This is a genomic window from Cohnella sp. WQ 127256 (assembly GCF_024519285.1).
GTDB lineage: Bacteria > Bacillota > Bacilli > Paenibacillales > Paenibacillaceae > Cohnella.
On record NZ_JAMZCY010000015.1, the window covers coordinates 1 to 55604 of the forward strand.

Consider the following 55604-nt stretch of genomic DNA (forward strand, 5'->3'; position numbering starts at 1 on the left):
GATGAGATTTCCCAATTCGTAAGACCCCTTGAAGAACACGAGGTTGATAGGCTCGGGGTGGAAGCGCAGCAATGTGTGGAGCTGACGAGTACTAATAGGTCGAGGGCTTATCCTAAGCGAATTGACATTGTAAGACATATGACACACCACTTCTTCTATAAAGCTTTACTTCGCATCCAGTTTTCAAGGCGCAAGCCCTATTTGTACATAAACGGAGTGTTCTCTTTTGAGAATGACTTCGTTTTTTTGTATTTAAATACAACAATTAAACCTACAAAGCAACTAAAGAATGCTAATCCACAAGCCTTGACGAGCTTCTAACTGTCCAATTCCGATTTCCCTTGGAGAACGCCATACTTACCTCGTGACAAAGGAGGTTATCCATTTTATTTTCACTTCTATCCCTACCTTAATAAGGATCAGAATATTTGGAAGGACAAATGTCGGGGGGGTCTCAGACCTTCTATGCCATCGCCTAAGCGCTTCGAGCTCGGAGTGGGTATATCCGCAATGTTAAAGCCTCAAGTGTAAACAGCCTATAATTCAAGGCTGCAAGGGTGTGGTAGCTACCTCCGAGGGAGAACGTTACCTGATTTAGGGTAGCGTTCTTGGTGCTGGGCTTACTTAGTTCAAGTATTGGCGAATAAACTGCCCAAAGCTCCCTAATACTAAGAATAGATTGAAGTAGCATGAGCAGAGACACTTTGCATTTTTTGAAAAGCTGCGTATAATAAAGTTATAGTCAAAGAAAGTCAAAGTCAGATCTACCCCTATTTGACGACCTGGCAAGAAACGCCTATCGCGTTCAATAGTCGGCTTGCATCGATGGAAGGAGGTTGGACATTGGCTAACATTACAGAACTCATTGAACATTACTTGAAGCAAATTTTGCAAAGCAGCTCAGAAGGCTCCATTGAAATACAAAGAAGTGATTTGGCTGACAAGTTCTCCTGTGTCCCCTCACAAATTAATTACGTCATTAGCACAAGATTTACATTGGAAAAGGGCTATTTCGTGGAAAGTAAACGGGGTGGTGGAGGATACATCCGTATCCAACGTGTTAATCTACCCTCGCTTGAAACCGTGCAACGTCATATCCAGCACACGGTTGGAGAGAAGATTGACCAGACAACTGCAGAAGGGCTCATCTATCAATTAGTGGAGGCACGTTTCGTAACCACAAGAGAGGCGCAACTTCTCAAGGCAGCCGTTTCCCGGGATGTGCTGCAGTTGAAGCTCCCTGTTCGTGACGAGATCCGAGCCAAGCTGTTGAAGGCTATGATGATCGCTCTACTCGCAAAATGAGTAAAGGAGGTTTGTCCGATGCAGTGTCAAGAATGTGATAAACGTCCAGCTACGCTACATTTTACGAAAATTGTGAATGGTGAGAAAGCGGAGCTGCATATTTGTGAATCATGCGCTAGGGAAAAGGGAGAGCTTATTCCTGGAAGCTCAAGCGGGTTTTCCATTCACAATCTGCTCTCCGGGCTACTCGATTACCAAATTCCGAATCCGAACCCGATGGCTAAACCACCAGCGGCTAAATGCGATACCTGTGGGTTGACCTATACTCAATTTAGCAAAATCGGTCGATTTGGGTGCAGTCATTGCTATAAGCAATTTTCTGAACGGCTTGATCCTCTGCTTAAACGGGTACATGGTAATACGGTGCATGTTGGAAAGGTGCCGAAACGTGCCGGTGGACAACTTAAGACGAAACGGGAAATCGATCGTCTTAAAAAGGAAATGCAAGGCCGGATTGAGCGGGAGGATTTCGAAACCGCGGCCCAGCTGCGAGATCGAATCCGCAAGCTTGAAAATGAAATGAGCGGCTGAAGGGTAGGTGGATGATCATGGCCAAGAGGAAATTTGTTAAGCAAGCGCTCAGTCAGTGGATGAAAGGTGAAGGACCGGATTCCGAAGTCGTCATTAGTAGCCGAGTGAGGATCGCTCGCAATATTCGCAATTTGCCCTTTCCTATGATGGCCGATCCAAGCCAATCGCTCATGGTTATGGAACAGCTACTCAGTGTTGCGGAAAGCGGAAGGCTCGATGGATTAGGCAAGATTGAGCAAATTCGGCTGACCGAATTAACCGAATTAGAGAAGCTCGTGCTCGTAGAGAAGCACTTAATAAGCCCGAATCTGGCGAATGAATCCCGTAATGGAGCGCTGATTCTGAGCCCTAATGAAGATATTAGTGTCATGATTAACGAAGAAGACCATCTGCGTATTCAATGTTTATGCTCAGGATTTCAGGTTCATGAAGCTTGGGAATTAGCGAGTAAAGTCGATGATATATTTGAAGAAGAAGTGGATTATGCTTTCGATGAAAAGCATGGATATTTAACGAGCTGCCCTACGAACGTAGGAACCGGGATCCGAGTTTCTGTCATGATGCATTTACCCGCGCTTGTGATCACCGGACAGATCAACCGAATTTTATCGGCTGTCACACAGGTAGGGCTTGCCGTAAGGGGATTGTATGGCGAAGGCAGTGAAGCAACCGGCAACCTATTCCAAGTGTCTAATCAGATCACTTTGGGGCAGTCCGAGCAAGAGGTCATCGAAAATTTATTTCAAGTTGCGCACCAAATGATCGAACACGAGAAGTCCGCGAGGAGTAAGCTGTTAAACGAATCCCGACTTCGCGTGGAGGACCGGGTACGCAGATCGTTTGGCATATTAACTCAAGCGATGATTATGGATTCGAAGGAAGCCTCACAGCGCTTATCTGATATTAGGCTTGGTGCACATCTCGGGCTGCTACCGGAAGTAAATGAGATGGCATTGAATGAACTTCTTGTATCGACGCAACCTGGATTTCTTCAACAATCGTTCGGGGAAGCGATGAGTCCGGAGGATCGAGATCGGTCAAGAGCAGAATTAATTCGCAGCAGACTGGAAAGCATTTCATAAATGTTTTATTCTTAACTTATTGGGGAGGTATGTCTTATGATGTTTGGACGATTCACGGAACGTGCGCAGAAGGTGTTGGCTTTAGCCCAGGAGGAAGCAGTACGTTTAGGACACAATAACATCGGTACAGAGCATATTCTTCTTGGCCTGATCCGAGAAGGCGAAAGTATTGCTGCAAAAGCTCTAATCGCGCTTGGGCTTGGATTAGAAAAAATCCAAGACGAAGTCGAGTCTTTAATTGGTCGAGGTCAAGAGCAGCCTACGAATATCGCTTACACTCCACGTGCTAAGAAAGTTATCGAGTTATCTATGGACGAAGCACGCAAGCTTGGCCACACTTATGTAGGTACTGAGCACATTTTACTCGGTCTCATTCGTGAGGGTGAAGGCGTCGCTGCACGTGTTCTTAATAATCTTGGAATTAGCTTGAATAAAGCTCGTCAGCAAGTGCTTCAATTGCTTGGAAGCAACGAAAGTGTATCTCAGAATCATGGTCCATCCGCTAACGTAAGCACTCCAACGTTAGATGGCTTAGCACGTGATTTAACAGCTAGTGCACGGGAAGGTCATATCGATCCGGTCATTGGTCGCTCGAAGGAAATCGAACGTGTGATTCAGGTGCTATCCCGTCGGACGAAGAACAATCCAGTCTTGATCGGAGAGCCAGGTGTAGGTAAGACAGCTATCGCAGAAGGTCTTGCTCAGAAAATCGTGAACAACGAAATTCCCGAAACCTTGCGCGACAAACGGGTAATGACTCTGGATATGGGTTCCGTTGTAGCGGGCACGAAATATCGTGGAGAATTCGAAGATCGTCTGAAGAAGATAATGGATGAAATTCGTCAAGCAGGTAATGTCATCTTGTTCATCGATGAGCTTCATACCTTGATTGGTGCAGGTGGTGCAGAAGGTGCGATCGATGCATCGAATATTTTGAAGCCTGCACTTGCTCGTGGAGAGCTTCAATGTATCGGAGCTACAACGCTGGATGAATATCGCAAATATATTGAAAAAGATGCAGCTCTGGAACGTCGGTTCCAACCGATCACAGTAGATCAACCTACACCAGAAGAAGCTGTACAAATTTTGTTAGGCTTACGTGATCGTTATGAAGCACATCACCGGGTAAAAATTACCGATGAGGCAATCGATGCGGCGGTTAAGCTTTCTGATCGCTACATTCCAGATCGGTTCTTACCGGATAAGGCGATTGACTTGATCGATGAAGCGGGCTCCAAGGTGAGATTAAATTCTTACACGGTACCGCCTAATCTGAAGCAGCTAGAAGTAAGGCTGGAGGACATTCGTAAAGAGAAAGATGCCGCTGTTCAGAGTCAAGAGTTCGAGAAGGCAGCTGCTCTTCGAGATACGGAACAGAAAATTCGTGAAGAGCTCGATCACACGAAGAACCTGTGGAAAGAAAAGCAAGGCCGCACGGATTCTGAAGTTACACCTGAGGATATCGCTCAAGTTGTAGCTAGCTGGACAGGTATTCCGGTAAGCAAGCTGGCTGAGGAAGAGACAGAGCGCTTGCTTAGAATGGAGAGCATCCTTCACGAGCGTGTCATCGGTCAGGATGAAGCCGTTAAATCCGTCTCACGTGCAATACGTCGTGCCCGTGCGGGTCTTAAGGATCCGAAGCGTCCTATGGGATCCTTTATCTTCCTTGGACCGACAGGAGTCGGTAAGACGGAGCTGGCAAGAGCAATCGCCGAATCGATGTTCGGTGATGAGAATGCGGTTATTCGCATCGATATGTCGGAATATATGGAGAAGCATTCTACTTCCCGACTTGTCGGAGCACCTCCGGGGTATGTTGGCTATGAAGAAGGTGGCCAACTGACGGAGAAGGTTCGTCGCAAGCCTTACTCTGTTGTGCTACTCGATGAAATCGAGAAAGCTCATCCAGAAGTATTTAACATTTTGCTTCAAGTGCTAGAGGATGGTCGTTTGACCGATTCCAAAGGTCGTTCCGTTGATTTCCGGAATACGTTGATCGTGATGACCTCAAACGTTGGAGCAGAGCAAATCAAGAAAAATTCAACACTTGGCTTTACGGCGACTCAGGATGCAGGCCGCGATTACCAGAGCATGAAAGAAAAGGTGCTTGCCGAGCTGAAGAAATCATTCCGTCCTGAATTCCTGAACCGGATCGACGAGTCCATCGTATTCCATCCGTTAACGGAAGAGCATATTGCTGAGATTGTGACACTTATGGCTGATGATCTTCGTAAGCGCCTAGTCGAGCATGATGTTAGCTTTGAGCTCACAGATACGGCTAAAGCGTTCCTCGCGAAGGAAGGGTACGATCCTCAGTATGGTGCTCGACCGCTTCGTAGAGCGATCCAGAAGCATATCGAAGATCGTCTGTCTGAGGATTTACTCCTCGGTAAGATTACAAAAGGTAACTTGCTCATTATTGATGAGGAGAATGGCGGCCTAATCGTTCGGCAGAAGGATGAAATCGAATTGTCTAAAGCGTAATTAGATAAGCAACATAATGATTGAATCGTAATTAAGACTCTCCGTACCGCCTATTTCGGGCGTCCGTGCGGAGAGTCTTTTTTCATGGTAAACTCCTAATATAGGTATACTCAACGTTAAAGGAGCCGTTAGCTGCAATGGCCAAGGTTAAAACTAAATTTGCTTGCACTCAATGTGGGACGGAATCCCCGAAATGGATGGGGAAATGCCCTGGGTGTCAGGAATGGAATACGATGGTCGAGGAGACCGAAACGGAAATCAAGGCCCCTGTCGGGCGGGGTGAATTACTCCGGACGAAAGAAAAGGCGCGGGCGATCATAGATATAGAAAGTGGGCGTGAGCCCAGAGTTTCAACAGGCATGTCCGAGCTGAATCGCGTTCTTGGTGGAGGGCTCGTACCAGGCTCGTTATTGCTTGTTGGTGGCGATCCAGGCATTGGGAAGTCGACCTTGCTGCTGCAAGCTTCGTATTCTTTATCTACACAAGGTTTGAAAGTGTTATATGTATCAGGTGAGGAATCCGTTCGACAAACTAAGCTGCGTGCGGACCGTCTTGGTGCGTTGAATGATAAGCTTTACGTCCTATGTGAAACGAATTTGGAAGTCATTGAAGAAGCCATTACCGAAGTTGGACCGGACTTTCTTGTCATCGATTCTATCCAGACAGTATACCGTCCTGAAGTAGCCTCCGCACCCGGAAGTGTTGCGCAAGTGAGGGAATGCACTGCACATTTCATGAGAATATCGAAAATTAATGGAGTGGCAACCGTATTGGTCGGACACGTGACCAAGGAAGGTGCTATTGCGGGACCACGATTGCTTGAGCATATGGTCGATTGCGTACTCTACTTCGAAGGGGAACGTCATCATACATATCGGATATTGCGAGCGGTCAAAAATCGGTTTGGATCAACGAATGAGATCGGGATTTTCGATATGACTGAGGATGGTCTTCGGGAGGTCACGAATCCTTCAGAGCTATTCTTATCCGAAAGGCCATTGGGTGTTTCTGGTTCAACAGTAGTTGCTAGCATGGAGGGCACGAGGCCCGTATTGGTTGAAATTCAAGCGCTTGTCACACCAACCCATTTCCCATCACCACGCCGGATGGCATCGGGATTTGATCATCATCGAATGTCGCTCGTTATTGCGGTGCTTGAAAAGCGCATGGGAATGTTCTTACAAAATCAGGATGCCTACTTGAATGTTGCGGGTGGTGTTAAGCTGGATGAGCCGGCAGCGGATTTAGCTGCAGCGGTAAGCCTAGCTTCCAGTGTCAAGGACAAACCAACAAAGCCTTATGACGTTTTTTTCGGAGAAGTAGGGTTGACAGGGGAAGTTCGAGCGGTATCGAGAGCCGAGCAACGGGTAAAAGAAGCACACAAGCTAGGCTTTAAACGCGTAATTATGCCGGAGCAAAGTATGAAAGGCTGGCAGCCTCCAAAGGATATCATGATCATCGGTGTAAAAACGGTAGCGGATGCTCTTAAAGCCGCATTGGAATAAGGGGGGTGTCGATAACATATGAAAGAACATAAGGAAAGAGACCCGAAAGAAAAGGAGCGTAATCATCAGGAAAAAACGATGAATCTATTGCTCCAAATGGTTGCTCCAGGTACCCCATTCCGTGATGGGCTGGAAAATGTATTGCGCGCCAAAACGGGAGGGCTTATCGTCGTTGGATATAGTCCTGAAGTGATGGAGGTTGTGGACGGAGGCTTCTCCATTAATTGTGATTTTAGCCCGAACTATTTGTATGAATTGGCCAAAATGGATGGAGCAATTATTCTAAACGAGGATGTTAAACGGATCCTCTATGCGAACACGCAATTGATTCCTGATTCCTCCATTACATCTTCTGAAACAGGCATTCGACATCGTACTGCGGAGCGGGTGGCGAAGCAAACGGGTAAGCTTGTTGTATCAATTTCGCAGCGTCGTAACGTGATTACTTTGTACCAGGGGCAGCTGCGCTATGCGCTTAAGGAAATGGGAGTTATCCTCACGAAGGCTAACCAAGCGATTCAGACTTTGGAGCGTTATCGCATCGTATTCACACAAGCTTTAACGAATTTGTCCGCATTGGAATTTGAAGAGTTAGTTACGATGCATGAGGTAGCATATGTCATCCAACGTGCGGAGATGGTGCTACGCATCAATAACGAAATTAATCGCTATGTGCTTGAATTAGGCAACGAGGGTAGACTTATCAGTATGCAGAAGGAAGAATTAGTGGGATCTGCAGAAGACGAGGCTTGGTTATTATTAAGGGATTATGCCAAGGATGATGGAGAACCTAAAGTTCGTGAAATCCAATCGGTTATTCGCAAGCTGTCTTCAGAAGAATTGTTAGATTCCGCATCCTTAATTCGAATTCTGGGGTATCCTTCCTTAAACTCTGTCGTGGAAGAAGGCTTACTACCACGGGGTTATCGTATGCTAAGTAAGATCCCAAGATTGCCAAGCGTTATTATTCATAATTTGGTTGAACGATTCGGTGCACTTCCTCATATTGTCATGGCTTCCATTGATGAATTAGACGAAGTAGACGGAATTGGCGAGGTGCGTGCACGGGCGATTAAAGAGGGCTTGAAACGAATACAAGAACAGGTCTTCATTGACAGACAGATATAAGGGTAATACAATTGGAAATGTTCTACGATTCATTTACATTTGGAAAAGATATGTCGCTTAACATTCGGTTCAACAGGGTATAGTAAAGTTGAGGTGGGAAAATGATTACGAAATCAATACCGAATTTATTCACGATCGGCAACCTATCTTTAGGTGTGATCGCCATCATATTGGCATTCAATAATGAGACGAATAGTTCAAATACAGCTGCTTTATTAATTATTATCGCCATGCTTCTAGATGGTTTGGATGGACGTGTTGCTCGTGCGTTAAATGCTCAGAGCGAATTCGGGAAAGAGTTAGACTCTCTATCCGATGTGATTTCATTTGGGGTTGCACCTGCATTTATTATGTATCAAGCCGCATTTCAAGACATAAGTCCAGCTATGGCTTGGATTGTGACAGCGATCTTCCCGATCTGTGGAGCGCTAAGATTAGCTAGGTTTAACGTCATTGACGGAATTCCGGGTTACTTCATTGGTTTGCCGATTCCAGCGGCAGGTGGAGTATTAGCCACACTAGCATTATTTCATCACGAATTACATTACTCCTTGTTATTAATAAGCACAGTTGCTTTGTCGTTCCTAATGGTTAGCAACATGAAGTATCCGAACTTCAAGAAGCTAGGCTTACCGCGAAAGGCAATATGGGCTATCCCAGTTGTGGTGCTCGGAGCAGCAATTCTTGCTTATATGTTCCAAGAAGCAATACCAAAGGTCATCTTAGCGTTGTTGCTTCTGTATGCTTTGTGGGGGCTAAAAAAAAACGTTGAAGGGCTAATGCCATCGAATAGACGTGCTAAGCGCAGGAAAGCCATCGAGGAAGAAGAGAAATCCAAGCATAGCGCATAATATTGTATTGAAAAAGCAGCCTCCTGAGATCAGGGGGCTGCTTTTTGTCGTAAACAATTAAGCAATTAAGTTAAGTTAAACCAGCCTAACGTAGAGCATTTATCAGCTTCTTTGGAAACAACTTCCTCAAGGCTAATATCTAGCAAATTACACATGGCTGACATGTAGAAAAGATTTTTACCCATTTCGTTACGAACGACTTCACTGCAATGCTCACAAAGGGCGCCTTCCATGTGGGATTTCGATTGGCGATTCGCTTGATCTAGCTGCATCTCCTCGGAAAAACCCTGATTTCTGGCGTTTAAAGCGATACATCCACATTCTGTGATCGATTTGGATACGGCCCGGTTGACGGAAGCATTGGATTGACTGTATTTCGTGACAACATCGAGCAGACTGCGATGACGGAGCAATAATTCCGACACCTGACTCTGAAACTCATGGAGCGTAGGTGCGCTCATCCGTTCCACCTCGGTTACCTTAGTTTACTTTTCCTCTTTTATTATAGTTCATGGACTACGAGAATTCAAAAGAAGTTGTTATTTTTCAAGAAACTTTAAGAAGCTTGTTGTAGGAAGGTTAGCAATTCGTAAATTGGAACATACTAGTAACGAAATTACTGACTTATTACAAGAAAGGGAGTGAATTTTATGACAATGAAAAGAGTTATTCAAGCCATCGGCCTTCTGATAGGTGCAATGGTAGGTCAACAAATGTCAAACTGGCAATCGTCCTCAGATGCTCCGTGGATGGGCAGTTTGCTAGGTGCAACAACAGGTACAGGCGGGACCTTTAGTATGGTTGTTGGAGCATGTGCGGGATTTTTATTTGCAACCTCTATCGCTAACCCTCTATCTCGTGCGTTGCAGCGGGGAATTGATAGGCTGTCCAGTTATCCTTTGTCGGACTTATTGTCTGGCGTTATCGGTGTGACCCTCGGACTTGCACTTTCTTCATTCCTGTATCCTTATGTGACGGATATTCCGTATGTAGGACAAGTATTAGCAGCGGGAACGGCACTTGTGCTCGGATTTACCGGGCTAAAAATCGGTATGCACAAAAAGGATGAGGTAGGAGACTGGTTCCGGACTCGTAAAACGCTCGAAGCTCCTAAAAGTGAAGGGCCACGCTTCGAGGAACACAAGATTTTAGATACTAGCGTTATTATCGATGGGCGGATAGCCGACATTTGCAAAACTGGATTTATTGAAGGGACACTAGTTATCCCCGAGTTCGTGCTAGAGGAGCTACAGCACATCGCGGATTCATCTGATTTGCTCAAACGGAATAGGGGGCGGAGAGGGTTGGATATTCTGAATAAAATTCAGAAGGAGCTGGATGTCAGAGTACTTATTTACGAGGATGCTAATGATGAGCCTGGGGAAGTAGACAGCAAGCTAGTTAAGCTCGCTAAGGTGATGCAGGGGAAAGTAGTCACGAACGATTTTAACTTGAACAAGGTTTGCGAGCTCCAAGGTGTATCTGTTCTGAACATTAATGATCTGGCTAACGCGGTTAAGCCTGTCGTGCTTCCTGGTGAAGAAATCGTCGTACAAGTGATCAAGGACGGCAAGGAGAATGGCCAAGGTGTTGCTTATTTAGACGATGGAACGATGATTGTCGTTGAAGGCGGTAGGGAGTACATCGGGACGACAATGGAGGTACTCGTAACAAGCGTGTTACAAACCTCAGCAGGCAGAATGATCTTTGCGAAGCCTAAGCTATTGGAAAAAGCGCTCTAACAAGGTATGATAATAGAATTACGGGCGGGGCACGCTCTAGTGTCCTGTCTTTTGTTTTTAGTAGCACTTATAAGGGGATTATTTTCAATGGATTGGGGAGCTGTTATAGTCGCTGCAGGGCGGGGAACTCGCATGGGAAGTGCGGATAACAAGCCTTACCTGCTGCTGGCTGGTCGTACCGTGCTTGCGCATACCTTAGATGCCTTTGAACGATGTCCCTCTGTGTCTTCGATCGTCTTGGTCGTATCCTCAGGGGAAGAGAAGAGAGCAGATGAGGTTATAAGTGCTGAAGGTTTCGTTAAAGTGAAGCGTATTATACAGGGTGGCGCGGAGCGACAGGATAGTGTTTATGCGGGACTTGCTGAACTGGACACGGAAGGTGTGCTTGTCCATGATGCGGCTCGACCACTTGTGACATCCAAGCAGGTAGAAGCTTGTTGTAGGGCAGCGGAAGAGCATGGGTCATCTGCGCTAGCAGTTCCCGTTAAAGATACGATTAAAGTTTCCGATGGCAGCGGATTTATTGTTGCCACTCCGGAGCGCAGCACGCTGTGGAGTGTTCAAACTCCGCAGGCTTTTTTGCGTCAGGAGCTCATTCAAGCGCATCGACAGGCACGGGAAGAGAACGCCATGGCAACGGACGATGCCATGCTTATCGAACGGTTGGGGCGTAAAGTTGCGATTGTTAAAGGCGACTATGCGAACATCAAAATTACGACCCCAGAAGATTTGCCTATCGCGGAGCTGCTATTATCAAGGCGTCAACAGGAGGGGGATCCAGAATGATTAGAATAGGACAAGGGTTCGACGTTCATCAATTGGTGGAGGGTCGACCATGTATCATCGGCGGTGTCACCATTCCGTATGAGAAGGGTCTATTAGGACACTCGGATGCGGACGTACTTCTACATACGATAAGCGACGCTGTTCTTGGCGCACTTGCTCTTGGGGATATTGGGAAGCATTTTCCGGATACTGACCCTGCATTTAAGGATGCGGATAGCGTTAAATTGTTAGAGCATGTGTGGGGCTTGATCAAGGAGCGCGGCTACAAGCTTGGTAACGTAGATGCGACGGTCATCGCACAGGCACCGAAAATGGCGCCGTACATCCCGGCGATGGTTACAGTCATTGCGCGCATATTAGAGTGCGAGGAATCCCAAGTTAACGTCAAAGCAACAACAACCGAACGACTAGGCTTTCCTGGTCGTGGCGAAGGTATCGCTTCCCAAGCGGCTGTACTGTTGGTGCGTAGCTGAGAAGGTACAAGCGAGTAAGTTACTTAGGAGGAAAATAAAATGTCAAATAAAGTTCGCGTACGTTATGCGCCAAGTCCAACGGGACATCTACATATTGGTAACGCAAGAACAGCCATCTTCAATTATTTGTTCGCACGTCATCATGGCGGTGATTTCATCATTCGTATCGAGGACACGGATGTTAAACGCAACGTTGCCGGCGGTGAAGAAAGTCAGCTGAAGTACCTCAAATGGCTCGGGTTGGATTGGGACGAGAGTATTGATTGTCCAGGCGAATACGGTCCGTACCGTCAAACCGAACGCCTTGATATATACAGCTCCCATACACAGCAGCTTCTGGATCGGAAGCTAGCGTATCCCTGCTACTGCAATGAAGAGGAGCTGGAGCGGGAACGCGAGGAGCAATCCGCACGCGGTGAAACGCCGAAGTATTCCGGCAAATGTCGCAATCTAAGCGACGAGGAACAGGCAGCGTTAGCTGCTGAGGGCCGAGTTGCTAGCGTTCGGTTTACTATTCCGGCTGATCGAACCTATACGTTCCAAGATACGGTTAAAGGTGAAATTTCTTTCCGCTCCGATGACTTCGGTGATTTTGTTATAGTGAAGAAGGATGGCATCCCAACGTACAACTACGCAGTAGCTGTTGATGACCATCTGATGGCGATCACCCATGTTCTGCGTGGTGAAGATCATATTACAAACACACCTCGCCAGTTGATGATCTATGAAGCATTTGACTGGGCCCCACCTGAATTTGGACATATGACGTTAATTGTTAACGATCAGCGCAAGAAGCTATCCAAACGCGACGAGTCGATCGTCCAATTCATTCAGCAATATGATGAGCTCGGTTATTTGCCAGAAGCACTCTTTAACTTCATCACCTTGCTCGGTTGGTCACCTGAAGGAGAAGAGGAGATCTATGGTCGCGAGCAGCTAATTGAGATTTTCAATGCGAACCGCTTATCCAAGAGCCCGGCAGTCTTCGATACGGCCAAGCTAAGCTGGTTGAATCAGCACTATTTGAAGCAGCTTACACCAGAACAAGCTGTTGAGCTCTGTATTCCACACTTGAAGTCCGCTGGTCGATTACCTGAGAACCCTTGTGCGGAAGAAATGGTATGGGCAACGGCATTGGTCACATTGTTCAGGGACCACCTCCGATTTGGAGCAGAGATTGTATCGCTATCAGATCTGTTTTTCCAAAAGACGCTCGAACTGAACGATGAGGCGGCTGGCGTACTTGCGGAAGAAACGGTTCCTGTTGTACTGGAAGCTTTCCTGAGTGGTCTTGAAGTAGCAGGTGAAGAGGGCTTCACGATCGACAATATGAAAGTCCTGATTAAAGCTGTTCAAACAGCCACAGGAGTCAAGGGTAAGGGATTGTTCATGCCAATTCGTGTTGCGCTTACTGGACAGACACATGGACCGGACCTGAATGGTACGATTTGGCTACTGGGTCGCGATCAAGTGCTGGAGCGTCTTAAGCAACAACTAGGCTAACGTATAGAGCTCGTTGAGTCTCTTGTCACCTGCGTAATGTTGGGATATACTTGATCTATATCGAAAATGTGCGACGAACAGGAAAGTACGTTTCGCTTAAGGAATGTTCAGAGAAGGCGGTCTAGGCTGAGAGCCGCTCATTCTTACGAAACCGAATTGCGCCTGGGAGCTGTGTCACTGAGTGAACAATCGGTAGTGCTGCGATAACTTAATCGCGTGTACGGCAGGGATTGTTTAGGTAAGTGGTGCCGGGGGGATCTCGTTAACTATCCAATGAGGAGAAGTGTCGCTTACGGACTATGGACACATACTCAAGCAGAGTGGGACCACGTCATGACGTCTCTGCAGCGATAAGCTGCAGGGACTTTTTTGTGTTTAATTAGACCATTACAGAGAGAAGTAAGGGGGGATAGGATATGGGGATGTGGAGAACAGTTAAATCTGACATAGATGCGGTGTTCGAGAATGACCCGGCAGCCCGAAGTTGGTTTGAAGTCGTATTTACGTATGCAGGATTACATGCCATATGGTCTCACCGTGTCGCCCATTTCTTTTTTCGCCGCGGTTTATGCTCCATTGCTCGTGTGATTTCACAGGTCAGCCGATTTTTCACTGGAATTGAGATTCACCCTGGGGCCCGGATCGGGAGTAAACTGTTCATAGATCATGGCATGGGTGTCGTCATTGGGGAAACCTGCGAAATCGGAGATGAGGTTGTGATCTATCAAGGAGTAACGCTTGGGGGCACGGGTAAGGAAAAAGGCAAGCGTCACCCCACGATTGGTAATCGCGTCGTTATTGCTTCTGGGGCAAAAGTACTTGGATCATTCACTGTTGGAGATAACTCTAATATCGGAGCTAATTCTGTCGTCCTGCGTGAAGTGCCGCCCAACAGTACGGTGGTCGGAATTCCGGGTAGGATCGTGAAGCGCAATGGGTTGAAAATAAGCGACCGTCTCGATCATACGAATTTGCCAGACCCGCTCATCGAAACCTTCCGTTTTATGCAGAAGGAAATAAATGAACTGAAATCGGAAATTGAACGTCTCAAAGAGGATAAAGGAGCTAAAATAACATGAATCTCAAAATTTACGATAGCATGACTAGGGAGCTACAGCCATTCATACCGCGTGAGCCCGGGAAAGTGAATATGTATGTGTGCGGTCCAACCGTGTACGATTATATTCATATCGGGAATGCGCGGCCGGTCATATTCTTCGATGTTGTTCGCAGGTACTTGGAAGCCATCGGATTCCAGGTTAATTACATTGTTAACTACACAGATGTAGATGATAAAATGATTCGCAAAGCGACGGAGTTGGGCATTACGGTTCCTGAATTAGCCGAACGTTTCATTACCGCATTCAAGGAAGATCGGGAAGCGTTAGGGGCTCTTCCCCCCACGGTATCGCCGCGTGTCATGGAGACGATGCCTGAAATTATTGCATTCATTCAAGATCTGGTGGACCAAGGGGTTGCCTACGAGAACGGTGGGGATGTTTACTTCCGCACGGGTTCATTTTCTGAGTACGGTAAGTTGTCTCATAAAAACCTGGATGAATTGCAATATGGCATTCGTATCGACGTGGATGAGCGTAAAGAAAGTGCACAGGATTTCGTGCTTTGGAAAGCGGCAAAGCCTGGAGAAATTTACTGGTCAAGTCCATGGGGAGATGGGAGACCGGGTTGGCATATTGAGTGCTCGGCAATGATACGCAAATACGCGGGAGATACTTTGGATATTCATGGTGGGGGTCACGATCTACAATTCCCTCATCATGAGTGTGAGATTGCACAGTCCGAATCTCTAACGGGTCAACCTCTATCTCGTAATTGGATGCATAATGGCTTCGTTAATATCAATAATGAGAAGATGTCGAAGTCTCTCGGAAATGGAGTTACTGTACGCCAGTTGCTCCAAGGCATGAGTAAATATGCCATTCGATACTTGATGCTTGCCACTCACTATCGTAGTCCGCTTAATTTCAGCGAGGAGACGATTCGCCAGGCAACCAATAGTATTGATCGGCTAACAAATTGTCGGGACAATGTGAAGCATAGGCTATCCTCTGTTGCGCAGGGCAATTTAGCGCTTGCGGGAGATGAGGGGCTTAAGGAACGACTGAAGCAGCTTGCGAAGGATTTCCATTCGCGCATGGAAGATGACTTTAGTACACCAGATGCAATTACAGCTTGGTTCGGTCTCGTCTCTGAAGTAAACACTTATTTGCAGAGAGAAGCAGTAAGTGAAACGAGTTTACTGTTCATTCTAGCTCAAATCGATGAGATGAATGGCATTTTGGGACTGTTACCCACGATTGAGGAAGCGGGATTGTTGGATGATGAAGTCGATGCGCTAATTGCCGAGCGGGCGGCAGCGCGTGCTAACCGGAACTTTGCTCGTTCGGATGAGATTCGCGACTTATTGGCGAGTCGGGGAATTTTATTGGATGATACACCTCAAGGCGTTCGTTGGCGGCGCAAATGACGGAGCGGGAAAGCTTTGCTCTAGCTCCAGTCATCTCGCCGCTCTTGCCTACTGATGTTCCCGTCCATCTACTTTCTCCCGTTGTGCTTGCCTACGTTGGGGATGCTGTATTCGAAATTTATATTAGACAAAGACTCGTAGCCGGTTTCAATCGGAAGCCCAATGAGCTGCATCGTGCGGCTACGAGTTATGTTTCCGCCGCTGCCCAAGCCAAGCTTTTGCAGAGATGGATGCCGTTGCTTACGGAAGAGGAAGCGGACATCGTGCGCCGCGGTCGCAATACCAAATCAGGCCAGCCTCCGAAAAATGCTGATCCTGCTGACTATCGCCATGCCACGGCATTAGAGTGCTTAGTTGGTCACCTGTATTATCAAGGGGCGAAGGAACGCTTGGAGCAGCTAGTGAATTTAGCTTTTACTCAAACAGATTAGACGGATCGCAATAACTGATAAAGGAAGATGATAATGAACAATCACAATTCGAGAACACCAGGTAATCGTACTGATAATGGATCGAAGCCATATGCTGCAAATGATAGTAAATCGGGGTGGAACTCCTCGAGTAATGGTCGCAAGGAAAAGGATAAGCGCCATCAAGCAGCTCCAGCTAACAAGGAATCTCAGGCGGATAATGAGCAGTGGACAGAAGAAAGTGCGTTAAAGGGTGAAGATGAATACTTGGCAGGTAAGCACCCTGTGCTAGAAGCGATGAAGGCAGGACGGTCAATTAATAAAATTTTCATTTCTAATCAAGCCCAACGTCATCTTGTGCAACCGATAATGGAGGAAGCTAAGGCGCGAGGTATCGTTGTTCAACAAGTGGAGAAAAGCAAGCTGGATCGGTTGGTACCTGATATGCAGCATCAGGGAGTCGTTGCCCAAGCAGCAGCTGTTGCATATGTGGAAGTGGACGAGCTGTTGGCGCGCGCTGCAGAGCGCGGAGAAGCCCCTCTCATCGTCTTGCTCGATGAACTGGAAGATCCACACAATCTTGGCTCCGTCTTACGTACGGCCGACTGTACTGGCGTACACGGCGTGATCGTTCCGAAACGCAGAAGTGCTGGGCTAACAGCAGTCGTTGCGAAAACATCCGCAGGCGCAGTTGAATATGTTCCTGTTGCCCGCGTGGCAAACTTGGTGCAAACGATGGAGAAGCTTAAGGCTGCTGGACTATGGATAGCTGGAGCTGATGTTGGTGCCAAGGAGGGTTTCTACGAAACAGATCTGACAGGACCGCTCGCAATTGTAATCGGTAATGAAGGACAAGGACTTTCTAGACTCGTTAGAGAAAGATGTGACTTCATCCTGTCTCTTCCTATGGCTGGACAAATCAACTCGCTTAATGCATCCGTTGCAGCGGGAGTTATCCTGTATGAGGTTGTTCGTCAACGTCAACAAGAGGCTAAGAAAAGAGGCGTATTGCAAGCAAGTTCGACTTCGGATCATGCATGAGAAACGAAAGTTTCTGCGTGAGGATGTACTGCTTGTAGATGGCTATAACATTATAGGGGCATGGCCTGAGCTGGCTAGTCTTAAGAGTGAGAAGCTGGAAGATGCAAGGGATCGGCTTCTCGACATGCTGTCTGATTACCAAAGCTATGCGGGACTCATCGTCATCGTCGTGTTTGATGCGTTCCGTGTACCTGGTTCCGGTGCTGAATACCGTCATCGTAAAAAGATGCAGGTTGTATTTACAAGGGAACGGGAAACCGCGGATGAGTGTATAGAAAGACTGGTAGGCGAATGGATATCCGTGCGACGCAACATCTATGTGGCGACTTCCGATCAGGTTGAACAGCATGTCGCATTTGGTCGCGGGGCGCTCCGAGTTTCGGCACGTGAATTAAGGATAGAAGTTCGGCAGAGTAGAACGGAAATACAAACAGCAATTACTAGAGATTCTCAAATTAAGAAAAATCCGTTAGACGGAATATTGCCTGATGATGTGCAACGTCGACTGGAACGTATGAGACGAGGACTTGATGATAGTTGAATGCCGTTGGTTTTTAATTACATTTTTTCCACCGCCGACACAAGGGTAGAAATGGCAATTACATTGACGCTATGCGCTAGATCAAGTATATTGATAATAGTTTAATAGAGATCGAAGTTCCAGATCACCATTGCAGACCGGAGGGATGTTCATGAGCGTCGACTTGGAGATGCTGGCAACGCGTGAGTACGACTTCAAGGCCGACGAGGACATCGTAGAATTCGTTCGCATGGGCGATAGCGAAGCGTTGGAGTACCTTATTCATAAATATCGAAATTTCGTGCGGGCGAAAGCGCGCTCTTATTTTCTGATAGGCGCTGAGCGGGAAGATATCGTACAAGAAGGAATGATAGGCTTATATAAAGCGATTCGTGACTTCAGGGGCGATAAGCTAGCATCGTTTAAGGCGTTTGCTGAGCTTTGTATCACCCGTCAGATTATTACCGCTATTAAGACGGCTACCCGTCAGAAGCATATTCCGCTTAATTCATATGTGTCTTTGGACAAACCAATTTATGATGAAGATTCCGATCGTACTTTGCTGGATGTCATCTGTGGCTCTAGAGTATGTGATCCGGAAGAAATGATCATTAATCAAGAAGAGTTTTATGGACTTGAGGATAAGATGTCAGAAATTCTAAGTGACCTGGAGCGAAAAGTACTGATGCTCTACTTGGATGGACGCTCTTATCAAGAAATTGCTGTCGACCTCGATCGTCATGTGAAATCAATTGATAATGCCTTACAACGAGTGAAGCGTAAGCTTGAGAGGTACCTTGAAGTCCGCGACCTTGGCCATTAATTCTATTATTCTTAATATTGAATGTATTAGCAGCCGAATGATCGGGCTGCTTTTTTTAATTCAGAATTAGGTTCCAAGGATGGAATGCAACAATTAAGTTGCGGTTTGGGGTTGAAATGCGTGAAAATATGGAATAATGAGATGTGGATACTAGAAATAGAGTAGAAATCTACCCAGTAGGAGTCGTGCAATTGGAAGGTAAAAGACAATTTCCGTTGACATCGACTACCCCCTGTGATAAATTATTTTAGTAACCTTAACGTGGTTTCTTATGCGCTGGCTCTGAATCATCGGCGAAACACCAGGAATTGTTGTCTTGATGACTTGTCATCAAGTAGCGATACCTAACAGCCTTGGTTCGCCAAGCTGGAGTTTCCGCTGAATGGTTGTCTTTTTTTATGAAGTTATGATCCCGGGAGGTGGAATGGGATGCGCGTAATCATCACGCTAGCTTGTACAAACTGCAAGCAACGGAACTACACGTCGAGCAAGAACAAACGGACACACGCCGATCGCATCGAGTTGAAGAAGTTCTGCAAATTTTGCAATGAACATCATCCTCATCGCGAAACGCGTTAACTCCTAGGAGGTATTAACGTGACTTTCCTGGCCAAAATGAAACAAAACTTTGGGTCATTTTTTTCGTTTTTCGCGGATAGCTGGAACGAACTAAAGAAAGTCCGTTGGCCCAACCGGAAAGAGCTCGTTAGCTACACGATTGTTGTTATTGTGACAGTGTTGTTGGTAACGATCTACTTCTGGGGTCTGGACATCGGTATTTCATCCCTCGTCGATCTCATCATCTGACGTAGGAACCAAAGGTGGCTTTTCCATGGAGAAAAGATGGTACGTAGTACACACGTACTCCGGTTATGAGAACAAGGTTAAGGCTAACCTGGAGAAACGCGTGGAGTCTATGGGTATGCAAGACAAAATCTTCCGTGTGCTTGTTCCAATGGAGGAAGAGATCGTAAACAAGGATGGTAAGAAAAAGACGGTTATGCGTAAAGTGTATCCGGGCTATGTCCTTGTTGAAATGGTGCAAACGGATGATTCTTGGTACGTGGTGCGTAACACTCCAGGAGTAACTGGATTTGTTGGTTCCACTGGCTCGGGATCGAAACCGACGGCGCTACTGCCTGATGAAGTAGAAGGTATTCTGCGTCACATGGGTATGGACGAGCCGAAACCGGTTATCGATTTCGAACTCAAGGAGAACGTTCGCGTTATGGTTGGTCCTTTTGCTAACTTTGTCGGTACTGTAGAAGAAATTCTAGCCGATAAGAGCAAGCTTAAGGTGCATGTCAACATGTTTGGCAGAGAAACCCCCGTTGAGCTGGATTTCACTCAAGTGGAGAAGATATAAGTATCTTTAATGTTTTTGGGTTTCTTGATTGAGCGGGAGGGACGGAAGTTCCGTTAAACCGCATTACGGGTCAGGGAGGTGTGCAACATGGCAAAAAAAGTCATCAAATTAGTAAAGTTGCAAGTTAACGCAGGTAAAGCTAACCCTGCGCCGCCAATCGGTCCTGCACTAGGTCAAGCTGGCGTTAACATCATGCAATTCTGTAAAGAATTTAATGCTCGCACAGCAGATCAAGCTGGATTAGTAATTCCAGTCGTAATCTCTGTATTCGAGGATCGTTCTTTCACGTTCGAGACTAAGACTCCACCAGCAGCGGTATTGCTTCGCGTAGCTGCAGGAATCCCTAAAGGATCCGGTGAGCCGAACAAGAAAAAAGTAGCTACAGTTAAACGTGCTAAAGTTCGTGAAATTGCAGAACAAAAAATGCAAGATCTGAACGCGGCATCTGTTGAAGCAGCTATGCGTATGGTCGAAGGAACAGCTCGCAGCATGGGCGTTATTATCGAAGACTAATCGAATGTCGCCTGATTCAGGCGCGTTCGTACTGCGGTTCCTAGAACCGCTTGTGGGAGGAAACTTCCGTTAAAACCACAAAAGGAGGAGAACAACTTGGCTAAACACGGTAAGAAATATACAGCGTCCGCTAAGCTGATCGACCGCGATGCAACCTACGAATCGTTGGAAGCTATCGAGCTCGTTAAAAAATCAGCAACAGCTAAATTCGACGAAACAGTTGAAGCAGCTGTCCGCCTCGGCGTTGATCCGAGAAAACAAGATCAAGCAGTGCGCGGCGTAGTCGTCCTGCCTCACGGCACCGGCAAAACGCAACGCGTCCTCGTATTCGCAAAAGGTGATAAGCTGAAAGAAGCTGAAGCAGCTGGCGCGGATTATGTAGGTGATCAAGAGCTTATCAACAAAATCCAACAGGGTTGGTTCGAGTTCGACGTCTGCGTCGCTACTCCGGACATGATGAGTGAAGTCGGTAAACTGGGTCGTATTCTCGGGGGTAAAGGTTTGATGCCTAACCCTAAAGCAGGCACTGTAACGAATGACGTTGCTAAGGCTATTGCTGAGATTAAAGCCGGTAAAATCGAATATCGTCTGGACAAAGCCGGACAAATTCATGCTCCAATCGGTAAAGTTTCCTTTGATGCTGACAAGCTCAATGAAAACTTGAACGCTTTGATTGAAGCACTGAGCCGCGCGAAACCTGCATCTTCCAAAGGCATCTACCTGAAAAACATCTCGATTTCTTCGACGATGGGACCAGGTGCACGCGTTAATGCATCGGTATATCGCTAATCCGAATTGCGTAACTCGCAATATGGACGGTAAAAACTGTCTTTGACATCGGACTACCAGGATGGTAAGCTGATGAAGCTGATAAATGAATATGGATACCGTAGACCGTAGGTGCAACGCGCCAACGATACTTACAGCATTAGCTGTTCGTAGCGTAGCGTGCGGCTTAATTTCCTACCGAGGTGTGTGGATAAAGCTCGTAAGAGCAAGATCACGTCATGCCTCCGCTTTAGTCTGCGGGGGCATTTCTTATGCCTTCGGACATAGGTGAGGTAAACATGCGGGAATGCCAAGACTTAGGAGGTGTACACAATGGCAAATGCGAAAATCATTCAAGCAAAACAACAAGAAGTTGATGTGATCGCAGCAAAGCTGCGCGAAAGCAACTGTACCGTTGTAGCTGACTATCGCGGCCTAAACGTGGCGCAAGTCACTTTGCTCCGTAAGGAATTGCGTGAAGCTGGCGTAGAATTCCAAGTGTTGAAAAACTCTTTGGTAAGCCGTGCTGCAGCAAGTGCTGAACTGAGCGAGCTTGATGCTGTTCTAACAGGACCAACTGCTATCGCTTTCGGTAGCGACGTTATCGCTCCTGCGAAAATTCTTAGCAACTTTGCTAAGAAGAACGATGCGTTGAAGGTTAAAGGTGGAGTAATCGAAGGACGTTTCGTCGATGCTTCTCAAGTAAAAGCACTTGCAGATCTGCCGTCTCGCGATGGCTTGCTGTCTATGTTGCTTAGCGTTCTACAAGCTCCAGTTCGCAACTTCGCACTCGCTGTCAAAGCGGTTTCGGAGAAGAACGAAGCGAGCGCGTAATACGAATTTTTACAAAAATAAGAAGATCATATGATCTCAAATTATGGAGGATATACAAATGAGCAAAGAGCAAATCTTAGAAGCCATTAAAGTTATGACTGTTCTTGAATTGAACGATCTAGTAAAAGCAATCGAAGAAGAATTCGGTGTTACTGCTGCAGCTCCAGTTGCTGCTGGTGGCGGCGCTGCTGTAGCTGAAGAAGCTGAGCAATCCGAGTTTGATGTTGTTCTTGTTGAAGCTGGCGCTTCCAAAATCAACGTTATCAAAGCGGTTCGTGAAATCACAGGTCTTGGCTTGAAAGAAGCTAAAGATGTTGTAGATAACGCTCCAAAAGCAATCAAAGAAAAAGTTGCCAAAGAAGAAGCTGAAGCTGTTAAAGCTAAGCTTGAAGAAGCTGGCGCTAAAGTAGAAATCAAGTAAGAAGCAGATCATCAAACCCCTTGAAGATTTTCTTCGAGGGGTTTGTTCGTGTATAAAATTGATCATGCTTAGAGAAGGCATCCTATGCTGTAATTTATGGAGGAGCTTGGATGAGTGATCACTATTATTCGAATAAACCTCAGTCCGCAAGTGACCGACGGTCATTCGAAACAAAGCATCGAGGAGTACAACTTAAATTAACTTCGGATGCTGGCGTGTTTTCGCGGGACGGGGTGGACTATGGCAGTCGGGTGCTTATCGAACATATGGATATTCCGCACGACGCCCAAGTGCTTGATATCGGTTGCGGTTATGGACCGATTGGATTAATTGCTGCCCGCCTTGCGCCGCAAGGACATGTTAAGCTGATCGACATTAATGAAAGAGCGGTTGAGTTGGCTCAGCATAATGCGCAAGCGAATGGGATTCACAATGTATCCTTTGCGCAAAGTGATTTGTTTTCAGCGGTTGAAGCTGAAACCTTTGATGTGATTCTTTCAAACCCGCCTATTCGCGCAGGCAAAGCGGTCGTGCATCAGTTGTTTGTTGATTCGTGGAAGCATCTCAACCCAGGTGGAGCAACATGGGTTGTTATCCAGAAGAAGCAAGGTGCGGCTTCAGCCAAAGCTAAGCTCGAACAATTATATGGCGAGCAACAAGTAGTTGAAGTTGGCAAGGATAAGGGATTTAGGTTGTACCGCTGTACACGCAAATAACAATATTTTTAGTTTGACTTGACATTTCCGTTGTGGTATTATTAAAAAATGTCAGTATTAGGATGGGCTAATTGTCTTCAACACAATAAACTTGCAGGCCCGTTCCTTTCCTTAGAATAAATTCACGTTTGCTCACGTATAATGGGTTTGTTTTGGGGTAAAGGCAGGATGAGTTGCCATTGTGCCGCCAACCGGCGCATAAGGGCTTTTCTTTATTTATGTGTTGAAGCAGACTTAAGGGGTGAGGTTAAGTTGGCAGGACATCTTGTTCAGTATGGCCGCCGTTCACGGCGTAGCTACGCTCGCATTAATGAAGTGTTGGACGTCCCGAACCTGATCGAAATCCAGCAACAATCGTACCAGAAGTTTTTGGACGAGGGTTTGCGTGAGATTTTTCAGGATATTTCGCCGATTTCGGATTTCACCGGCAATCTAGTGTTGGAATTTATCGACTATAGCTTGGGTGAGCCGAAATATTCCGTTGATGAATCGAAAGAACGCGATGTAACTTATGCGGCTCCACTTCGTGTTAAAGTTCGGTTGCTTAACAAAGAAACCGGTGAAGTTAAAGAACAGGAAGTATTTATGGGTGATTTCCCACTCATGACGGAAACGGGTACGTTCATCATCAATGGTGCGGAACGTGTTATCGTCAGCCAATTGGTGCGCTCCCCGAGCGTCTACTTCAGTACGAAAGTAGATAAGAACGGTAAGAAGAATTACACAGCTACTGTCATTCCGAATCGTGGAGCATGGCTCGAGCTTGAGACGGATGCTAAAGATATCATTTATGTGCGTATTGACCGCACTCGTAAAATTCCTGTAACGGTACTTCTCCGTTCTTTAGGTTTCGGAACCGATGCAGAGATTTTGGACTTGCTAGGACAAGATGATTACATTCGCAATACGCTAGAAAAGGATAATACCGATTCTACGGAGAAAGCGCTGATTGAGATTTATGAGCGTCTTCGTCCGGGCGAGCCTCCAACTTTGGAAAATGCCCGCAGCTTGCTAATTGCACGTTTCTTCGATCCTAAACGTTACGATTTGGCGAATGTCGGTCGTTACAAAGTAAATAAAAAGCTACACATCAAAAATCGACTGTTCAATCAGCGCTTAGCTGAAACACTTGTGGATCCTTCCACGGGTGAAATCATTGCTGAAGCTGGTCAAATGATCGATCGTAGATTGTTAGATCAAATTCTCCCTATGCTGGAGAAAAACGTAGGTTTCAAAAACTATCGCGTTACTGGCGGAGTTTATGAAGCTGAGGATATTCCTTTACAATCCATCAGCATCTTCTCTCCTCTTGAAGAAGGTAAAGTGGTTAAGGTTATTGCCAACGGCATCATCGACAAGTCGGTGAAGAATATTACGCCTGCGGACATTATCTCGTCCATTAACTATTTCATGAATTTGCTGCAATCTGTCGGAAACACGGATGATATCGATCACCTGGGTAACCGCCGCCTTCGTTCCGTTGGCGAATTGCTGCAAAACCAATTCCGTATCGGTCTTTCCCGTATGGAACGGGTTGTTCGTGAGAGAATGTCCATTCAAGATCAGAATGCGATTACTCCTCAAGCGTTGATTAATATTCGTCCTGTTATTGCGGCAATCAAGGAGTTCTTCGGATCTTCCCAGCTGTCACAATTTATGGATCAAACGAATCCACTTGCGGAATTGACGCATAAGCGTCGTCTATCTGCACTAGGACCCGGTGGTTTGACACGGGAACGCGCGGGCTTCGAAGTCCGTGACGTCCATCACTCTCACTATGGCCGGATGTGTCCGATTGAAACGCCAGAGGGACCGAATATCGGTCTGATCAACTCCTTGTCTTCCTTTGCACGAATTAATGAGTATGGCTTTATCGAGGCTCCTTATCGCAAAGTCGATCCGCAAACGAACCGAGTTACGGATGAAATTGTTTACATGACTGCGGATGAAGAGGACAACTATATCATTGCGCAAGCAAATGCAAAGTTGAATCCCGATGGAACCTTTACGGAAGAAAATACAATCGTCCGCTATAACAAGCAGACTGATAATATCATTACAATGCCAAGCGATCGCGTTGATTACATGGATGTATCGCCTAAGCAGGTTGTGTCCGTTGCGACAGCAATGATTCCGTTCCTTGAGAACGATGACTCCAACCGTGCGCTCATGGGATCAAACATGCAACGTCAAGCTGTTCCATTGCTAATACCGGAAGCACCGTTTGTAGGTACCGGTATGGAGCATAAGTCTGCAAAAGACTCTGGGGTATGTATTGTATCCAAATATGACGGTTTCATCGAAAGAGTTTCTGCCAATGAAATCCAACTGCGTCGCGTAGAGATGATCGACGGCAAGGAAGTCAAAGGCGATATCGTTAAATACAAGCTACAGAAATTTATGCGTTCTAACCAAGGAACATGTATTAATCAAAGACCGCTTGTACGTCGTGGAGAAATCATCAAAAAAGGTGATATCATGGCGGACGGTCCTTCGACTGATACAGGTGAGTTAGCACTTGGTCGAAACGTAGTCGTAGCCTTCATGACTTGGGAAGGTTATAACTATGAGGATGCTATCTTGCTCTCCGAGAAATTAGTGCGTGAAGACGTCTACACTTCGATCCATATTGAAGAATATGAATCAGAAGCTCGTGATACTAAGCTAGGACCTGAAGAAATTACTCGCGATATCCCGAACGTCGGTGAGGATGCGCTTCGCAACCTTGACGAGCGCGGAATCATCCGTGTAGGTGCTGAAATTAGCGCTGGAGACATCTTGGTAGGTAAGGTTACTCCGAAAGGCGTAACGGAGCTTACAGCAGAAGAGCGCCTGTTACACGCGATCTTCGGTGAGAAGGCTCGTGAAGTGCGCGATACTTCCCTACGAGTACCGCATGGTACGGATGGAATCGTTGTTGATGTTAAAGTATTTACCCGTGAGAATGGCGATGAGCTACCTCCTGGTGTAAATCAATTGGTTCGTGCCTATATCGCACAAAAACGGAAAATTTCCGAAGGCGATAAAATGGCTGGACGTCATGGTAATAAAGGGGTTATTGCTCGGATATTACCGGAAGAAGATATGCCGTTCCTACCGGACGGAACACCTGTACAGGTTGTTCTTAATCCACTCGGCGTACCTTCACGGATGAACATCGGTCAAGTACTAGAAGTTCACTTAGGTATGGCTTGTAAGCTTCTAGGCATCCACGCTGCAACTCCAGTATTCGATGGAGCGACAGAGTACGATGTATTCGATACGATGGAAGAAGCCGGCATGAAGCGTAACGGCAAATGGTGGTTGCGTGACGGACGTTCGGGCGAGTTGTTTGAACGCGAAGTTACCGTTGGTGTTATGTACATGATAAAACTCGCACATATGGTCGACGACAAAATCCATGCTCGTTCCACAGGTCCTTACTCTCTTGTTACGCAACAGCCATTGGGTGGTAAAGCTCAATTCGGTGGACAACGTTTCGGGGAGATGGAAGTTTGGGCACTCGAGGCTTATGGTGCCGCCTATACGTTGCAAGAAATTTTGACCGTCAAGTCCGATGATGTTGTCGGTCGTGTCAAAACCTACGAATCGATTGTTAAAGGCGAGAACGTTCCAGAACCAGGCGTTCCAGAATCGTTTAAGGTATTGATTAAGGAACTTCAGAGCTTAGGTATGGACGTTAAGATCTTGTCCGGAGATGAGCAGGAAATCGAAATGAAGGAAATGGACGACGAAGAGGATGCTGCTGGGGATAAGTTAAATCTTAACCTAGAGGGTACTGAAGTCGGCGTCGAATAATTCTACTGCGACGACGGGCCTTCGGGTTCGTCGTTAAGATCCGAAATCCTAGCAACGATGAAGGAGGGCTTGCTCCTTGTTAGACGTCAATAACTTTGAGTTCATGAAAATCGGTTTGGCTTCACCGGACAAAATTCGGTCGTGGTCGAGAGGCGAAGTCAAGAAACCGGAAACGATAAACTACCGGACGTTGAAGCCGGAAAAAGAAGGTTTATTCTGCGAGAAAATCTTTGGTCCAACTAAGGACTGGGAATGTCATTGCGGGAAGTACAAAAGAGTTCGTTACAAAGGCGTTGTTTGTGATCGTTGCGGCGTCGAAGTCACGCGTGCGAAAGTTCGTCGTGAGCGTATGGGACACATTGAGCTTGCTGCTCCTGTTTCGCACATCTGGTACTTCAAAGGTATCCCGAGTCGTATGGGGCTTGCGCTCGATATGTCTCCTCGTTCTTTGGAAGAGATCATTTATTTCGCTTCCTACGTTGTAACGGATCCTGGAGATACACCACTTGAGAAGAAGCAATTGCTTTCCGAGAAAGAATATCGTAGCTATCGCGACAAATACGGCTTTGCATTCCATGCTGGCATGGGTGCAGAAGCGGTTAAAAGATTGCTACAAGATATCGACCTTGATCGGGAGTTAGAAACGCTTAAGGAAGATCTGAAGACAGCTCAAGGCCAACGTCGTAATCGTGCGATCAAACGTCTTGAAGTGGTGGAATCATTCCGTAATTCCGGTAATCTTCCGGATTGGATGATCCTAGATGTACTTCCTGTAATTCCACCTGAATTGCGTCCTATGGTGCAATTGGATGGTGGACGTTTCGCAACAAGTGACTTGAATGATTTGTACCGTCGTGTAATTAACCGGAACAATCGTTTGAAACGTTTGCTTGATCTAGGTGCACCGGATATTATCGTTCAGAATGAGAAGCGGATGCTTCAAGAAGCGGTTGATGCGTTGATCGACAATGGTCGTCGTGGCCGTCCTGTTACAGGACCTGGTAACCGTCCATTGAAATCACTCAGCCACATGCTGAAAGGTAAGCAAGGACGTTTCCGTCAGAACTTGCTCGGTAAACGTGTCGATTACTCCGGACGTTCCGTTATCGTTGTAGGACCTAGCTTGAAAATGTACCAATGCGGTCTTCCAAAAGAGATGGCGTTGGAACTGTTCAAACCTTTCGTTATGAAAGAGCTAGTGCTTAAGGGTCTTGCGCATAACATCAAGAGTGCTAAGCGCAAGGTTGAACGTGTTAGCCCTGAAGTATGGGATGTGCTTGAGGAAGTTATCAAAGAACATCCAGTGCTTCTAAACCGTGCGCCAACTCTTCATAGACTCGGTATTCAAGCGTTTGAACCGATCTTGGTAGAAGGTCGCGCAATCAAGCTTCATCCGCTCGTATGTACGGCTTACAATGCCGACTTCGACGGTGACCAAATGGCGGTTCACGTACCATTGTCTGCAGAAGCTCAAGCGGAAGCTCGTTTGCTCATGCTAGCATCGGGTAACATCTTGAACCCTAAAGACGGTAAGCCGGTCGTTACCCCTTCTCAGGATATGGTACTTGGTTGCTTCTACCTGACAATGGATAACAATCAGTCTTACGGTACAGGTATACGCTTTGCTACGGTCAACGAAGCTATTTCTGCCTACCAACGCGAGATTACAGGTATTTCCTTGCATGCCCGCGTTGTTATCCCGGTTAGAGAGTTGAAGAAAAAGACCTTTACTCCGGAACAGCAGGAAGCTCTAATCGTTACGACGATTGGTAAAATCATATTTAATGAGATCTTCCCTGATTCGTTCCCATACATCAATGAAGCGACTAAAGCTAACTTGGTTAAAGGAACGCCTGAGAAATATTTCATCTACGACAAGGGTGCGGACATCAGTAAATATATCGAAGATCCGCAAATCCCTGCTGCTGTAGGTAAAGAATATTTAGGGAATATCATCGGAGAATGCTTCCGTATTTATCATACGACCAAAACATCCATCATCTTGGATGATATCAAGCAGCTCGGATTTACGTATTCGACTCGTGCCGGTATTACAATCGGTGTATCCGACGTTATTGTTCCTCCAGAGAAAGTCGAAATCCTGAAGAAGTCTGAAGAACGTGTATCCGTCGTGTCGACGCAATATCGCCGCGGTTTGATCACGAACGAAGAACGTCGGGATCGCGTTATCGAGATTTGGAGTAAAACGAAGGACGAACTTACTGAAATCCTGATGAAGTCCATGGATCGCTACAACAACATTATGTTGATGGTAGACTCCAAAGCACGGGGTAACAAATCGCAAATCACCCAATTGGGCGGTATGCGGGGTCTGATGGCCAACCCGTCCGGTCGAATCATCGAGTTGCCAATTAAATCGAACTTCCGTGAAGGTCTGACCGTATTGGAGTACTTCATCTCCACTCACGGAGCGCGTAAAGGTCTTGCCGATACAGCTCTACGGACAGCCGATTCCGGTTACTTGACTCGTCGTCTCGTTGACGTAGCACAAGACGTAATCGTTCGTGAAGAAAATTGCGGAACGGACAAAGGAATTACAGTATCCCGTATCGAAGATGGCAAAGAGGTCATTGAGGACTTGTTCGACCGTATTGAAGGCCGTTATGCCTTTGAAACGATCCGCCATCCAGAGACGAAAGAAATTATCGTTAATCGCAACGATTTGATCGATACGCCTAAAGCGGAAGAGATCATTCATGCCGATATTAAGAAAGTACAGATTCGTTCCGTTCTTAGCTGCCGTGCTCGTCATGGTGTTTGTAAGCTTTGCTATGGTCGCAATCTTGCTACAGGTAAGAAAGTTGAAATCGGAGAAGCAGTTGGGATTATCGCTGCACAATCTATCGGGGAACCAGGAACACAGCTTACAATGCGTACGTTCCATACCGGTGGTGTTGCAGGGGATGATATCACGCAAGGTTTGCCACGTATTCAAGAGCTCTTCGAAGCTCGGAATCCGAAAGGTCAAGCTATTATCTCTGAGCTCGACGGTATCGTTAAAGAAATTCGTGAAACCAAGGATCGTCGTGAAATCGAATTGCAAGGTGGAGCAGAATCTAAAATTTACCCTGTCAGCTATGGTTCACGTATCCGTGTCGTTCAAGGTCAGCAGGTTGAGGCTGGCGATGAATTGACAGATGGTTCGATCGATCCGAAGGAAATGCTTCGTATCAAAGGTATCCGTGGCGTGCAGAACTACATTCTGCAAGAAGTTCAACGCGTTTACCGTAACCAAGGTGTTGAAATCAATGATAAACACATCGAGGTTATGATCAAGCAGATGCTTCGTAAAATCCGGATCGTTGATCCAGGAGACACGATTCTTCTTCCAGGAGCTTTCGTGGATCTGCACGAGTATGAAGCAGCTAACCGTGAAGCTATCCTTTCTGACAAAGAACCGGCTGTTGCTCGTCCGGTGCTTCTCGGGATTACGAAAGCATCACTTGAAACTGACTCGTTCCTATCGGCAGCGTCTTTCCAAGAGACGACTCGCGTTCTGACCGATGCTGCTATCAAAGGCAAAGTCGACAGATTGCTTGGACTCAAGGAGAACGTTATTATCGGGAAGCTCATTCCTGCTGGTACAGGTATGGCTCGTTATCGCAACATTCGTGTTGTATCGCCATTTGACGAACCAGAAGATGAAGCGGCAGAACTCGAGCCTGTTGGCGCAGAGTAAGTTAAACACAATATAGACATCAGCGGATACCGGCAACGGTATCCGCTTTTTTGTACAGCTGGTTTCTACGTGGAGGTATCGCATGTGTCTAAATCAATGATAAGCCTCGTCAATATAGAGAGGAAATTCAACTCTAAGCGTGTATTAAATAATTTGTCTCTTACGATATATGAACGTGAAGTCACAGCAATTATAGGACGAAATGGATCAGGTAAAAGTACATTACTCAATATCATGAGCGGACTTGGTACATTCAATAAAGGGAATAGAGAAGTAAGGATGAGTCCTCTGAATAGAAAATTGTCCATTGGTTACGCTCCGGATCGATTCCCTAAGCTACGATTTACTGCCAAGGAGTATTTGCTCTATATGGGGAAGATCAGAGGGATGGATCATGAGCAGTTATTGAAAAGGATCTCTGAACTATTCATTACTTTTCAATTAGATACATGGGACACACAGCAACTTCGTACTTTTTCAAAGGGCATGCTGCAGAAGGTGAATATTATGCAAGCGCTGCTTGAACAGCCTGACTTACTGTTGCTAGATGAACCATTGTCTGGCTTGGATATACAGATTCAGGATGAACTCATCCATATCCTGTCCCAACTGAAAGGTGAAGGGGTGACGATCGTACTCTCTACCCATGAGAGGGACGTTGTTCAACGTATAGCTGATCGAGTCATAGAGATTAAGAATGGTGAAATTGCCAGTGATAAAAGGAAGTCTAAAAGTACTAATCCCTACAAAATTGTTGAATTTATTATGGATGAGATTAAGGCAGAACAGTGTTGTTCCCATGCAGAAGGGATCATCCGAAGAGACAAGACAGATGGAAGTTGGCTTGTCCATATCGAAGCAATAAAGTGTGATGCATTTGTATATAACCTTCTAAACAATGGCGGCTCTATTGTCACGATAGGCATTGAAAGAACGGCTAATAAAGATAGGAGTATTACGGATACGGAGGTGATGTCATGATTTCGATGATGGCATTTTCGTTCCGTTATTATTTACGTTCCTACAGGTATATAGCACCCATTCTTATTTATGCGCTAAGTTTATATTTTATATATAGCGTCGTACCTAATCCTGTAATGCCCAGCTATTCACTTACCTCTTCACTTCTATTTCTCATTTCGGTGTGGTTAGGCTTTGGTTTTATTGATGTCGAGGACGAAACACAGCAAGTGATATCCGTATTGCATTTGGGCAATGTTACAAAATACTATCTAAGTAAGATATACATATTGCTACTTATCACTAGCGTTATGTCCGTTATCACTACATGTTATCCTATTATTTTTGATAAATTTAATAAGCAACCTACGATATCAGAAGGTTTAATAGCATTAGTTTCTCATATCGCGCTATCCTTACTCGGGATAACAATATCTTTCCTATTCACACATAAGCTAATCGCCAAATTGAGCTATGCCATTATTGGCTTGTTCTTAGTCGTAGCAGTAACCATGGCTGGAGCAGGAATTGAAAACTCACTCCCAACTGATTACAGATTGTTCGCAAGAATAATTCCACCTTTATCCCCCATTATGGATACACTAAATAACTTCGAAACAACGACTAGTTCCGAGATTGCGCTGGCCCTGTTTTCTCCGCTATTATATAGTTCAATACTTCTTTGGATGTTTCTCAAATTGATGACGAAGAGACTCTTTTAGTTCAATACGATTTAAAAGAGTTAAATTTCTTGACACGCCCATTTTGAAATGATAATATATGTTAGTGTGTTCTAGACGTGCGTCAAACTGACGTACATCGATACGTGTGAACCTAAGCAAAGAGTGTGACATTTAATCGGTGCAGCAGTAGCTGTAACCATTGAGGAATAAGATTGTTGGGTTTGATGGGTTATCAATCATCGAAAAGTGATTTTCATGAGTCGAATAACCGGTCGAGCCCTTTCTCGTCTCTCAAAATGAACCACCTGGATCTGTGGGCTTCGCAAAGGTGTATCGGATGAGTCGTTTTCTAAATTATTTTACCGTTTATGGGAAGGGGGTGGCAGCATGCCAACTATTAACCAACTAGTTCGTAAAGGCCGTCAATCGAAGGTCGTTAAATCGAAATCACCTGCATTACAAAGAGGGTTCAATGCACTTAAGCGTGTTGAAACTGAATTGAGCGCTCCGCAAAAACGTGGAGTTTGTACTCGTGTAGGAACAATGACTCCGAAAAAACCGAACTCAGCACTACGTAAATACGCGCGGGTTCGTTTGACTAACCGTGTTGAGATTACCGCCTACATCGGAGGTATCGGACACAACTTGCAAGAGCATAGCGTTGTTCTTGTTCGTGGTGGTCGGGTTAAAGATTTACCGGGGGTTCGTTATCATATCGTTCGCGGAGCATTAGATACCGCTGGCGTTAACAACCGGATGCAAGCTCGTTCTAAATACGGTACTAAGAGACCTAAAGTTAAAAAAACCTAATAAGCGCTTGCGCGAGTTAGTTGTTTAATGTAGATCAACATGAATGAGAAAGGAGGAACTTCAATGCCACGTAAAGGACCAGTCACGAAACGGGATGTACTTCCGGATCCGCTGTATAACAGCAAGCTAGTTACTCGTCTAGTAAATCGTATTATGATTGACGGCAAGAAGGGTGTAGCTCAACAACTATTGTATGATGCGTTTACCCTAATTCAGGAACGCTCCGGTAAAGATGCTATGGAGGTTTTTGAAGCCGCAATTAAGAACATTATGCCAGTACTTGAAGTTAAAGCACGCCGTGTAGGTGGAGCAAACTATCAAGTTCCGATTGAAGTTAAGCCTGAACGCCGCACGTCCCTTGGACTGCGCTGGCTCGTTAACTACTCCCGTAACCGCGGTGAGAAAACGATGGAAGAGCGTTTAGCTGCTGAAATCTTGGATGCTTCTAACAACACAGGAGCAGCTGTTAAGAAACGTGAGGACACTCACAAAATGGCGGAAGCGAACAAAGCGTTTGCTCACTACCGTTGGTAGAATTCGCTTAAGAAGAACATATGAAGGGAGACTATATCCATGGCTAGAGAGTTCTCCTTGCAAAATACGCGTAACATTGGAATTATGGCGCATATTGATGCGGGCAAAACCACTACCACTGAACGGATCTTGTTCTACACTGGACGCGTTCATAAGATCGGCGAAGTGCACGAAGGCGCCGCTACAATGGACTGGATGGAACAGGAACAAGAGCGTGGCATCACGATTACATCTGCTGCTACAACCGCTGAATGGCATGGGCACCGCATCAATATTATTGACACTCCGGGTCACGTTGACTTTACGGTAGAGGTTGAGCGTTCTTTGCGCGTATTGGACGGAGCTGTTGGTGTATTTAGTGCCAAAGAAGGCGTTGAACCACAATCCGAAACGGTATGGCGTCAAGCTGACCGTTACAGCGTACCGCGTATCGCTTATGTTAATAAGATGGATATCATCGGTGCGGATTTCCTTAATGTTATTCAATCGATGAAAGATCGTTTGAATGCAAATGCTGTAGCAATTCAATTGCCGATGGGCGCTGAAGATGTCTTTATTGGTATGATCGACCTGGTTGAACGGGTTGCTTACTTATATAAAGATGATAAAGGCAAAGACCCAGAGAAAGTTGAAATTCCTGCAGAGTATAAAGACCAAGTTGAAGAACTACGTGCCATCTTGGTAGAGAAAGTTGCAGAACTTGACGAAGAATTGACAATGAAGTTCTTGGAAGGTGAAGAACTCACTATTCCGGAAATCAAAGCTGCTCTTCGTAAAGGCGTTTGTGAAGTGAAAATCTTCCCAGTCGTATGTGGTTCCTCTTACCGTAACAAAGGTGTACAACCGATGTTGGATGCTGTAGTTGATTACCTACCATCTCCTCTTGATGTTCCTGCAATCACAGGCCATTTAGATGATGGTTCGGAAACAACTCGTAAATCTTCGGACAGCGAGCCATTTGCTGCATTAGCTTTCAAAATCATGACTGATCCTTATGTTGGTCGTTTAACTTTCTTCCGCGTATACTCCGGTGTTCTGAGCGCAGGCTCATACGTTGTAAATGCGACTAAAGGCAAACGCGAACGTGTTGGTCGGATTCTGCAAATGCATGCGAACAGCCGTCAAGAAATCAGTGAAGTACATGCAGGTGATATTGCTGCTGCCGTTGGTCTTAAAGATACAACGACAGGCGATACACTCTGTGATGAGAAAAACCCTGTTATTCTTGAATCGATGAACTTCCCTGAGCCAGTTATCCAACTTGCGGTTGAGCCTAAAACGAAAGCCGATCAAGATAAAATGGGTATCGCTCTTCAGAAGCTCTCCGAGGAAGATCCTACGTTCCGTGCTCACACGGACGAAGAAACAGGTCAAACTATCATCGCAGGTATGGGCGAACTTCACTTGGAAATTCTGGTTGACCGTATGCTTCGCGAATTCAAAGTTGAGACAAATGTTGGTAAACCACAAGTTGCTTACCGTGAAACATTCCGTCAAGCTGCGAAGGTCGAAGGCAAATTCGTACGTCAATCCGGTGGTAAAGGTCAATTCGGACATTGTTGGGTTGAATTCACACCACTTGAGCCAGGAACAGGTTTCATCTTCGAAAACAAAACGGTTGGTGGATCGATTCCGAAAGAATTTATCGCTCCTATCCAAGCTGGTATCGAAGAGTCAATGAAAAACGGCGTAGTCGCGGGCTTCCCGCTCGTTGATATTAAAGCTGTTGTAGTTGACGGATCGTACCATGATGTTGACTCCTCGGAGATGGCGTTCAAAATTGCTGGATCGTTAGCGCTTAAAGCAGCTAAGGACAAATGTAGCCCTTGCTTGCTGGAGCCTATCATGAAAGTAGAAGTAACAGTGCCTGAAGAGTACATGGGCGATGTAATGGGAATGATGAGCTCTCGTCGTGGTCGTATCGAAGGAACGGATTCGCGTTTCGGCGCGCAAATCGTTCGTGCGAAAGTTCCTTTGGCTGAGATGTTCGGATATTCCACTACACTTCGTTCCGGTACACAAGGTCGTGGCGTATTCTCAATGGAATTGTCACACTACGAAGAAGTTCCGAAATCAATCTCCGAAGAGATTATTTCCAAGAGCAAAGGCGCTTAATAAATTGAAATTGGTCGGGACAGGGTAATACGTAAGTATATACCCACCCGCCACCCCATATAAATCCCGTTTTTACATTAAGGAGGAACTGTATCCATGGCAAAGGCTAAATTCGAACGTAATAAACCACACATTAATATCGGTACAATCGGTCACGTCGACCACGGTAAAACTACGACTACAGCTGCAATCACTTCCGTTTTGAACAAAAGATTTGGTAGCGGTGCTGCAGTAGCATTTGATCAAATCGACAAAGCACCAGAAGAGCGCGAGCGTGGAATTACAATTTCCACATCTCACGTTGAGTATGAAACTCCTAACCGTCACTATGCACACGTTGATTGCCCAGGACATGCTGACTATGTTAAAAACATGATCACTGGTGCTGCTCAAATGGATGGAGCAATCCTGGTTGTATCCGCTGCTGACGGCCCTATGCCGCAAACGCGTGAGCACATCTTGCTTTCTAAGCAAGTAGGCGTTCCTTACATCGTCGTATTCTTGAACAAATGCGACATGGTTGAAGACGCAGAGTTACTTGAGCTTGTAGAAATGGAAGTTCGTGATCTTCTTAACGAATATGATTTCCCAGGTGATGACACTCCAATTATCCAAGGTTCTGCTCGTGAAGCACTTGCTAACCCAGATGGTCCTTGGGCTGAAAAAATCATCGAATTGTTTGATGCAATTGAACAGTTCATTCCAAATCCAGAGCGTGCAACTGACAAGCCTTTCTTGATGCCAGTTGAGGATGTGTTCACAATCACTGGTCGTGGTACTGTTGCTACAGGTCGTGTTGAGCGTGGAATCATCAAAGTTGGTGACGAAGTTGAAATCATCGGTTTGCAAGAAGAAACTCGCAAATCCGTATGTACTGGTGTTGAAATGTTCCGTAAATTGCTTGATCAAGCTCAAGCCGGCGACAACGTTGGCGCATTGCTTCGCGGTGTAGACCGTAAAGACATCGAGCGTGGTCAAGTAATCGCGAAACCGGGTTCAGTTAAGCCTCACACTGAATTCACTGCACAAATCTACGTTCTGACTTCTGCTGAAGGTGGCCGTCATAAGCCTTTCTTCACAGGCTACCGTCCACAGTTCTACTTCCGGACAACAGACGTAACTGGCATCATCAACTTGCCAGAAGGTACTGAAATGGTTATGCCTGGTGACAACATCGAGGTAACTGTTCAGTTGATCGCTCCAATCGCTGTTGAAGAAGGTACTCGCTTCGCTATTCGCGAAGGCGGACGTACTGTAGGCGCTGGCGCAGTTGCTTCCATTCAAAAATAAGCAACATCCATAAATGAAAAGGGCTATCACGGCTAACGCTGTGATAGCCCTTTTTTTGTGAAACCAATTCATTTAATAACTGAAGTGCTTAACCGTACAAAGACTTGTTGCTAGACCGCCTGCACTAATTGTTGCTAGGGAGAGGAAGAAAGTATCCACAGTAAAGAGCAATCCACTCATTCCGATTATGACGGCATCCATTGTTAAGATCAGAATCCCGACATTCATTTTCAATTTATGAGATAAGAGCTTAGCTAGTAAATCGAATCCTCCCGTACTCGTATCATTTCGCAGAAGGATGCCGAAACCAGTCCCGATAAATAATCCCCCAATAACAGAAGCGACAAAAGGATTGCTGGCGATCAAAGAGCCAAAAGGACGATAGGGATCGAAAATATCAATGAAGTAAGACAAGAAGACCATACCATACAAGCTGTGAAAGAACATCGTTCGATCTTTGAACCATGCCAAAATAAATACAGGCGCGCTACATAATAGAAGAGTTAAACCGACTTTGAGTTCAAAGAGGTAATTTGCGATTAACGCGACACCTATAATACCACCGTCTAATACTTTGATTGGCATTAGGAAGAAGTCTATTCCGAAGGCAATTAGAAGACATCCTATAATAATAGCTACTATTTTGTATGGGGAAAGCAATCTGATCAATCCTTTCATTAAGGCCTGTCTTATCTATATGGCGGTTGAGATGAGATCATGATGGATACTCGTAAACTAGCGAAAACGAGAGTGGAGGATAAGGCAGAATGGACGAAAAGGGACAGTTCGAAAAAAAATGAAAGTTTTTGTTGCAATCGGGTGGGCAGATCGTTATAATAATAAATGTTGGTCTGTGACTGTGCGTTGATGTGAGAGGTTGCCGACACACCCGGCCCCTTTGCCATAAGGGATGCCACTAGGTGATCGAGGGTTATTCTCACGGAGTATGTCCGATTCCAAAATTGGGCGAATGAAGGAGGGAATTCTATGGCTAAGCAAAAAATCCGTATCCGTTTGAAAGCCTACGACCACCGTATCTTGGATCAATCCGCGGAGAAAATCGTAGAAACGGCGAAACGTACAGGTGCAAGTGTATCTGGACCGATCCCGTTGCCGACCGAGAAGCAGATCATCACGATCCTGCGCGCGGTGCACAAATACAAGGACTCGCGTGAGCAATTCGAAATGCGTACGCACAAGCGTTTGATTGATATCGTCAATCCTACGCCACAAACGGTTGATGCACTTATGCGTCTTGATCTACCGTCTGGCGTCGACATCGAAATCAAACTTTAATTGTAGCAGTAAATTAGATTTATCAAGAAAAGAGGTGTCAACATGTCAGGAATCTTGGGACGTAAACTTGGAATGACGCAAATATTCGCAGCTGACGGCAGTGTAGTGCCGGTTACTGTGGTAGAAGCAACTCCAAGCGTCGTATTGCAAAAGAAAACTGTGGATAACGATGGATACGAAGCAGTACAAATCGGCTTTGCGGACAAACGCGAAAAGCTAGCAACAAAACCAGCCATTGGCCATGCTAAGAAAGCAGGCACTGGCCCCAAGCGCTTCATCCGCGAAGTTAGCGGACTTACACCAGCTGACTTGGAAGTTGGTCAAGAGCTTAAAGTTGACCAGTTCTCCGAAGGCGATATCGTTGACGTAACGGGTACTTCCAAAGGTAAAGGAACTACAGGTGCGATCAAGCGTTGGGGCTTCGCACGCGGTAAGATGACGCATGGTTCCAAGTATCACCGCGGAAATGGTTCGCTAGCGTCTATGCGCGAAGCAAACAAAGTTCCGAAGGGTAAGAAAATGCACGGCCGTATGGGCAGCGAAACAATCACAGTTCAGAACCTCGAAATCGTTAGAGTAGATCTTGAGCGTAATGTATTGTTGATCAAAGGCTCCGTACCGGGCGCTCGCAATAGTTATCTCAAAATCCGCACATCGGTGAAGAAATAATTCACAATGTATGAGGAAAGGAGGACCACTCATGCCGAAAGTTACAGTTTTTAATGTAGACGGCAAGGAAGTTGGACAATTGGATCTGGCAGAAGGAGTATTCGGTTTAGAGCCGAACGTTCATGTACTGCACAGCGCTGTATTGCTTCAACAAGCATCGCTTCGCTCGGGTACGCACGATACGAAAGGTCGTTCGGAAGTTCGCGGAGGCGGTCGTAAGCCTTGGAAACAAAAAGGAACTGGTCGCGCGCGTCAAGGTAGTATTCGTTCGCCACAATGGAAGGGCGGCGGAATTGTCTTCGGACCTACGCCACGCAGCTACGGTTTCAAATTGCCTCGTAAAGTTCGTCGTTTGGCGATCAAGTCAGCTTTGTCTAGCAAAGTTGTAAGCAGCCAAATTATCGTTCTTGATCAGCTGAGCTTGTCCCAGCCGAAAACGAAGGATATCGCTAAGATCTTGAGCAACCTCAAAGTATCTCGCAAAGCACTAGTTGTTACTGCAGACTTTGATAATAACGTGGCCCTGTCCGCGCGTAACATCCCAGGTGTGAAATTCGTTTCCGCTGAAGGAATTAACGTGCTTGACGTGATGAAACATGATCAATTGATCATCACTAAGGATGCAGTCGCTAAAGTTGAGGAGGTGTTCGCGTAATGAAAAACCCCCGCGATCTAATTAAACGGCCGGTTATTACCGAACGCACAAGCGACTTCATGGAACAGCGCAAATACGTGTTCGAAGTTGACTTGAAAGCGAACAAAACGCAAATCAAACAAGCCATCGAATCGATCTTTAAGGTTAAGGTCGTTGGCGTTAACACGTTGAGAATGCCTGCTAAGCCGAAACGCTACGGCAAGCACAGCGGTTACACTTCTGAGTGGAAAAAAGCAATCGTGCAGCTATCTGCCGACAGCAAACCACTTGAGTACTTTGAATCCTCTGTATAATAAGTCTCTAAAGTAAGGAGGGAATCCATTTGCCAGTTCAAAAGTTTAAGCCGACCACGTCTAGCCGTCGTCAAATGACGATTGCATCGTTCGAAGAGATCACAGCAACAGAACCGGAGAAATCCTTACTAGCGCCACTCTTCAAGCATGCTGGTCGTAATAACCAAGGTAAAATTACTGTTCGCCATCACGGCGGCGGTCATAAGCGTAAATATCGGATTATCGATTTCAAGCGCACGAAGGACGATATTCCCGGCCGCGTGGCTACGATTGAATACGATCCTAACCGTACGTCTTATATCGCTCTAATCAACTATGCAGACGGTGCAAAAACGTACATCATCGCTCCAAAAGGACTTAAAGTCGGTGATGTTATCGTGTCTGGCCCTACTGCTGACATCAAAGTGGGTAATGCTCTACCATTGGAAAACATTCCAGTTGGTACAGTTATCCACAACATTGAGCTTAAACCAGGTAAAGGCGGCCAAATGGTTCGCGCAGCTGGAACTAGTGCTCAATTGCTTGGTAAAGAAGAAAAATACGTAACTATTCGTTTGACTTCTGGTGAGATTCGTCGCATTCTTAAAACTTGCCGTGCTACTATCGGTACAGTTGGTAACCAGGATCACGAGTTGCTTAACGCAGGTAAGGCTGGACGTAATCGTTGGTTAGGTAAACGTCCAACTGTCCGTGGTGTTGTTATGAACCCGAACGATCACCCACACGGTGGTGGTGAAGGCCGTGCTCCAATCGGACGTAAATCCCCGCTTTCTCCATGGGGCAAGCCTACGCTTGGTTACAAAACACGCAAGAAGAAAAAAGCTTCGAGCAAATACATTGTTCGCGGTCGCACTAAGTAATAAACTTTGTAGCGGCGCGAACGGAAAACTCTCAAGCCGCGTTGAAGGGAGGATCATTCCATGGGTCGCAGTTTGAAAAAAGGACCTTTCGTGGATGGCTATCTACTGAAAAAAGTGGAAGAAGCATCTGCATCGAGCAAGAAAGTTATTATCAAAACTTGGTCTCGTCGCTCGACAATTTTCCCACAATTTGTTGGGCAAACGTTTGGAGTATACGATGGACGTAAACATGTGCCTGTATTTGTGTCGGAAGACATGGTCGGTCATAAGCTTGGTGAATTCGCACCAACGCGTACGTTCAAAGGTCATACGGATGATGATAAGAAAACAGGCAAACGATAATATTTAACCCTACGAAGTGCGGTTAAATAAAGAGCGCCCCTGGCGCAACTGTTTAATCGTTACGAGACGTACGTAAGGGAGGAGGTACACCGATGTCTCAGCAAGCGAAAGCTGTTGTGAATAACATTCGCATTCCGGCTCGTAAAGTCCGTCTGGTCGTTGACCTGATCCGTGGCAAAAAAGTCGGCGATGCTGTTGCCATTTTGCGTCATACACCGCGTTCGGCATCTCCGGTTCTTGAGAAACTCTTGAACTCTGCCATCGCGAACGCTGAACACAACTATCAGCTCGACGTGAACAAATTGGTCGTGTCCGAAGCCTTCGTTAACGAAGGCCCAACGATGAAACGATTCCAACCTCGTTCCCAAGGTCGTGCATTCAGTATTTTCAAGCGCTCCAGCCACATTACGCTGGTCGTATCTGAGAAATAAGGAGGGACAACGTGTGGGTCAAAAAGTAAATCCCGTCGGTCTTCGTATCGGCATAATCCGTGATTGGGAATCCAAATGGTATGCTGCTGATAAAGATTTTGGCACTCTTCTTATCGAAGATGTTAAAATCCGCGAATTCCTTAAAAAGAAACTTAAAGACGCAGCCGTTTCTAAAATCGAAATCGAACGTGCCGCTAACCGCGTAAACGTTACGATTCACACTGCTAAACCAGGTATTGTTATTGGTAAAGGCGGAGCTGAAGTTGAAGTGCTTCGTGGCCAATTAACTAAGATATCAGGCGATAAAAAAGTACACATCAATATTTCTGAGATTAAAAATCCGGAAATGGACGCAATCCTAGTTGCTGAAAGTATTGCGCAACAATTGGAACGCCGCGTTTCATTCCGCCGCGCGATGAAACAAGCTATGCAACGTACGCAACGCGCTGGTGCGAAAGGAATCAAAACATCCGTTAGTGGTCGTCTGGGCGGAGCGGAAATCGCTCGTCAAGAAGGATACAGCGAAGGAACAGTGCCTTTGCACACACTCCGCGCTGATATCGATTACGGAACGGCAGAAGCTCATACTACTTATGGCCTTATCGGCGTAAAAGTATGGATTTACCGTGGCGAAGTCCTTCCGGTGAAGAAAAGAGCTGCTGAGGAAGGAGGCAACTGATCATGTTGGTCCCTAAACGCGTTAAACACCGCAAAGAACACCGCGGTAAAATGAAAGGTCGCGCTAAAGGCGGTACAGAAGTTCACTTCGGTGAATTTGGTCTGCAAGCGATGGAACCATCTTGGGTAACGAATCGTCAAATCGAGGCTGCTCGGATTGCAATGACTCGTTACATCAAACGGGGCGGAAAAGTTTGGATCAAAATTTTCCCTTCGAAGCCTATCACCCAAAAACCTCTTGAGGTACGGATGGGTAGCGGTAAAGGTAACGTAGAAGCATGGGTAGCTGTCGTAAAACCGGGCAAAATATTGTTCGAGTTGGCAGGCGTACCCGAGGAGATAGCACGTGAAGCAATGCGTCTTGCAGCACATAAGTTGCCAATCAAGACGAAATTCGTGAAACGTGAAGAACTGGGTGGTGAAGCAAATGAAAGCCAGTGAATTTCGCAACCTAACATCGGCGGAACTTGAACAGAAGGTCGCCGGCTTCAAGGATGAGCTGTTCAACCTCCGCTTCCAATTGGCTACAGGTCAATTGGATAACCCGCATCGCCTTGGCGACCTGCGGAAAGAAATTGCTCGGGCTAAAACCATTTTGCGCGAGCGTGAACTCGGCATCGGCTAATACCCGGGAAAAGGAGGATTACCATGAGCGAACGTAATAACAATCGTAAAGTGCAGATTGGTAAAGTCGTCAGCGACAAAATGGACAAAACGATTGTGGTGGCCGTTGAAACGTACAAAAAACACAGCCTTTACCACAAGCGTATTAGATACACGAAGAAATTCAAAGCGCATGACGAAACTAACGATGCAAAAATCGGCGACACTGTGAAAATCATGGAGACCCGCCCGTTGTCTAAAGACAAAAACTGGCGCTTGGTCGAAATCGTCGAATCAGCCGTATTGGCTTAAGCGACACAGTTGTGACTGAAAGGAGGACCTTGCGATGATTCAACCGTTTACGCGTCTGCGTGTTGCCGACAACTCCGGCGCTAAAGAATTGATGTGTATCCGTGTACTTGGCGGTACAGGACGCCGCGTAGGACATATCGGTGATATGATCGTATGCTCCGTAAAACAAGCAACACCAGGCGGCGTTGTCAAAAAAGGCGATGTAGTCAAATGTGTTATCGTTCGTACAAAACGTTCGGTACGCCGTAGAGATGGATCCTATATCGCGTTCGATGAGAACGCAGCAGTAATTGTTAAGGAAGACAAGAGCCCGCGTGGTACCCGTATTTTCGGACCAGTAGCTCGTGAGCTTCGTGATCGTGACTTTATGAAAATCATTTCCCTGGCACCGGAAGTTCTTTAATATTCCGGTACGCACCGATGGAGAAACACTCAAGGAGGTGTACCCATGCCCCGTCTGAAAAAAGTGCTTGAATCGCACAATAATAAAATGCACGTGAAGAAAGACGATAACATTATCGTCATCTCCGGCAAAGACAAAGGCAAGAAAGGCCGCATTATCGCCGCTTACCCGCGCGAAAATCGCGTTCTTATCGAGGGCGTGAATATGGTAAAACGCCATACTCGTCCGAATCCAACGAATCAACAAGGCGGTATCATCGAGCGCGAAGCGCCGATTCACGTGTCAAACGTGATGCATATCGATCCTAAAAGCGGCAAGCCAACTCGCGTTGGCCACAAGACGCTTGAAAACGGCAAAAAAGTCCGGGTCGCTAAGCGCTCTGGAGAAATGATCGACTAATCGCAGTAAGAACGGAAAGGAGGTCACTGTGACTCATGGCAGCAAGAATGAAGGAACGTTTCCTGAATGAAATTACTCCTGCTTTGATGCAGAAGTTTAGCTACAAATCCGTCATGCAAGTGCCGAAAATCGAGAAAGTCGTCATCAATATGGGTGTCGGCGAAGCGGTATCGAACTCCAAAATCATGGATTTCGCGGTTGGAGACATGCAGAAGATCGCTGGTCAAAAGCCAGTAGTTACTCGCTCCAAAAAATCAATCGCAGGCTTCCGCCTACGTGAGAACTTGCCTATCGGCGTTAAAGTAACGCTGCGCGGCGAACGGATGTACTTCTTCCTGGATAAATTGTTCAACATCTCTCTCCCCCGTGTGCGTGACTTTCACGGCGTTTCCACGAAATCTTTCGATGGACGCGGTAACTACACACTAGGATTGAAAGAACAACTTCTTTTCCCGGAAATCGAGTATGACCAGATTGATAAAATTCGCGGTATGGACGTCGTTATCGTAACGACTGCGCAATCGGACGAAGAAGCACGTGAGCTGCTCACCCAATTGGGTATGCCGTTTGCGAAGTGACGATAGCCCGGTCAATTAGCAAAGGGTACCTAATGGAGGTGTGAAAGCAAGTGGCAAAAACGTCGATGAAAATCAAGCAACAGCGTACGCCGAAGTTTAAAGTCCAGGCTTACACGCGTTGCGAACGTTGCGGACGTCCGCATTCCGTTTTGCAAAAATTCAAGGTCTGCCGGATATGTTTCCGTGAGTTAGCATATAAAGGCCAGATTCCTGGCGTCAAAAAAGCGAGCTGGTAATCAGCCTAGTTCGGGAAGGAGGTTTACCCATGGTTATGTCTGATCCTATTGCAGATATGTTGACTCGGATTCGCAACGCGAATCTAGTGCGTCATGAGTCGGTGGAAATGCCTGCGTCTACGGTTAAGAAGCAAATTGCTGAAATCCTGAAACGTGAAGGTTTTATCCGCGACGCTGAATATGTAGAAGATAACAAACAAGGTTTGATTCGTATTTTCTTGAAATACGGACCAAGCAATGAGCGAGTTATCACGGGTCTTAAACGCATAAGCAAACCAGGTTTGCGCGTTTATACGAAGTCTACTGAAGTTCCGCGTGTGTTGGGTGGCCTCGGCATCGCGATTATTTCCACATCTAAAGGCATCATCACCGACAAGGAAGCCCGTCAAGGGAAGTCCGGCGGAGAAGTGCTTTGCTACGTTTGGTAATTTAACTGTCACACGATTGGAGGTGTACCAACTATGTCCCGTATTGGACGCAAACCGATTTCGGTGCCTAACGGCGTGAACGTGAACCTGGATAGCAACGTAATTACGGTTAAAGGCCCTAAAGGAACTTTGTCCCGCGTATTACACAGCGATATGAAAGTTTCCTTCGAGTCTGACGTTATTACTGTTGAACGTCCTTCCGATAACAAGCTTCACCGTTCGCTACACGGAACGACTCGAAGTGTTGTTGCCAACATGGTTAGCGGTGTAACTGAAGGTTACATTAAGAACCTTGACTTGGTAGGTGTAGGTTACCGTGCAAGTAAATCTGGCGATAAGCTGGTATTGAACGTTGGTTACTCTCACCCGGTTGAGATCGTACCGGCAAACGGCATTGAATTCGAAGTGCCTGCACAAAACAAAATCATCGTTAAAGGCATCGATAAAGAAGCCGTAGGCGAGATTGCTGCTAAAATCCGCGCTGTTCGTCCTCCAGAGCCTTATAAAGGTAAAGGAATCAAGTACGAAGGCGAACGCATTATTCGTAAAGAAGGTAAAGCTGGTAAGAAGAAGTAAGCTTAATGCGGCTTAAGCCGCACTAAGTAAAGTGAAGGGAGTGAACCATGCGGATGATTACTAAAGCCGATAAAAATAAAGCCCGTCTGAAAAGACATCTTCGTGTACGTAAGAAAATCAGCGGGACGAGTGAACGTCCACGTCTGTCCGTGTTTCGTTCTTCCAAGCACATCTATGCACAACTAATTGATGACGTTAAAGGCGTAACGCTTGCTAGCGCATCAACAGTTGACAAAGAGCTTGCTGGAGTAGGAAACGGCGGTAACGTAGAATCAGCACGTAAAGTTGGCGAGCTAATCGCTAATCGTGCTAAAGCAAAAGGATATGAAGTCGTCGTGTTCGATCGTGGCGGTTATCTATATCACGGACGTATTCAAGCGCTGGCTGACGCTGCACGCGAAGCCGGATTACAGTTTTAATTATTTTTTGATACAAGGAGGTAAACGACTTGCGTGTAGATCCGAATACATTGGAACTAACCGAAAAAATGGTTCAAATCAATCGTGTCTCCAAAGTCGTCAAAGGCGGACGTCGCTTTAGTTTCAGCGCACTCGTCGTTGTCGGAGACGGCAAAGGCTGGGTTGGCGCGGGAATTGGTAAAGCTTCCGAAGTTCCAGACGCAATCCGTAAGGGCGTCGATGACGCTAAGAAAAATCTTGTTTTCGTACCATTCGTTGGAACTACAATTCCACATGCCGTTATGGGAAAATACGGCGCTGGCCAAGTGTTGCTCAAACCAGCATCAGAAGGTACGGGTGTTATCGCGGGCGGTCCTGTTCGCGCAGTACTCGAACTAGCTGGAGTAGGCGACATCTTGACGAAATCGCTGGGTTCATCCAACTCCATTAACATGGTCAATGCGACGTTGGAAGGGTTGTCCCGACTAAAACGTGCTGAAGACGTAGCGAAACTGCGCGGTAAAACCGTAGCAGAGCTATTCCGTTAAGGAGGGGAAACAGATGGCACAGCTTCAAATTACCCTCGTTCGTAGCTTGATCGGCCGTCCTGAGAATCAACGTCAAACGGTGAAAACTCTTGGACTCGGCAAGCTGCATTCGTCCGTAGTAAGAGAAGACAATGTCGCAACTCGCGGCATGATCAATACGGTCAATCATTTGATCGAAGTTAAAGAAATCTAAGATATTAAGCATAACTCTCAAGGAGGTGCGACGTAAGATGAAATTGCATGAGCTATCTCCAAACGAAGGCTCTACGGCCTCCCGTAAGCGGAGAGGACGTGGTGCTGGTAGCGGTCTCGGCAAAACTTCAGGTCGCGGTCACAAAGGGCAAAACGCTCGTTCCGGTGGCGGTGTTCGTCCCGGTTTCGAGGGTGGTCAAAACCCATTGTACCGTCGGGTACCAAAACGCGGATTTAACAATGATCGTTTTGCAACGGTCTTTGCGATAGTCAATCTTGACCAACTGAACCGTTTTGCAGCTGGTACAGAAGTGACTCCAGAATTGCTTCTTGACGAAGGAATTCTTAAAAATCCAAAGGACGGAATTAAAATTCTGGGCAATGGCGATTTGAACGTGCAGCTGACAGTTAAAGCTCACAAGTTCTCTCAGTCTGCAACAGAAAAAATTCAAGCCGCCGGCGGTAAAACCGAGGTGATCTAATGTTCGCGACTATCACTAACATTTGGAAAGTCGAGGACCTTCGCAAGAGGATCCTATTCACTCTTTTCATCCTGTTTGTATACCGAATCGGTTCCTTTATTCCGGTTCCGAACATTAATAAGGACGTACTTACAGCAGCCAACGAAACAGGTGCAGACCTGTTCGGCTTGCTGAACACGTTCTCTGGCGGTGCCTTGTTTAACTTCTCCATCTTTGCATTGGGGATCACACCGTACATCACAGCATCGATTATCGTTCAATTGCTTTCCATGGACGTCATTCCGAAGTTTTCGGAATGGCAGAAGGAAGGCGAGAACGGTAAACGTAAGCTGGCGCAGATCACTCGTTATGGTACGATTGTTCTGGGGCTTATCCAAGCTTTTGCAACGGCAATTGGTTTCAATCGGATGTATAATCAAGAAATGGTCGTGGATGCTTCTACGGCTACGTATATTATGATAGCCATCGTTTTGACTGCTGGTACTGCGTTCCTCATGTGGCTTGGTGAACAGATTAACGAGAAGGGTATCGGTAACGGTATCTCTATCCTAATCTTTGCGGCAATCGTTGCTGCTATACCGAAACATGCACGTGATATCTATGCGGATCAATTCACGGATTCAAGTCAGCTATTCTTGAATATCGTAAAAATGGTCATTATCCTGCTCGTAATCATCCTGATTATTGCAGGTGTAATCTTCATCCAGCAAGGTGTGCGCAAAATTCCGGTTCAATATGCTAAACGTGTTGTCGGACAGAAAATGTACGGCGGACAATCCACGCACATTCCACTTAAAGTGAATGGCGCGGGCGTAATTCCGGTAATCTTCGCAGTTTCCCTTCTGATGTTCCCGATTACGATTGCACAGTTCTGGGCTGACAAGAGCTGGGCACAATGGGTTATCAAGAATATGTACTATGACCAACCACTAGGAATGGTATTGTATATCCTCTTGATTATCGGTTTTACTTTCTTCTACACGTTCGTTCAATTCAATCCGCAGCAATTAGCGGATAACATGAAGAAGAACGGTGGTTATATTCCAGGTATTCGTCCAGGCAAGCCTACAGCTGGTTTCCTAATGCGCGTTATCACTCGTATTACGTTGGCAGGTGCGGTATTCTTGGCCGTTATCTCGGTTATCCCTGTATTCTTCGGATCATTGGCTGGACTTCCGAAGTCCGTTCAATTAGGCGGTACTTCACTGTTGATCGTTATCGGGGTTGCACTTGAAACGATGAAACAAGTAGAGAGCCAATTGATTAAACGCCACTACAAAGGCTTTATCAATAAGTAACCAACGAGACGGACAGGAGGAACGACAATGAACATCTTGTTTATGGGGCCTCCTGGCGCCGGTAAAGGAACGCAGGCAGAACGGATTGTCGAGCAATTCGGCATTCCGCACATCTCAACCGGTGATGCGTTTCGTTTAGCCATGAAGCAAGGCACACCACTCGGACAGAAGGCAAAGGAGTACGTTGACCAAGGCCTTCTCGTTCCGGATGAAGTGACAAACGGTATTGTACGTGATCGTCTCGCAGCACCTGACTGTGCCAATGGATTTTTGTTGGACGGGTTTCCGCGGACACTTGCACAAGCTGAAGCACTTGATGGTATGCTTGCTGAAATGGACCGTAAGATTGATCATGTCATCAACCTCAAAGTGGATCGCGGCTTCTTGCTCGCTCGCTTAACGGGTAGAAGGATTTGTAAAACTTGCGGAACGACGTATCATATTATTTTCAACCCGCCTAAGCAGGAAGGTATCTGCGATAAGGACGGGGGAGAGCTGTATCAGCGTTCCGATGATACGGAAGAAAAAGTGGGCACTCGGCTTGATGAATATACAAGCAAAACAGCTCCACTTCTGACGTATTACGGCGACAAAGGTTCGCTCAGGGAAGTAGACGGGGAGAAGGATATCGATGCAGTTACGACTGTTATTGCTTCCCTTCTCAGAGGGTAATCGGCTATGATCGTGATCAAGTCTGATAAAGAATTAAGCTTGATGCGTGAGGCGGGACGGATTGTAGCAGAGACACATCGCTTGATGAAACAAGCGGTTGTGCCTGGTGTTACAACTGCTGAATTGGATCGGATAGCCGATACTTTCATCCGAAGCCAAGGTGCGATTCCTTCCTTCAAAGGTTATAACGGTTTTCCGGCCAGTATATGTGCTTCCACTAACGAGGAACTCGTTCACGGGTTTCCCGGACCGCGGAAGCTTGTAGAAGGCGACATCATCAGCATCGATATCGGTGCACAGTACCGAGGCTATCACGGAGATTCCGCTTGGACATACGGTGTCGGACAAATATCCGACGAAGCACAGAATCTTCTTGACGTTACTGAAGCATCACTCTTCGCAGGGTTGGAGCTCATACGTCCAGATGTAAGGCTGTTTACCGTATCTCACGGCATTCAGAAAGTTATAGAAGATGCGGGTTATTCTGTAGTCAGAGAATATGTCGGTCACGGCGTAGGAGCTGATCTGCATGAAGAGCCGCAAATTCCGAACTATGGTGTCGAAGATCGCGGACCGCGGTTGAAGCCGGGAATGACTCTCGCGATCGAACCGATGGTCGTCGTGGGAGAACGTTACGTGAAGACATTGTCCGATAATTGGACAGTTGTCACAGTGGACGGGTCGCTGTGCGCGCATTTCGAGCATACGATTGCCGTAACCGAAGACGGGTTTGAAATACTAACTCGTGCGTAAAGCTAGGTGAATGTAATGACGGTAAACGTTAAGTTGGAACCCGGAGACATCGTGAGAAGCCGGCGTGGAAGAGACGAAGGGCAGCTATGTATAATTGTTGCTCCCGTTGAAGAGCGATTCGCGCTCGTGGCTGACGGCGATAAACGCCGGTTCGATCGGCCTAAACGCAAAAACGTGCTGCATCTCGAACCGATCGGGATCCGTAGCGATGAAGTCGCGAATAGTATTCGCGACACCGGACGCGTAACTAACGCGAAGCTCCGGTACGCTATCGGACAAATCGAACAACAGCTCGTGACGAGCGATGAACAGGAGCACAGCTCCGCGACATCAATCGCACAAGAAATGCATGCTGTAGAGAAAGGAGAATGACGATGGCCAAAGAGGACGTTATCGAGGTTGAGGGAACGGTTGTAGAGCCACTACCAAACGCAATGTTTAAGGTAGAGCTCGAGAACGGACATCAAATCCTTGCGCATGTTTCCGGAAAACTTCGGATGCATTTCATACGGATTCTTACAGGGGACAAAGTTGTTATCCAGCTTTCACCCTATGATCTGACGCGGGGTCGTATCACATACCGCAAGTAAGTTCGTTTGCACTTAAAGGAGGACATTATCATGAAGGTGAGACCTTCGGTCAAACCGATTTGCGAGAAATGCAAAGTCATTCGCCGCAAAGGCAACGTGATGGTTATCTGCGAAAATCCGAAACACAAACAAAAACAAGGCTAATATAGAAGGAGGTACCCCTAACTATGGCACGTATATCTGGTGTTGACCTCCCGCGCGACAAGCGTGTGGAAATCGCCTTGACGTACATCTTCGGAATTGGTAAGCCAACTTCCCAAAGAATTCTAGCGTCCACTGGCGTCAATCCCGACACACGGGTTCGTGATCTGACGGAAGATGAGCTGGCTCGTCTTCGCGAAACGATCGACAAAGAACAAAAAGTCGAGGGCGACTTACGTCGCGAGATTGCAATAAACATCAAACGGCTGATTGATATCGGCTGCTATCGAGGCATCCGTCACCGCCGCGGTCTGCCGGTTCGCGGACAACGTTCGAAAACGAACGCACGTACACGCAAAGGTCCACGTCGTACAGTAGCGAACAAGAAGAAGTAATAAGGGGGGATAACTAACATGGCACAAAAAGGCAAAAAAGTCGTTCGTACCAAACGTCGTGATCGGAAAAACATTGATACGGGTGTTGCACATATCCGTTCCACGTTTAACAATACTATTGTGACGATTACAGATCCGCACGGCAATGCGGTTTCCTGGGCGAGCTCCGGTAACCTTGGTTTCAAAGGCTCCCGTAAAAGCACGCCTTTCGCTGCTCAAATGGCAGCTGAATCTGCAGCCCGCGCTGCGATGGAACACGGAATGCGTTTGGTTGAAGTCTCTGTTAAAGGTCCTGGTGCAGGCCGCGAAGCTGCGATTCGTTCGTTGCAAGCCGCTGGTCTTGAAGTCAGCATGATTAGAGACGTTACTCCAATCCCGCATAACGGATGCCGTCCTCCGAAGCGCCGCCGCGTATAGCATCGTTGCATGTGGTATCAAACAAGTACAACTTGAGAATAATGGTTGTAACGGTTAGGCATACTACATGGTTTACCCCATAAACATTTCTCCTTAATCAAGGTTGAACCATTTAGCATGGGTGAACAAAGAGCAACGTCAGCGACGTTTTGAAGGAGGTATTGGTTGTGATAGTGATCGAAAAACCAAAGATCGATACAGTTGAACTACAGGATGACAAGAGATACGGCAAATTCGTAGTAGAACCACTTGAACGTGGTTATGGTATGACATTAGGTAATTCTCTTCGTCGAATTCTGTTGTCGTCCTTACCGGGCGCAGCAGTTGTATCGGTACAGATTGATGGCGTTCTGCATGAATTTTCCACGATTCCAGGAGTGATTGAGGATGTTACACAAATCATCCTCAATCTAAAGCGTCTTTCGCTGAAGATTCATTCCGACGAGGAAAAGGTGCTTGAAATCGATGCAGAAGGCGATGGAATAATTACGGCTGGAGATATTCGCGCTGATAGTGACGTGGAAATCTTGAATCCGGATTTACACATCGCTACACTGGCTTCTGGTGCGCGTCTTCATATGCGCATATTTGCCAGAGTAGGACGTGGATACGTTCCTTCGGATCGTAACAAGAAGGAAGATCAGCCGATTGGTGTTATTCCAATCGATTCGATCTACACACCAATTACCCGTGTTAACTATCAAGTTGAGAATACACGCGTTGGTCAAGTAACTAACTATGACAAGCTTACGCTTGAAGTATGGACCGATGGCAGTATCCGACCTGAAGAAGCAGTTAGCTTGGGTGCAAAAATCATGACCGATCACTTGTCCCTGTTCGTAGGTCTTACGGATGAGGCAAAAGATACCGAAACGATGAAAGAAAAGGAAGAGGACAAAAAGGAAAAAGTGCTCGAGATGACTATCGAAGAGCTAGACCTTTCCGTCCGTTCCTATAACTGCTTGAAACGTGCTGGCATCAACACCGTTCAAGAGCTGATCACGAAAACGGAAGAAGACATGATGAAGGTCCGTAACTTAGGCCGGAAGTCTTTGGAAGAAGTACAAGAGAAGCTTGAAGAGTTGGGATTGGGCTTACGTTTCGACGAGTAGCATCGTTAATGTTATACAGCAATTGTGACGATTGAACGCAGACGCTTCATGCAACTGCATCATCGTTCGCACCAGTGAGGAGGGAAAACAAATGGCTTATCAAAAACTGAGTCGTGATTCCAGCTCGCGGAAAGCACTTTTCCGTGACTTGTGTACCGACCTGTTCCTGTACGAGCGCATTCAGACGACTGAAGCGAAAGCTAAGGAAGTACGCTCCATCGCAGAGCGATTGATTACTCTCGCTAAACGCGGTGACCTGCACGCTCGTCGTCAGGTAGCGGCATTCGTGCGTCGTGAAACACTTAACGGTGAACAAGACGCCATCCAAAAACTATTCTCCGAATTGGCACCGCGTTATGCGGAGCGTCCGGGTGGATATACACGCATCTTAAAGCTAGGACCTCGCCGTGGAGATTCAGCTCCGATGGTGTATCTTGAGCTCGTTGATCGCGCGTAAGAACGGAGCAAAGAAGGATGGACCGAATCATGTATTCGGATCATCCTTTTTTTGTGGGTTCATCTGCCGTCTTCAATGGCATTGTATTGGAGGATGAGATATGCGTAATATAGGTCTCATCGTCAGCTATGACGGAACGAATTATTACGGCTTCCAGAGTCAGCCAAGTGGCAATACGATTCAAAACAAGCTGGAAGAGGCCATTCAAGCTTTGTCTGGTGAGGTCATCCATGTCACGGGTTCTGGACGCACGGATGCTGGCGTACATGCAAGAGGTCAGGTCGTTAACTTCACAACATCCTCAAGCATTCCTATCGAACGCTGGATGTTGGCTTTGAATACGAGACTGCCGAATGACATCGTTGTGCAAAGCGTGTTTCTAGTTCCTGATCAATTCCACGCACGTCGTGGGGCAAAGAGTAAAACCTATCGGTATACGATTAATTGTAATCGCAATCCCGATTTGTTTCGTCGGCGTTATCAGTTTCATCACCCAACTCCGCTTGATTTTGCAGCAATGCGATCAGGTCTTGAATGTTTGCTTGGCGAGCATGACTTTTCTTCGTTCACAGCACCTAAGTCAACGAAATCTAGCCATGTCCGTACCATCTTAGATGTCAGAATGGATCTTGAAGAAGCTTACCCTGATCATTATCCGATCCCCGCGGATCATTTTGGACGAGAATGGGATGAGCTTCATTATCCAGGTAAACAACGTGGAGTTATCCATCTGTATGTTACCGGTTCAGGATTCCTTTATAACATGGTAAGGATCATTGCTGGGACACTTATTCAGGTAGGGGAAGGGAAAAGGACTGCAGGGGATATGAAGACGATTCTCGATGCCTGTAATCGTGCTGCAGCGGGACCGACAGCGATGCCGCACGGACTTTCCTTGTGGGAAGTTGTATATGAAGGATTAGGCATAAGCAAACATTAGAATTCAATTCTTGATATTTTTTTGCTTGCATAAATGCCCGAAATCATGTACAATAAATTTTGTGCTTTCTGCGTGGCTATCCCACAGCCCCAGCGTAGAAATGTCACCCAACCAACTAAGATATGATTGAATAAGAACGTTATAGTCGTACCACATACAAAGTAGGGAAGTAACCCGAAGGAGGATATTACATGCGTATAACCTATATGGCTAAGCCGCTTGAAGTTGAGCGTAAATGGCACCTTATCGACGCCGAAGGTAAAACTCTTGGTCGTCTTGCTAGTGAAGTTGCAGCGCTTATCCGCGGAAAGCACAAACCTGAATTCACCCCACATATCGATACTGGTGACTTCGTAATCGTGATTAACGCAGAGAAGATCGTTCTTACAGGTAAGAAATTGCAACAGAAGAAATATTACACGCATTCCCACTATCCAGGCGGATTGAAAACGACAACTGCACAGGAAATGATCAACAAAAAACCTGCTCGCATTATCGAATTGGCCGTTTATGGTATGTTACCTAAAAACAAGCTTGGTCACCAGCTTCACAGCAAGCTTAAAGTATATGCAGGAACACAACATCCACATCAAGCCCAACAACCTGAAGTTTACGAACTTCGCGGATAAAAAAAGGAGGACTTTCGAATGGCTCAAGTGCAATATTTAGGAACGGGTCGCCGCAAGCACTCCGTAGCGCGAGTTCGACTCGTGCCGGGTGAAGGCCGCATCGTTATCAACAAACGTGAAATCAACGACTATTTCGACCTTGAAACATTGAAATTGATCGTTAAACAACCTCTTAACCTAACTGATACTGTGACTAAATATGATATCCTCATATTGGCTCATGGTGGCGGTACTTCCGGTCAAGCTGGTGCTATCCGTCATGGTATCTCCCGTGCTCTTCTGAAAGCTGATCCGGAACTTCGTCCGGCGCTTAAGAAAGCTGGATTCCTTACTCGTGATCCACGTATGAAAGAACGTAAGAAATACGGATTGAAAGCAGCTCGTCGTGCTCCTCAATTCTCCAAACGTTAATATTATACAAAGCAGAAATCATGCCTTTCTCCCATTATATACGATGGCGGGAAAGGCATTTTTTGTATACTTTTAGACTATTAGTCGGAAGTATGGATTGAACTATTGTAGCATTGAGCGTATAATATTATGTATTCATACTTAAATACTAGGGATTAAACGGAGGTTATATTCATGAACTTAATTGAGAAGGAAAACATCATCCGTCAGAAGGCAGAGGAATTCGAAAA

The 55604-nt window shown here is 46.3% G+C and carries 69 protein-coding genes, 1 rRNA gene and 1 other annotated feature (1 of these 71 running past the window's edge); of the genes, 68 read left to right on the top strand and 2 right to left on the bottom strand.

The annotated features are described in order from the left end of the window. The 8 genes from M1K58_RS28485 to pssA form a co-directional block, all read left to right on the top strand. Window positions 1–115, top strand: a 23S ribosomal RNA gene (locus tag M1K58_RS28485); the annotation flags it as partial. A gap of 728 nt (window positions 116–843) precedes the next feature. Next, window positions 844–1305 carry a CtsR family transcriptional regulator gene (locus tag M1K58_RS28490; protein ID WP_306220791.1) on the top strand — a complete coding sequence of 154 codons (462 nt, stop codon included), beginning with the start codon at window positions 844–846 and terminating at the stop codon, window positions 1303–1305. A gap of 18 nt (window positions 1306–1323) precedes the next feature. Continuing rightward, window positions 1324–1836 (top strand): protein-arginine kinase activator protein McsA, encoded by a 513-nt coding sequence (mcsA, locus tag M1K58_RS28495; RefSeq protein ID WP_256762309.1) that lies wholly within the window; start codon window positions 1324–1326, stop codon window positions 1834–1836. 17 nt (window positions 1837–1853) lie between these two features. Further along, on the top strand, window positions 1854–2918 hold the full coding sequence (gene mcsB / locus M1K58_RS28500) for a protein arginine kinase (protein ID WP_256762310.1): 1065 nt from the start codon (window positions 1854–1856) through the stop codon (window positions 2916–2918). A 36-nt stretch (window positions 2919–2954) separates the two neighbouring features. Then, a complete protein-coding gene (locus M1K58_RS28505; RefSeq protein ID WP_256762311.1) occupies window positions 2955–5402 on the top strand; it encodes an ATP-dependent Clp protease ATP-binding subunit in 2448 nt (815 codons plus the stop codon). A gap of 137 nt (window positions 5403–5539) precedes the next feature. Continuing rightward, window positions 5540–6907, top strand: coding sequence for a DNA repair protein RadA (radA, locus tag M1K58_RS28510; RefSeq protein ID WP_256762312.1), 1368 nt, complete (start codon window positions 5540–5542; stop codon window positions 6905–6907). A gap of 18 nt (window positions 6908–6925) precedes the next feature. Beyond that, on the top strand, window positions 6926–8035 hold the full coding sequence (disA, locus tag M1K58_RS28515) for a DNA integrity scanning diadenylate cyclase DisA (protein WP_256762313.1): 1110 nt from the start codon (window positions 6926–6928) through the stop codon (window positions 8033–8035). Window positions 8036–8136: 101 nt separating this feature from the next. Continuing rightward, entirely contained in the window at window positions 8137–8886 is a 750-nt protein-coding gene (pssA, locus tag M1K58_RS28520; protein ID WP_256762314.1) for a CDP-diacylglycerol--serine O-phosphatidyltransferase, read from the top strand. A 65-nt stretch (window positions 8887–8951) separates the two neighbouring features. On the opposite strand, the gene M1K58_RS28525 is transcribed toward pssA, so the two are convergent. Further along, a complete protein-coding gene (locus M1K58_RS28525; protein WP_256762315.1) occupies window positions 8952–9347 on the bottom strand; it encodes a nucleoside triphosphate pyrophosphohydrolase family protein in 396 nt (131 codons plus the stop codon). 237 nt (window positions 9348–9584) lie between these two features. Here M1K58_RS28525 and M1K58_RS28530 point away from each other — a divergent pair, with 237 nt between their 5' ends. The 25 genes from M1K58_RS28530 to tuf all read left to right on the top strand — a co-directional run bounded on the left by M1K58_RS28530 (window position 9585) and on the right by tuf (window position 37180). Beyond that, entirely contained in the window at window positions 9585–10628 is a 1044-nt protein-coding gene (locus tag M1K58_RS28530) for a PIN/TRAM domain-containing protein (protein ID WP_372339226.1), read from the top strand. Between the two features lie 87 nt (window positions 10629–10715). After that, a complete protein-coding gene (ispD, locus tag M1K58_RS28535; protein ID WP_256762317.1) occupies window positions 10716–11414 on the top strand; it encodes a 2-C-methyl-D-erythritol 4-phosphate cytidylyltransferase in 699 nt (232 codons plus the stop codon). Further along, complete coding sequence (gene ispF / locus M1K58_RS28540; protein ID WP_256762318.1) at window positions 11411–11887, top strand: 2-C-methyl-D-erythritol 2,4-cyclodiphosphate synthase; 477 nt, start codon at window positions 11411–11413, stop codon at window positions 11885–11887. The genes ispD and ispF overlap by 4 nt, the downstream gene beginning before the upstream one ends. Window positions 11888–11926: 39 nt before the next feature. Beyond that, a complete protein-coding gene (gene gltX / locus M1K58_RS28545; protein ID WP_256762319.1) occupies window positions 11927–13390 on the top strand; it encodes a glutamate--tRNA ligase in 1464 nt (487 codons plus the stop codon). A gap of 422 nt (window positions 13391–13812) precedes the next feature. Beyond that, window positions 13813–14469 carry a serine O-acetyltransferase gene (cysE, locus tag M1K58_RS28550; protein ID WP_256762375.1) on the top strand — a complete coding sequence of 219 codons (657 nt, stop codon included), beginning with the start codon at window positions 13813–13815 and terminating at the stop codon, window positions 14467–14469. Continuing rightward, the gene (gene cysS, locus M1K58_RS28555; protein ID WP_256762320.1) at window positions 14466–15878 is read left to right on the top strand and encodes a cysteine--tRNA ligase; all 1413 of its coding nucleotides are present in this window, start codon (window positions 14466–14468) and stop codon (window positions 15876–15878) included. The genes cysE and cysS overlap by 4 nt, the downstream gene beginning before the upstream one ends. Next, a complete protein-coding gene (locus M1K58_RS28560) occupies window positions 15875–16309 on the top strand; it encodes a Mini-ribonuclease 3 (protein WP_256762321.1) in 435 nt (144 codons plus the stop codon). Before cysS ends, M1K58_RS28560 begins: the two co-directional genes overlap by 4 nt. Window positions 16310–16555: 246 nt before the next feature. Continuing rightward, a complete protein-coding gene (gene rlmB / locus M1K58_RS28565) occupies window positions 16556–17329 on the top strand; it encodes a 23S rRNA (guanosine(2251)-2'-O)-methyltransferase RlmB (RefSeq protein WP_256762376.1) in 774 nt (257 codons plus the stop codon). Then, the gene (locus tag M1K58_RS28570; RefSeq protein ID WP_256762377.1) at window positions 17322–17870 is read left to right on the top strand and encodes an NYN domain-containing protein; all 549 of its coding nucleotides are present in this window, start codon (window positions 17322–17324) and stop codon (window positions 17868–17870) included. The genes rlmB and M1K58_RS28570 overlap by 8 nt, the downstream gene beginning before the upstream one ends. Window positions 17871–18021: 151 nt before the next feature. After that, window positions 18022–18672: an RNA polymerase sporulation sigma factor SigH gene (gene sigH / locus M1K58_RS28575; protein WP_256762322.1), complete on the top strand. Its 651-nt coding sequence runs from the start codon at window positions 18022–18024 to the stop codon at window positions 18670–18672. A 429-nt stretch (window positions 18673–19101) separates the two neighbouring features. Further along, window positions 19102–19251 carry a 50S ribosomal protein L33 gene (gene rpmG, locus M1K58_RS28580; protein ID WP_115995294.1) on the top strand — a complete coding sequence of 50 codons (150 nt, stop codon included), beginning with the start codon at window positions 19102–19104 and terminating at the stop codon, window positions 19249–19251. 18 nt (window positions 19252–19269) lie between these two features. Next, the gene (gene secE / locus M1K58_RS28585) at window positions 19270–19479 is read left to right on the top strand and encodes a preprotein translocase subunit SecE (protein ID WP_256762323.1); all 210 of its coding nucleotides are present in this window, start codon (window positions 19270–19272) and stop codon (window positions 19477–19479) included. Window positions 19480–19504: 25 nt separating this feature from the next. Next, on the top strand, window positions 19505–20038 hold the full coding sequence (gene nusG / locus M1K58_RS28590; RefSeq protein WP_256762324.1) for a transcription termination/antitermination protein NusG: 534 nt from the start codon (window positions 19505–19507) through the stop codon (window positions 20036–20038). An 87-nt stretch (window positions 20039–20125) separates the two neighbouring features. Further along, on the top strand, window positions 20126–20551 hold the full coding sequence (gene rplK / locus M1K58_RS28595) for a 50S ribosomal protein L11 (protein WP_256762325.1): 426 nt from the start codon (window positions 20126–20128) through the stop codon (window positions 20549–20551). A gap of 96 nt (window positions 20552–20647) precedes the next feature. Further along, a complete protein-coding gene (gene rplA, locus M1K58_RS28600; protein ID WP_256762326.1) occupies window positions 20648–21340 on the top strand; it encodes a 50S ribosomal protein L1 in 693 nt (230 codons plus the stop codon). 80 nt (window positions 21341–21420) lie between these two features. Continuing rightward, window positions 21421–21599, top strand: a sequence feature (ribosomal protein L10 leader region). Window positions 21600–21652: 53 nt separating this feature from the next. Then, window positions 21653–22153, top strand: coding sequence for a 50S ribosomal protein L10 (gene rplJ, locus M1K58_RS28605; protein ID WP_256762327.1), 501 nt, complete (start codon window positions 21653–21655; stop codon window positions 22151–22153). Window positions 22154–22211: 58 nt separating this feature from the next. Beyond that, window positions 22212–22574, top strand: coding sequence for a 50S ribosomal protein L7/L12 (gene rplL, locus M1K58_RS28610; protein WP_256762328.1), 363 nt, complete (start codon window positions 22212–22214; stop codon window positions 22572–22574). Between the two features lie 110 nt (window positions 22575–22684). Next, window positions 22685–23290 carry a class I SAM-dependent methyltransferase gene (locus M1K58_RS28615; protein WP_256762329.1) on the top strand — a complete coding sequence of 202 codons (606 nt, stop codon included), beginning with the start codon at window positions 22685–22687 and terminating at the stop codon, window positions 23288–23290. A gap of 252 nt (window positions 23291–23542) precedes the next feature. Next, window positions 23543–27088 (top strand): DNA-directed RNA polymerase subunit beta, encoded by a 3546-nt coding sequence (rpoB, locus tag M1K58_RS28620; RefSeq protein WP_256762330.1) that lies wholly within the window; start codon window positions 23543–23545, stop codon window positions 27086–27088. Window positions 27089–27164: 76 nt separating this feature from the next. Continuing rightward, complete coding sequence (rpoC, locus tag M1K58_RS28625) at window positions 27165–30788, top strand: DNA-directed RNA polymerase subunit beta' (protein WP_256762331.1); 3624 nt, start codon at window positions 27165–27167, stop codon at window positions 30786–30788. Between the two features lie 84 nt (window positions 30789–30872). Next, window positions 30873–31769 carry an ATP-binding cassette domain-containing protein gene (locus M1K58_RS28630; protein ID WP_256762332.1) on the top strand — a complete coding sequence of 299 codons (897 nt, stop codon included), beginning with the start codon at window positions 30873–30875 and terminating at the stop codon, window positions 31767–31769. A gap of 1049 nt (window positions 31770–32818) precedes the next feature. Next, on the top strand, window positions 32819–33241 hold the full coding sequence (rpsL, locus tag M1K58_RS28635; protein ID WP_256762333.1) for a 30S ribosomal protein S12: 423 nt from the start codon (window positions 32819–32821) through the stop codon (window positions 33239–33241). A gap of 63 nt (window positions 33242–33304) precedes the next feature. Then, window positions 33305–33775, top strand: coding sequence for a 30S ribosomal protein S7 (gene rpsG, locus M1K58_RS28640; protein WP_256762334.1), 471 nt, complete (start codon window positions 33305–33307; stop codon window positions 33773–33775). Window positions 33776–33814: 39 nt separating this feature from the next. Beyond that, window positions 33815–35890, top strand: coding sequence for an elongation factor G (gene fusA, locus M1K58_RS28645; RefSeq protein WP_256762335.1), 2076 nt, complete (start codon window positions 33815–33817; stop codon window positions 35888–35890). Window positions 35891–35986: 96 nt separating this feature from the next. After that, a complete protein-coding gene (gene tuf, locus M1K58_RS28650; RefSeq protein ID WP_256762336.1) occupies window positions 35987–37180 on the top strand; it encodes an elongation factor Tu in 1194 nt (397 codons plus the stop codon). Between the two features lie 72 nt (window positions 37181–37252). Here the strand turns inward: tuf and M1K58_RS28655 are convergent, their stop codons facing one another. Then, on the bottom strand, window positions 37253–37858 hold the full coding sequence (locus M1K58_RS28655) for a YitT family protein (protein ID WP_256762337.1): 606 nt from the start codon (window positions 37856–37858) through the stop codon (window positions 37253–37255). A 309-nt stretch (window positions 37859–38167) separates the two neighbouring features. Here M1K58_RS28655 and rpsJ point away from each other — a divergent pair, with 309 nt between their 5' ends. The 35 genes from rpsJ to M1K58_RS28830 form a co-directional block, all read left to right on the top strand. Next, window positions 38168–38476 (top strand): 30S ribosomal protein S10, encoded by a 309-nt coding sequence (rpsJ, locus tag M1K58_RS28660; protein WP_130615191.1) that lies wholly within the window; start codon window positions 38168–38170, stop codon window positions 38474–38476. A 42-nt stretch (window positions 38477–38518) separates the two neighbouring features. Beyond that, the gene (gene rplC / locus M1K58_RS28665; RefSeq protein WP_256762338.1) at window positions 38519–39145 is read left to right on the top strand and encodes a 50S ribosomal protein L3; all 627 of its coding nucleotides are present in this window, start codon (window positions 38519–38521) and stop codon (window positions 39143–39145) included. A 31-nt stretch (window positions 39146–39176) separates the two neighbouring features. Next, window positions 39177–39800, top strand: coding sequence for a 50S ribosomal protein L4 (rplD, locus tag M1K58_RS28670; protein ID WP_256762339.1), 624 nt, complete (start codon window positions 39177–39179; stop codon window positions 39798–39800). Beyond that, window positions 39800–40093, top strand: a complete 294-nt coding sequence (gene rplW, locus M1K58_RS28675) for a 50S ribosomal protein L23 (protein ID WP_256762340.1) — start codon at window positions 39800–39802, stop codon at window positions 40091–40093. The genes rplD and rplW overlap by 1 nt, the downstream gene beginning before the upstream one ends. Window positions 40094–40122: 29 nt before the next feature. After that, window positions 40123–40953, top strand: a complete 831-nt coding sequence (gene rplB, locus M1K58_RS28680) for a 50S ribosomal protein L2 (RefSeq protein ID WP_256762341.1) — start codon at window positions 40123–40125, stop codon at window positions 40951–40953. 60 nt (window positions 40954–41013) lie between these two features. Continuing rightward, a complete protein-coding gene (gene rpsS / locus M1K58_RS28685; protein WP_256762342.1) occupies window positions 41014–41295 on the top strand; it encodes a 30S ribosomal protein S19 in 282 nt (93 codons plus the stop codon). A 92-nt stretch (window positions 41296–41387) separates the two neighbouring features. After that, window positions 41388–41726, top strand: coding sequence for a 50S ribosomal protein L22 (gene rplV / locus M1K58_RS28690; RefSeq protein WP_169281348.1), 339 nt, complete (start codon window positions 41388–41390; stop codon window positions 41724–41726). Between the two features lie 13 nt (window positions 41727–41739). Then, on the top strand, window positions 41740–42405 hold the full coding sequence (rpsC, locus tag M1K58_RS28695; RefSeq protein WP_256762343.1) for a 30S ribosomal protein S3: 666 nt from the start codon (window positions 41740–41742) through the stop codon (window positions 42403–42405). Between the two features lie 2 nt (window positions 42406–42407). Then, a complete protein-coding gene (rplP, locus tag M1K58_RS28700) occupies window positions 42408–42845 on the top strand; it encodes a 50S ribosomal protein L16 (protein WP_256762344.1) in 438 nt (145 codons plus the stop codon). Further along, the gene (rpmC, locus tag M1K58_RS28705; RefSeq protein WP_204605830.1) at window positions 42832–43029 is read left to right on the top strand and encodes a 50S ribosomal protein L29; all 198 of its coding nucleotides are present in this window, start codon (window positions 42832–42834) and stop codon (window positions 43027–43029) included. Before rplP ends, rpmC begins: the two co-directional genes overlap by 14 nt. A 23-nt stretch (window positions 43030–43052) precedes the next feature. Next, window positions 43053–43319, top strand: coding sequence for a 30S ribosomal protein S17 (gene rpsQ / locus M1K58_RS28710; RefSeq protein ID WP_256762345.1), 267 nt, complete (start codon window positions 43053–43055; stop codon window positions 43317–43319). Window positions 43320–43353: 34 nt separating this feature from the next. After that, window positions 43354–43722: a 50S ribosomal protein L14 gene (gene rplN, locus M1K58_RS28715; RefSeq protein ID WP_256762346.1), complete on the top strand. Its 369-nt coding sequence runs from the start codon at window positions 43354–43356 to the stop codon at window positions 43720–43722. 45 nt (window positions 43723–43767) lie between these two features. Next, window positions 43768–44121, top strand: coding sequence for a 50S ribosomal protein L24 (rplX, locus tag M1K58_RS28720; RefSeq protein WP_256762347.1), 354 nt, complete (start codon window positions 43768–43770; stop codon window positions 44119–44121). A 35-nt stretch (window positions 44122–44156) separates the two neighbouring features. After that, window positions 44157–44699 carry a 50S ribosomal protein L5 gene (rplE, locus tag M1K58_RS28725; RefSeq protein WP_256762348.1) on the top strand — a complete coding sequence of 181 codons (543 nt, stop codon included), beginning with the start codon at window positions 44157–44159 and terminating at the stop codon, window positions 44697–44699. A gap of 50 nt (window positions 44700–44749) precedes the next feature. Then, the gene (locus M1K58_RS28730) at window positions 44750–44935 is read left to right on the top strand and encodes a type Z 30S ribosomal protein S14 (protein WP_256762349.1); all 186 of its coding nucleotides are present in this window, start codon (window positions 44750–44752) and stop codon (window positions 44933–44935) included. A 29-nt stretch (window positions 44936–44964) separates the two neighbouring features. Further along, complete coding sequence (rpsH, locus tag M1K58_RS28735) at window positions 44965–45363, top strand: 30S ribosomal protein S8 (protein WP_256762350.1); 399 nt, start codon at window positions 44965–44967, stop codon at window positions 45361–45363. Window positions 45364–45396: 33 nt separating this feature from the next. After that, window positions 45397–45939, top strand: a complete 543-nt coding sequence (gene rplF, locus M1K58_RS28740) for a 50S ribosomal protein L6 (RefSeq protein ID WP_256762351.1) — start codon at window positions 45397–45399, stop codon at window positions 45937–45939. A gap of 53 nt (window positions 45940–45992) precedes the next feature. Next, entirely contained in the window at window positions 45993–46358 is a 366-nt protein-coding gene (gene rplR / locus M1K58_RS28745) for a 50S ribosomal protein L18 (protein WP_256762352.1), read from the top strand. Window positions 46359–46387: 29 nt separating this feature from the next. Then, a complete protein-coding gene (gene rpsE, locus M1K58_RS28750) occupies window positions 46388–46885 on the top strand; it encodes a 30S ribosomal protein S5 (protein ID WP_256762354.1) in 498 nt (165 codons plus the stop codon). A gap of 13 nt (window positions 46886–46898) precedes the next feature. Then, the gene (gene rpmD, locus M1K58_RS28755; RefSeq protein ID WP_256762355.1) at window positions 46899–47078 is read left to right on the top strand and encodes a 50S ribosomal protein L30; all 180 of its coding nucleotides are present in this window, start codon (window positions 46899–46901) and stop codon (window positions 47076–47078) included. A gap of 37 nt (window positions 47079–47115) precedes the next feature. After that, complete coding sequence (gene rplO / locus M1K58_RS28760; protein ID WP_256762356.1) at window positions 47116–47559, top strand: 50S ribosomal protein L15; 444 nt, start codon at window positions 47116–47118, stop codon at window positions 47557–47559. Next, on the top strand, window positions 47559–48857 hold the full coding sequence (gene secY / locus M1K58_RS28765) for a preprotein translocase subunit SecY (RefSeq protein WP_256762357.1): 1299 nt from the start codon (window positions 47559–47561) through the stop codon (window positions 48855–48857). Before rplO ends, secY begins: the two co-directional genes overlap by 1 nt. 27 nt (window positions 48858–48884) lie before the next feature. Continuing rightward, window positions 48885–49529 (top strand): adenylate kinase, encoded by a 645-nt coding sequence (locus M1K58_RS28770; protein ID WP_256762358.1) that lies wholly within the window; start codon window positions 48885–48887, stop codon window positions 49527–49529. A gap of 6 nt (window positions 49530–49535) precedes the next feature. Then, window positions 49536–50282: a type I methionyl aminopeptidase gene (gene map, locus M1K58_RS28775; RefSeq protein WP_256762359.1), complete on the top strand. Its 747-nt coding sequence runs from the start codon at window positions 49536–49538 to the stop codon at window positions 50280–50282. 15 nt (window positions 50283–50297) lie between these two features. Beyond that, window positions 50298–50654 (top strand): KOW domain-containing RNA-binding protein, encoded by a 357-nt coding sequence (locus tag M1K58_RS28780; RefSeq protein ID WP_256762360.1) that lies wholly within the window; start codon window positions 50298–50300, stop codon window positions 50652–50654. A gap of 2 nt (window positions 50655–50656) precedes the next feature. Next, entirely contained in the window at window positions 50657–50872 is a 216-nt protein-coding gene (infA, locus tag M1K58_RS28785; protein WP_116065578.1) for a translation initiation factor IF-1, read from the top strand. Window positions 50873–50902: 30 nt separating this feature from the next. Then, the gene (gene rpmJ / locus M1K58_RS28790) at window positions 50903–51016 is read left to right on the top strand and encodes a 50S ribosomal protein L36 (protein ID WP_003333770.1); all 114 of its coding nucleotides are present in this window, start codon (window positions 50903–50905) and stop codon (window positions 51014–51016) included. A gap of 23 nt (window positions 51017–51039) precedes the next feature. Beyond that, window positions 51040–51408, top strand: a complete 369-nt coding sequence (rpsM, locus tag M1K58_RS28795) for a 30S ribosomal protein S13 (RefSeq protein WP_115995334.1) — start codon at window positions 51040–51042, stop codon at window positions 51406–51408. Between the two features lie 18 nt (window positions 51409–51426). Continuing rightward, window positions 51427–51825: a 30S ribosomal protein S11 gene (gene rpsK / locus M1K58_RS28800; protein ID WP_130615150.1), complete on the top strand. Its 399-nt coding sequence runs from the start codon at window positions 51427–51429 to the stop codon at window positions 51823–51825. A 167-nt stretch (window positions 51826–51992) separates the two neighbouring features. Then, window positions 51993–52937: a DNA-directed RNA polymerase subunit alpha gene (locus M1K58_RS28805; protein WP_256762361.1), complete on the top strand. Its 945-nt coding sequence runs from the start codon at window positions 51993–51995 to the stop codon at window positions 52935–52937. 91 nt (window positions 52938–53028) lie between these two features. After that, on the top strand, window positions 53029–53394 hold the full coding sequence (rplQ, locus tag M1K58_RS28810) for a 50S ribosomal protein L17 (RefSeq protein WP_256762362.1): 366 nt from the start codon (window positions 53029–53031) through the stop codon (window positions 53392–53394). A 100-nt stretch (window positions 53395–53494) separates the two neighbouring features. Next, window positions 53495–54334, top strand: a complete 840-nt coding sequence (gene truA / locus M1K58_RS28815) for a tRNA pseudouridine(38-40) synthase TruA (protein WP_256762363.1) — start codon at window positions 53495–53497, stop codon at window positions 54332–54334. A 191-nt stretch (window positions 54335–54525) separates the two neighbouring features. After that, window positions 54526–54963, top strand: a complete 438-nt coding sequence (rplM, locus tag M1K58_RS28820; RefSeq protein WP_256762364.1) for a 50S ribosomal protein L13 — start codon at window positions 54526–54528, stop codon at window positions 54961–54963. 18 nt (window positions 54964–54981) lie between these two features. Continuing rightward, a complete protein-coding gene (gene rpsI, locus M1K58_RS28825; RefSeq protein WP_182302901.1) occupies window positions 54982–55374 on the top strand; it encodes a 30S ribosomal protein S9 in 393 nt (130 codons plus the stop codon). Between the two features lie 174 nt (window positions 55375–55548). Continuing rightward, window positions 55549–55604: the 5' portion of a phosphoadenylyl-sulfate reductase gene (locus M1K58_RS28830; protein ID WP_256762365.1), read on the top strand. It continues 637 nt past the right edge of the window; the window shows 56 of its 693 coding nt (coding positions 1–56); the start codon lies at window positions 55549–55551; the stop codon falls past the right edge of the window.

What these genes read in the sequence shown, in the direction of transcription:
- mcsA (WP_256762309.1), top strand. Translation starts at nt 1,324, where the DNA reads ATGCAGTGTCAAGAATGTGATAAACGTCCAGCTACGCTACATTTTACG.
- mcsB (WP_256762310.1), top strand. Translation starts at nt 1,854, where the DNA reads ATGGCCAAGAGGAAATTTGTTAAGCAAGCGCTCAGTCAGTGGATGAAA.
- M1K58_RS28505 (WP_256762311.1), top strand. Translation starts at nt 2,955, where the DNA reads ATGATGTTTGGACGATTCACGGAACGTGCGCAGAAGGTGTTGGCTTTA.
- radA (WP_256762312.1), top strand. Translation starts at nt 5,540, where the DNA reads ATGGCCAAGGTTAAAACTAAATTTGCTTGCACTCAATGTGGGACGGAA.
- disA (WP_256762313.1), top strand. Translation starts at nt 6,926, where the DNA reads ATGAAAGAACATAAGGAAAGAGACCCGAAAGAAAAGGAGCGTAATCAT.
- pssA (WP_256762314.1), top strand. Translation starts at nt 8,137, where the DNA reads ATGATTACGAAATCAATACCGAATTTATTCACGATCGGCAACCTATCT.
- M1K58_RS28525 (WP_256762315.1), bottom strand. Translation starts at nt 9,347, where the DNA reads ATGAGCGCACCTACGCTCCATGAGTTTCAGAGTCAGGTGTCGGAATTA.
- M1K58_RS28530 (WP_372339226.1), top strand. Translation starts at nt 9,585, where the DNA reads ATGGTAGGTCAACAAATGTCAAACTGGCAATCGTCCTCAGATGCTCCG.
- ispD (WP_256762317.1), top strand. Translation starts at nt 10,716, where the DNA reads ATGGATTGGGGAGCTGTTATAGTCGCTGCAGGGCGGGGAACTCGCATG.
- ispF (WP_256762318.1), top strand. Translation starts at nt 11,411, where the DNA reads ATGATTAGAATAGGACAAGGGTTCGACGTTCATCAATTGGTGGAGGGT.
- gltX (WP_256762319.1), top strand. Translation starts at nt 11,927, where the DNA reads ATGTCAAATAAAGTTCGCGTACGTTATGCGCCAAGTCCAACGGGACAT.
- cysE (WP_256762375.1), top strand. Translation starts at nt 13,813, where the DNA reads ATGTGGAGAACAGTTAAATCTGACATAGATGCGGTGTTCGAGAATGAC.
- cysS (WP_256762320.1), top strand. Translation starts at nt 14,466, where the DNA reads ATGAATCTCAAAATTTACGATAGCATGACTAGGGAGCTACAGCCATTC.
- M1K58_RS28560 (WP_256762321.1), top strand. Translation starts at nt 15,875, where the DNA reads ATGACGGAGCGGGAAAGCTTTGCTCTAGCTCCAGTCATCTCGCCGCTC.
- M1K58_RS28570 (WP_256762377.1), top strand. Translation starts at nt 17,322, where the DNA reads ATGCATGAGAAACGAAAGTTTCTGCGTGAGGATGTACTGCTTGTAGAT.
- sigH (WP_256762322.1), top strand. Translation starts at nt 18,022, where the DNA reads ATGAGCGTCGACTTGGAGATGCTGGCAACGCGTGAGTACGACTTCAAG.
- rpmG (WP_115995294.1), top strand. Translation starts at nt 19,102, where the DNA reads ATGCGCGTAATCATCACGCTAGCTTGTACAAACTGCAAGCAACGGAAC.
- nusG (WP_256762324.1), top strand. Translation starts at nt 19,505, where the DNA reads ATGGAGAAAAGATGGTACGTAGTACACACGTACTCCGGTTATGAGAAC.
- rplK (WP_256762325.1), top strand. Translation starts at nt 20,126, where the DNA reads ATGGCAAAAAAAGTCATCAAATTAGTAAAGTTGCAAGTTAACGCAGGT.
- rplJ (WP_256762327.1), top strand. Translation starts at nt 21,653, where the DNA reads ATGGCAAATGCGAAAATCATTCAAGCAAAACAACAAGAAGTTGATGTG.
- rplL (WP_256762328.1), top strand. Translation starts at nt 22,212, where the DNA reads ATGAGCAAAGAGCAAATCTTAGAAGCCATTAAAGTTATGACTGTTCTT.
- M1K58_RS28615 (WP_256762329.1), top strand. Translation starts at nt 22,685, where the DNA reads ATGAGTGATCACTATTATTCGAATAAACCTCAGTCCGCAAGTGACCGA.
- rpsL (WP_256762333.1), top strand. Translation starts at nt 32,819, where the DNA reads ATGCCAACTATTAACCAACTAGTTCGTAAAGGCCGTCAATCGAAGGTC.
- rpsG (WP_256762334.1), top strand. Translation starts at nt 33,305, where the DNA reads ATGCCACGTAAAGGACCAGTCACGAAACGGGATGTACTTCCGGATCCG.
- fusA (WP_256762335.1), top strand. Translation starts at nt 33,815, where the DNA reads ATGGCTAGAGAGTTCTCCTTGCAAAATACGCGTAACATTGGAATTATG.
- tuf (WP_256762336.1), top strand. Translation starts at nt 35,987, where the DNA reads ATGGCAAAGGCTAAATTCGAACGTAATAAACCACACATTAATATCGGT.
- M1K58_RS28655 (WP_256762337.1), bottom strand. Translation starts at nt 37,858, where the DNA reads ATGAAAGGATTGATCAGATTGCTTTCCCCATACAAAATAGTAGCTATT.
- rpsJ (WP_130615191.1), top strand. Translation starts at nt 38,168, where the DNA reads ATGGCTAAGCAAAAAATCCGTATCCGTTTGAAAGCCTACGACCACCGT.
- rplC (WP_256762338.1), top strand. Translation starts at nt 38,519, where the DNA reads ATGTCAGGAATCTTGGGACGTAAACTTGGAATGACGCAAATATTCGCA.
- rplD (WP_256762339.1), top strand. Translation starts at nt 39,177, where the DNA reads ATGCCGAAAGTTACAGTTTTTAATGTAGACGGCAAGGAAGTTGGACAA.
- rplW (WP_256762340.1), top strand. Translation starts at nt 39,800, where the DNA reads ATGAAAAACCCCCGCGATCTAATTAAACGGCCGGTTATTACCGAACGC.
- rpsS (WP_256762342.1), top strand. Translation starts at nt 41,014, where the DNA reads ATGGGTCGCAGTTTGAAAAAAGGACCTTTCGTGGATGGCTATCTACTG.
- rplV (WP_169281348.1), top strand. Translation starts at nt 41,388, where the DNA reads ATGTCTCAGCAAGCGAAAGCTGTTGTGAATAACATTCGCATTCCGGCT.
- rplP (WP_256762344.1), top strand. Translation starts at nt 42,408, where the DNA reads ATGTTGGTCCCTAAACGCGTTAAACACCGCAAAGAACACCGCGGTAAA.
- rpmC (WP_204605830.1), top strand. Translation starts at nt 42,832, where the DNA reads ATGAAAGCCAGTGAATTTCGCAACCTAACATCGGCGGAACTTGAACAG.
- rpsQ (WP_256762345.1), top strand. Translation starts at nt 43,053, where the DNA reads ATGAGCGAACGTAATAACAATCGTAAAGTGCAGATTGGTAAAGTCGTC.
- rplN (WP_256762346.1), top strand. Translation starts at nt 43,354, where the DNA reads ATGATTCAACCGTTTACGCGTCTGCGTGTTGCCGACAACTCCGGCGCT.
- rplX (WP_256762347.1), top strand. Translation starts at nt 43,768, where the DNA reads ATGCCCCGTCTGAAAAAAGTGCTTGAATCGCACAATAATAAAATGCAC.
- rplE (WP_256762348.1), top strand. Translation starts at nt 44,157, where the DNA reads ATGGCAGCAAGAATGAAGGAACGTTTCCTGAATGAAATTACTCCTGCT.
- rpsH (WP_256762350.1), top strand. Translation starts at nt 44,965, where the DNA reads ATGGTTATGTCTGATCCTATTGCAGATATGTTGACTCGGATTCGCAAC.
- rplF (WP_256762351.1), top strand. Translation starts at nt 45,397, where the DNA reads ATGTCCCGTATTGGACGCAAACCGATTTCGGTGCCTAACGGCGTGAAC.
- rplR (WP_256762352.1), top strand. Translation starts at nt 45,993, where the DNA reads ATGATTACTAAAGCCGATAAAAATAAAGCCCGTCTGAAAAGACATCTT.
- rpmD (WP_256762355.1), top strand. Translation starts at nt 46,899, where the DNA reads ATGGCACAGCTTCAAATTACCCTCGTTCGTAGCTTGATCGGCCGTCCT.
- rplO (WP_256762356.1), top strand. Translation starts at nt 47,116, where the DNA reads ATGAAATTGCATGAGCTATCTCCAAACGAAGGCTCTACGGCCTCCCGT.
- secY (WP_256762357.1), top strand. Translation starts at nt 47,559, where the DNA reads ATGTTCGCGACTATCACTAACATTTGGAAAGTCGAGGACCTTCGCAAG.
- M1K58_RS28770 (WP_256762358.1), top strand. Translation starts at nt 48,885, where the DNA reads ATGAACATCTTGTTTATGGGGCCTCCTGGCGCCGGTAAAGGAACGCAG.
- map (WP_256762359.1), top strand. Translation starts at nt 49,536, where the DNA reads ATGATCGTGATCAAGTCTGATAAAGAATTAAGCTTGATGCGTGAGGCG.
- M1K58_RS28780 (WP_256762360.1), top strand. Translation starts at nt 50,298, where the DNA reads ATGACGGTAAACGTTAAGTTGGAACCCGGAGACATCGTGAGAAGCCGG.
- infA (WP_116065578.1), top strand. Translation starts at nt 50,657, where the DNA reads ATGGCCAAAGAGGACGTTATCGAGGTTGAGGGAACGGTTGTAGAGCCA.
- rpmJ (WP_003333770.1), top strand. Translation starts at nt 50,903, where the DNA reads ATGAAGGTGAGACCTTCGGTCAAACCGATTTGCGAGAAATGCAAAGTC.
- rpsM (WP_115995334.1), top strand. Translation starts at nt 51,040, where the DNA reads ATGGCACGTATATCTGGTGTTGACCTCCCGCGCGACAAGCGTGTGGAA.
- rpsK (WP_130615150.1), top strand. Translation starts at nt 51,427, where the DNA reads ATGGCACAAAAAGGCAAAAAAGTCGTTCGTACCAAACGTCGTGATCGG.
- rplQ (WP_256762362.1), top strand. Translation starts at nt 53,029, where the DNA reads ATGGCTTATCAAAAACTGAGTCGTGATTCCAGCTCGCGGAAAGCACTT.
- truA (WP_256762363.1), top strand. Translation starts at nt 53,495, where the DNA reads ATGCGTAATATAGGTCTCATCGTCAGCTATGACGGAACGAATTATTAC.
- rplM (WP_256762364.1), top strand. Translation starts at nt 54,526, where the DNA reads ATGCGTATAACCTATATGGCTAAGCCGCTTGAAGTTGAGCGTAAATGG.
- rpsI (WP_182302901.1), top strand. Translation starts at nt 54,982, where the DNA reads ATGGCTCAAGTGCAATATTTAGGAACGGGTCGCCGCAAGCACTCCGTA.